Source organism: Mycobacterium sp. BK086, assembly GCA_004362315.1.
Classification (GTDB): Bacteria; Actinomycetota; Actinomycetes; order Mycobacteriales; family Mycobacteriaceae; genus Mycobacterium.
In genome coordinates this window covers 456328-511352 of record SNWL01000009.1, presented here as the reverse complement: position 1 = coordinate 511352, position 55025 = coordinate 456328, and the positions used below count along the sequence as shown (strand labels likewise).

General features: G+C 67.2%; 59 protein-coding genes (1 of these 59 running past the window's edge). 21 read left to right on the top strand and 38 right to left on the bottom strand.

Annotated features, from left to right (window positions below):
• The first annotated feature begins 4 nt into the window (after window positions 1–4).
• Together EV580_RS31700 and EV580_RS31695 are read left to right on the top strand one after the other, a co-directional pair.
• Entirely contained in the window at window positions 5–1459 is a 1455-nt protein-coding gene (locus tag EV580_RS31700; RefSeq protein ID WP_133696746.1) for an amidase, read from the top strand.
• A 52-nt stretch (window positions 1460–1511) separates the two neighbouring features.
• Window positions 1512–1904, top strand: a complete 393-nt coding sequence (locus tag EV580_RS31695) for a limonene-1,2-epoxide hydrolase family protein (protein ID WP_133696744.1) — start codon at window positions 1512–1514, stop codon at window positions 1902–1904.
• Here the strand turns inward: EV580_RS31695 and era are convergent.
• Genes era through EV580_RS31670 form a run of 5 tightly spaced genes read right to left on the bottom strand, consistent with a single transcriptional unit; the run spans window position 1901 to window position 6374 of the window.
• Window positions 1901–2803 carry a GTPase Era gene (gene era / locus EV580_RS31690; protein ID WP_133696742.1) on the bottom strand — a complete coding sequence of 301 codons (903 nt, stop codon included), beginning with the start codon at window positions 2801–2803 and terminating at the stop codon, window positions 1901–1903. The genes EV580_RS31695 and era overlap by 4 nt on opposite strands.
• A complete protein-coding gene (locus EV580_RS31685; RefSeq protein WP_133696741.1) occupies window positions 2796–4085 on the bottom strand; it encodes a hemolysin family protein in 1290 nt (429 codons plus the stop codon). The genes era and EV580_RS31685 overlap by 8 nt, the downstream gene beginning before the upstream one ends.
• Window positions 4082–4618: an rRNA maturation RNase YbeY gene (gene ybeY, locus EV580_RS31680; RefSeq protein WP_133696739.1), complete on the bottom strand. Its 537-nt coding sequence runs from the start codon at window positions 4616–4618 to the stop codon at window positions 4082–4084. Before ybeY ends, EV580_RS31685 begins: the two co-directional genes overlap by 4 nt.
• Before the next feature lie 14 nt (window positions 4619–4632).
• Entirely contained in the window at window positions 4633–5649 is a 1017-nt protein-coding gene (locus tag EV580_RS31675) for a PhoH family protein (RefSeq protein WP_370581635.1), read from the bottom strand.
• Window positions 5650–5699: 50 nt separating this feature from the next.
• Window positions 5700–6374 (bottom strand): TetR/AcrR family transcriptional regulator, encoded by a 675-nt coding sequence (locus EV580_RS31670; protein ID WP_133696736.1) that lies wholly within the window; start codon window positions 6372–6374, stop codon window positions 5700–5702.
• 78 nt (window positions 6375–6452) lie between these two features.
• Between EV580_RS31670 and EV580_RS31665 the strand changes: the two genes are divergently transcribed.
• Window positions 6453–7355 carry an alpha/beta hydrolase gene (locus tag EV580_RS31665; protein WP_133696734.1) on the top strand — a complete coding sequence of 301 codons (903 nt, stop codon included), beginning with the start codon at window positions 6453–6455 and terminating at the stop codon, window positions 7353–7355.
• On the top strand, window positions 7339–8001 hold the full coding sequence (locus EV580_RS31660; protein WP_133696732.1) for a maleylpyruvate isomerase family mycothiol-dependent enzyme: 663 nt from the start codon (window positions 7339–7341) through the stop codon (window positions 7999–8001). Before EV580_RS31665 ends, EV580_RS31660 begins: the two co-directional genes overlap by 17 nt.
• Here the strand turns inward: EV580_RS31660 and EV580_RS31655 are convergent.
• Together EV580_RS31655 and EV580_RS31650 are read right to left on the bottom strand one after the other, a co-directional pair.
• Window positions 7966–8370: a nuclear transport factor 2 family protein gene (locus EV580_RS31655; RefSeq protein WP_133696731.1), complete on the bottom strand. Its 405-nt coding sequence runs from the start codon at window positions 8368–8370 to the stop codon at window positions 7966–7968. The genes EV580_RS31660 and EV580_RS31655 overlap by 36 nt on opposite strands.
• A complete protein-coding gene (locus tag EV580_RS31650) occupies window positions 8367–9605 on the bottom strand; it encodes a cytochrome P450 (RefSeq protein WP_133696729.1) in 1239 nt (412 codons plus the stop codon). Before EV580_RS31650 ends, EV580_RS31655 begins: the two co-directional genes overlap by 4 nt.
• A 118-nt stretch (window positions 9606–9723) precedes the next feature.
• On the opposite strand from EV580_RS31650, the gene EV580_RS31645 reads away from it, so the two are divergent.
• On the top strand, window positions 9724–10911 hold the full coding sequence (locus EV580_RS31645; protein ID WP_133696727.1) for a LuxR C-terminal-related transcriptional regulator: 1188 nt from the start codon (window positions 9724–9726) through the stop codon (window positions 10909–10911).
• 1 nt (window position 10912) lies between these two features.
• Here the strand turns inward: EV580_RS31645 and EV580_RS31640 are convergent, their stop codons facing one another.
• Genes EV580_RS31640 through hrcA form a run of 3 tightly spaced genes read right to left on the bottom strand, consistent with a single transcriptional unit; the run spans window position 10913 to window position 13883 of the window.
• On the bottom strand, window positions 10913–11665 hold the full coding sequence (locus tag EV580_RS31640; protein WP_133696725.1) for a 16S rRNA (uracil(1498)-N(3))-methyltransferase: 753 nt from the start codon (window positions 11663–11665) through the stop codon (window positions 10913–10915).
• A 12-nt stretch (window positions 11666–11677) separates the two neighbouring features.
• Window positions 11678–12820: a molecular chaperone DnaJ gene (gene dnaJ, locus EV580_RS31635; protein WP_133696723.1), complete on the bottom strand. Its 1143-nt coding sequence runs from the start codon at window positions 12818–12820 to the stop codon at window positions 11678–11680.
• A gap of 25 nt (window positions 12821–12845) precedes the next feature.
• Window positions 12846–13883 (bottom strand): heat-inducible transcriptional repressor HrcA, encoded by a 1038-nt coding sequence (gene hrcA / locus EV580_RS31630; protein ID WP_133696722.1) that lies wholly within the window; start codon window positions 13881–13883, stop codon window positions 12846–12848.
• Window positions 13884–14034: 151 nt separating this feature from the next.
• Here hrcA and EV580_RS31625 point away from each other — a divergent pair, with 151 nt between their 5' ends.
• Entirely contained in the window at window positions 14035–14355 is a 321-nt protein-coding gene (locus EV580_RS31625; RefSeq protein WP_133696720.1) for a type II toxin-antitoxin system VapB family antitoxin, read from the top strand.
• Here the strand turns inward: EV580_RS31625 and hemW are convergent.
• Window positions 14352–15524, bottom strand: a complete 1173-nt coding sequence (gene hemW / locus EV580_RS31620) for a radical SAM family heme chaperone HemW (protein WP_133696718.1) — start codon at window positions 15522–15524, stop codon at window positions 14352–14354. The two genes, EV580_RS31625 and hemW, sit on opposite strands and share 4 nt — an antisense overlap.
• Before the next feature lie 306 nt (window positions 15525–15830).
• Between hemW and EV580_RS31615 the strand changes: the two genes are divergently transcribed.
• Genes EV580_RS31615 through EV580_RS31605 form a run of 3 tightly spaced genes read left to right on the top strand, consistent with a single transcriptional unit; the run spans window position 15831 to window position 18912 of the window.
• The gene (locus EV580_RS31615; protein WP_133696716.1) at window positions 15831–17498 is read left to right on the top strand and encodes a nitrite/sulfite reductase; all 1668 of its coding nucleotides are present in this window, start codon (window positions 15831–15833) and stop codon (window positions 17496–17498) included.
• On the top strand, window positions 17495–18208 hold the full coding sequence (locus EV580_RS31610; RefSeq protein ID WP_133696714.1) for a phosphoadenylyl-sulfate reductase: 714 nt from the start codon (window positions 17495–17497) through the stop codon (window positions 18206–18208). The genes EV580_RS31615 and EV580_RS31610 overlap by 4 nt, the downstream gene beginning before the upstream one ends.
• Window positions 18205–18912, top strand: coding sequence for a sirohydrochlorin chelatase (locus EV580_RS31605; RefSeq protein ID WP_133696871.1), 708 nt, complete (start codon window positions 18205–18207; stop codon window positions 18910–18912). The genes EV580_RS31610 and EV580_RS31605 overlap by 4 nt, the downstream gene beginning before the upstream one ends.
• On the opposite strand, the gene EV580_RS31600 is transcribed toward EV580_RS31605, so the two are convergent.
• From EV580_RS31600 to EV580_RS31580, 6 genes are all read right to left on the bottom strand, one after another.
• On the bottom strand, window positions 18909–19931 hold the full coding sequence (locus tag EV580_RS31600; protein WP_133696712.1) for a sulfate/molybdate ABC transporter ATP-binding protein: 1023 nt from the start codon (window positions 19929–19931) through the stop codon (window positions 18909–18911). The genes EV580_RS31605 and EV580_RS31600 overlap by 4 nt on opposite strands.
• 22 nt (window positions 19932–19953) lie before the next feature.
• The gene (gene cysW / locus EV580_RS31595) at window positions 19954–20766 is read right to left on the bottom strand and encodes a sulfate ABC transporter permease subunit CysW (RefSeq protein ID WP_133696710.1); all 813 of its coding nucleotides are present in this window, start codon (window positions 20764–20766) and stop codon (window positions 19954–19956) included.
• Complete coding sequence (gene cysT / locus EV580_RS31590) at window positions 20763–21644, bottom strand: sulfate ABC transporter permease subunit CysT (RefSeq protein ID WP_133696708.1); 882 nt, start codon at window positions 21642–21644, stop codon at window positions 20763–20765. The genes cysW and cysT overlap by 4 nt, the downstream gene beginning before the upstream one ends.
• Complete coding sequence (locus EV580_RS31585) at window positions 21641–22678, bottom strand: sulfate ABC transporter substrate-binding protein (protein ID WP_133696706.1); 1038 nt, start codon at window positions 22676–22678, stop codon at window positions 21641–21643. Before EV580_RS31585 ends, cysT begins: the two co-directional genes overlap by 4 nt.
• Before the next feature lie 121 nt (window positions 22679–22799).
• Window positions 22800–22892, bottom strand: coding sequence for an Ms4533A family Cys-rich leader peptide (locus tag EV580_RS34550; protein ID WP_353619869.1), 93 nt, complete (start codon window positions 22890–22892; stop codon window positions 22800–22802).
• 127 nt (window positions 22893–23019) lie between these two features.
• Window positions 23020–23214 carry a hypothetical protein gene (locus EV580_RS31580; RefSeq protein WP_133696704.1) on the bottom strand — a complete coding sequence of 65 codons (195 nt, stop codon included), beginning with the start codon at window positions 23212–23214 and terminating at the stop codon, window positions 23020–23022.
• Window positions 23215–23324: 110 nt separating this feature from the next.
• Here EV580_RS31580 and EV580_RS31575 point away from each other — a divergent pair, with 110 nt between their 5' ends.
• Complete coding sequence (locus tag EV580_RS31575; protein WP_255525390.1) at window positions 23325–25340, top strand: glycoside hydrolase family 15 protein; 2016 nt, start codon at window positions 23325–23327, stop codon at window positions 25338–25340.
• A gap of 29 nt (window positions 25341–25369) precedes the next feature.
• Here the strand turns inward: EV580_RS31575 and EV580_RS31570 are convergent, their stop codons facing one another.
• Entirely contained in the window at window positions 25370–25798 is a 429-nt protein-coding gene (locus EV580_RS31570; RefSeq protein WP_133696703.1) for a MarR family winged helix-turn-helix transcriptional regulator, read from the bottom strand.
• Between the two features lie 70 nt (window positions 25799–25868).
• Between EV580_RS31570 and EV580_RS31565 the strand changes: the two genes are divergently transcribed.
• A complete protein-coding gene (locus EV580_RS31565) occupies window positions 25869–27086 on the top strand; it encodes a multidrug effflux MFS transporter (protein ID WP_133696701.1) in 1218 nt (405 codons plus the stop codon).
• An 82-nt stretch (window positions 27087–27168) separates the two neighbouring features.
• On the top strand, window positions 27169–27345 hold the full coding sequence (locus EV580_RS33975; RefSeq protein ID WP_166654967.1) for a hypothetical protein: 177 nt from the start codon (window positions 27169–27171) through the stop codon (window positions 27343–27345).
• A gap of 6 nt (window positions 27346–27351) precedes the next feature.
• On the opposite strand, the gene EV580_RS31560 is transcribed toward EV580_RS33975, so the two are convergent.
• Genes EV580_RS31560 through lepA form a run of 3 tightly spaced genes read right to left on the bottom strand, consistent with a single transcriptional unit; the run spans window position 27352 to window position 30854 of the window.
• Complete coding sequence (locus tag EV580_RS31560) at window positions 27352–28056, bottom strand: sensor domain-containing protein (protein WP_133696699.1); 705 nt, start codon at window positions 28054–28056, stop codon at window positions 27352–27354.
• A gap of 48 nt (window positions 28057–28104) precedes the next feature.
• The gene (locus EV580_RS31555; RefSeq protein WP_133696697.1) at window positions 28105–28812 is read right to left on the bottom strand and encodes a sensor domain-containing protein; all 708 of its coding nucleotides are present in this window, start codon (window positions 28810–28812) and stop codon (window positions 28105–28107) included.
• Window positions 28813–28868: 56 nt separating this feature from the next.
• The gene (gene lepA / locus EV580_RS31550; RefSeq protein WP_370581634.1) at window positions 28869–30854 is read right to left on the bottom strand and encodes a translation elongation factor 4; all 1986 of its coding nucleotides are present in this window, start codon (window positions 30852–30854) and stop codon (window positions 28869–28871) included.
• On the opposite strand from lepA, the gene EV580_RS31545 reads away from it, so the two are divergent.
• Window positions 30843–31439: a type II toxin-antitoxin system PemK/MazF family toxin gene (locus EV580_RS31545; protein WP_133696696.1), complete on the top strand. Its 597-nt coding sequence runs from the start codon at window positions 30843–30845 to the stop codon at window positions 31437–31439. The genes lepA and EV580_RS31545 overlap by 12 nt on opposite strands.
• Here the strand turns inward: EV580_RS31545 and EV580_RS31540 are convergent, their stop codons facing one another.
• Complete coding sequence (locus tag EV580_RS31540) at window positions 31440–31871, bottom strand: CBS domain-containing protein (RefSeq protein ID WP_133696694.1); 432 nt, start codon at window positions 31869–31871, stop codon at window positions 31440–31442.
• 122 nt (window positions 31872–31993) lie between these two features.
• Here EV580_RS31540 and EV580_RS31535 point away from each other — a divergent pair, with 122 nt between their 5' ends.
• Window positions 31994–32998 (top strand): aldo/keto reductase, encoded by a 1005-nt coding sequence (locus tag EV580_RS31535; protein WP_133696692.1) that lies wholly within the window; start codon window positions 31994–31996, stop codon window positions 32996–32998.
• A gap of 7 nt (window positions 32999–33005) precedes the next feature.
• Here the strand turns inward: EV580_RS31535 and EV580_RS31530 are convergent, their stop codons facing one another.
• From EV580_RS31530 to EV580_RS31515, 4 genes are all read right to left on the bottom strand, one after another.
• Complete coding sequence (locus EV580_RS31530; protein WP_286171946.1) at window positions 33006–33722, bottom strand: TetR/AcrR family transcriptional regulator; 717 nt, start codon at window positions 33720–33722, stop codon at window positions 33006–33008.
• Between the two features lie 62 nt (window positions 33723–33784).
• Complete coding sequence (locus EV580_RS31525) at window positions 33785–34528, bottom strand: creatininase family protein (RefSeq protein WP_133696690.1); 744 nt, start codon at window positions 34526–34528, stop codon at window positions 33785–33787.
• Window positions 34528–35898, bottom strand: a complete 1371-nt coding sequence (gene glnT, locus EV580_RS31520; RefSeq protein ID WP_133696689.1) for a type III glutamate--ammonia ligase — start codon at window positions 35896–35898, stop codon at window positions 34528–34530. Before glnT ends, EV580_RS31525 begins: the two co-directional genes overlap by 1 nt.
• A gap of 10 nt (window positions 35899–35908) precedes the next feature.
• Window positions 35909–37072: an aromatic ring-hydroxylating oxygenase subunit alpha gene (locus EV580_RS31515; protein ID WP_133696687.1), complete on the bottom strand. Its 1164-nt coding sequence runs from the start codon at window positions 37070–37072 to the stop codon at window positions 35909–35911.
• A 266-nt stretch (window positions 37073–37338) separates the two neighbouring features.
• Between EV580_RS31515 and EV580_RS31510 the strand changes: the two genes are divergently transcribed.
• Together EV580_RS31510 and EV580_RS31505 are read left to right on the top strand one after the other, a co-directional pair.
• Window positions 37339–38169 (top strand): ribonuclease Z, encoded by an 831-nt coding sequence (locus tag EV580_RS31510; RefSeq protein ID WP_133696685.1) that lies wholly within the window; start codon window positions 37339–37341, stop codon window positions 38167–38169.
• A gap of 27 nt (window positions 38170–38196) precedes the next feature.
• Window positions 38197–39744, top strand: a complete 1548-nt coding sequence (locus EV580_RS31505) for a PepSY-associated TM helix domain-containing protein (RefSeq protein WP_133696683.1) — start codon at window positions 38197–38199, stop codon at window positions 39742–39744.
• Here the strand turns inward: EV580_RS31505 and EV580_RS31500 are convergent.
• The 3 genes from EV580_RS31500 to EV580_RS31490 are packed head-to-tail and all read right to left on the bottom strand — an operon-like array spanning window position 39684 to window position 43072.
• Entirely contained in the window at window positions 39684–40523 is an 840-nt protein-coding gene (locus tag EV580_RS31500) for a transglutaminase family protein (protein ID WP_133696682.1), read from the bottom strand. The two genes, EV580_RS31505 and EV580_RS31500, sit on opposite strands and share 61 nt — an antisense overlap.
• Window positions 40524–41501, bottom strand: a complete 978-nt coding sequence (locus tag EV580_RS31495) for an alpha-E domain-containing protein (protein ID WP_133696680.1) — start codon at window positions 41499–41501, stop codon at window positions 40524–40526. It lies immediately after the preceding gene.
• The gene (locus EV580_RS31490) at window positions 41501–43072 is read right to left on the bottom strand and encodes a circularly permuted type 2 ATP-grasp protein (protein ID WP_286171953.1); all 1572 of its coding nucleotides are present in this window, start codon (window positions 43070–43072) and stop codon (window positions 41501–41503) included. The genes EV580_RS31495 and EV580_RS31490 overlap by 1 nt, the downstream gene beginning before the upstream one ends.
• Before the next feature lie 256 nt (window positions 43073–43328).
• Between EV580_RS31490 and rpsT the strand changes: the two genes are divergently transcribed.
• A complete protein-coding gene (gene rpsT, locus EV580_RS31485; protein WP_133696678.1) occupies window positions 43329–43589 on the top strand; it encodes a 30S ribosomal protein S20 in 261 nt (86 codons plus the stop codon).
• Window position 43590: 1 nt separating this feature from the next.
• On the opposite strand, the gene holA is transcribed toward rpsT, so the two are convergent.
• The 3 genes from holA to EV580_RS31470 are packed head-to-tail and all read right to left on the bottom strand — an operon-like array spanning window position 43591 to window position 46845.
• Window positions 43591–44544 (bottom strand): DNA polymerase III subunit delta, encoded by a 954-nt coding sequence (holA, locus tag EV580_RS31480; protein WP_166654981.1) that lies wholly within the window; start codon window positions 44542–44544, stop codon window positions 43591–43593.
• Window positions 44525–46054, bottom strand: coding sequence for a ComEC/Rec2 family competence protein (locus EV580_RS31475; RefSeq protein ID WP_133696675.1), 1530 nt, complete (start codon window positions 46052–46054; stop codon window positions 44525–44527). The genes holA and EV580_RS31475 overlap by 20 nt, the downstream gene beginning before the upstream one ends.
• Entirely contained in the window at window positions 46051–46845 is a 795-nt protein-coding gene (locus EV580_RS31470) for a ComEA family DNA-binding protein (protein WP_133696673.1), read from the bottom strand. Before EV580_RS31470 ends, EV580_RS31475 begins: the two co-directional genes overlap by 4 nt.
• Before the next feature lie 116 nt (window positions 46846–46961).
• On the opposite strand from EV580_RS31470, the gene EV580_RS31465 reads away from it, so the two are divergent.
• On the top strand, window positions 46962–48020 hold the full coding sequence (locus EV580_RS31465) for an NAD(P)H-dependent amine dehydrogenase family protein (RefSeq protein WP_133696672.1): 1059 nt from the start codon (window positions 46962–46964) through the stop codon (window positions 48018–48020).
• Window positions 48021–48112: 92 nt separating this feature from the next.
• On the top strand, window positions 48113–48664 hold the full coding sequence (locus EV580_RS31460; RefSeq protein ID WP_133696670.1) for a YceI family protein: 552 nt from the start codon (window positions 48113–48115) through the stop codon (window positions 48662–48664).
• A gap of 4 nt (window positions 48665–48668) precedes the next feature.
• Here EV580_RS31460 and EV580_RS31455 read toward each other — a convergent pair whose 3' ends face one another.
• From EV580_RS31455 to nadD, 5 genes are read right to left on the bottom strand one after another with little or no spacing between them, the layout of a single operon-like run.
• Entirely contained in the window at window positions 48669–49514 is an 846-nt protein-coding gene (locus EV580_RS31455) for a DegV family protein (protein WP_133696668.1), read from the bottom strand.
• A 1-nt stretch (window position 49515) separates the two neighbouring features.
• Window positions 49516–50250 carry a diglucosylglycerate octanoyltransferase gene (gene octT / locus EV580_RS31450; RefSeq protein WP_133696667.1) on the bottom strand — a complete coding sequence of 245 codons (735 nt, stop codon included), beginning with the start codon at window positions 50248–50250 and terminating at the stop codon, window positions 49516–49518.
• On the bottom strand, window positions 50240–50908 hold the full coding sequence (gene gpgP, locus EV580_RS31445; protein WP_133696665.1) for a glucosyl-3-phosphoglycerate phosphatase: 669 nt from the start codon (window positions 50906–50908) through the stop codon (window positions 50240–50242). The genes octT and gpgP overlap by 11 nt, the downstream gene beginning before the upstream one ends.
• Window positions 50905–51288 carry a ribosome silencing factor gene (gene rsfS / locus EV580_RS31440; protein WP_133696664.1) on the bottom strand — a complete coding sequence of 128 codons (384 nt, stop codon included), beginning with the start codon at window positions 51286–51288 and terminating at the stop codon, window positions 50905–50907. The genes gpgP and rsfS overlap by 4 nt, the downstream gene beginning before the upstream one ends.
• Window positions 51285–51950 (bottom strand): nicotinate-nucleotide adenylyltransferase, encoded by a 666-nt coding sequence (gene nadD, locus EV580_RS31435; protein WP_286171942.1) that lies wholly within the window; start codon window positions 51948–51950, stop codon window positions 51285–51287. Before nadD ends, rsfS begins: the two co-directional genes overlap by 4 nt.
• Before the next feature lie 175 nt (window positions 51951–52125).
• Here nadD and EV580_RS31430 point away from each other — a divergent pair, with 175 nt between their 5' ends.
• Window positions 52126–53289, top strand: coding sequence for a PE-PPE domain-containing protein (locus tag EV580_RS31430; protein ID WP_166654965.1), 1164 nt, complete (start codon window positions 52126–52128; stop codon window positions 53287–53289).
• A 35-nt stretch (window positions 53290–53324) separates the two neighbouring features.
• The gene (locus tag EV580_RS31425; protein WP_133696660.1) at window positions 53325–53870 is read left to right on the top strand and encodes a DUF6790 family protein; all 546 of its coding nucleotides are present in this window, start codon (window positions 53325–53327) and stop codon (window positions 53868–53870) included.
• On the opposite strand, the gene EV580_RS31420 is transcribed toward EV580_RS31425, so the two are convergent.
• Window positions 53803–55025, bottom strand: partial view of a vWA domain-containing protein gene (locus EV580_RS31420; RefSeq protein WP_133696658.1) — the 3' portion only. 223 nt of this gene lie beyond the right edge of the window; 1223 of the gene's 1446 nt are visible here — the last part of the coding sequence; the start codon falls outside the window, past its right edge — the gene reads right to left on this strand; its stop codon occupies window positions 53803–53805. The two genes, EV580_RS31425 and EV580_RS31420, sit on opposite strands and share 68 nt — an antisense overlap.

Below are 55025 nucleotides of genomic sequence, written 5' to 3'. Positions count from 1 at the left end.
CGCGATGACAGCTCACGCGAGTTTGGGCAGGCCGCCGCGGTTTCCCACCATCGGCGAGCAGCTCTATCAACTGGCCAGCGGGACGGTGACCTCCACCGAACTGGTCCGCCGGTCCCTGCGTGCGATCACGGCCAGCCAGTCCACCCTCAACGCCTTCCGGGTGGTGCTCACCGAATCGGCGCTGGCCGAGGCCGCCGACGCCGACCGCCGTCGCGCCGCCGGCGAGCAGGCCCCGCTGCTGGGCATCCCGATCGCGGTCAAGGATGACGTGGACATCGCCGGGGTGCCGACCGCCTTCGGCACCGCCGGGCCGGTCCGCCCGGCCATCCAGGACGCCGAGGTGGTACGCCGGCTGCGGGCGGCCGGCGCGGTGATCGTCGGCAAGACGAACTGCTGCGAGCTCGGCCAATGGTCGTTCACCAGCGGACCGGCCTTCGGTCACACGCGAAATCCGTGGTCGCGCAAGCACACTCCGGGCGGATCCTCGGGCGGCAGCGCGGCGGCGGTCGCCGCCGGCCTGGTCGCCGCCGCCATCGGCTCCGACGGCGCGGGTAGCGTCCGGGTACCCGCCGCCTGGACCCATCTGGTCGGGATCAAGCCGCAGCGCGGGCGCATCTCGACCTGGCCGATCCGCGATCCGTTCAACGGCATCACCGTCAACGGCGTACTGGCGCGCACCGTCGCCGACGCCGCACTGGTGCTCGATGCCGCCTCGGGCAATGTCGACGACGACCCGCACAAGCCGCCGGCGGCACGGATGTCCGATCATGTCGGCGCCGCGCCCGGTCCGTTGAAGATCGCGCTCTCGACGCGGTTTCCGTTCACGTTCTTCCCTGCCAAGCTGCACCCCGAGATCCGGGCGGCTCTGACGGAGGTCGCCGACCAGCTCGGCATGCTGGGCCACACCGTGATGGCGGGCAACCCGAATTACGGCCTGCGCCTGCCGTTGTCGTTTCTCCCCCGCTCGCTTGCCGGGCTGTTGGAGTGGGCCGACCGGCTCGGCGACGACGTCATGTTCGACGCCAGGACCGAGGCCAACATGCGAATGGGCCGGTTGCTGTCGGGGACCATGCTGCGCCGCGCCAAGGCCAGCGAACCGATCCTGCACCGCCGCGTGGGGGCGATCTTCGGATCGGTCGACGTCGTTCTGGCACCGACCACCGCCCAGCCGCCGCCGCACGCACGCAAATTCGACGATCTCGGCCCCACGGCCACCGATCGCGCGATCATCGCGGACTGCCCGGTCACGTTCCCGTGGAACGTGCTGGGCTGGCCCTCGATCAACGTTCCCGCCGGCTTCACCTCCGACGGCCTGCCCATCGGCGTCCAACTGATGGGCCCCGCCAACAGCGAGCCGTTGCTGATCTCGCTGGCCGCCGAACTGGAGGCGCTCAACGGCTGGGCCGACAAGCAGCCGGAGATCTGGTGGAACACCCCGATATCCGCCGATCACGAATAAATAGCCATTACGGGTAATGGTGCAAGCGAAAACGCGTTGGTAGTACTTCTTCATGACCGATACCAAGCACGACAGTGAGAAGCTGGTCCGCGACTTTCTCGGGTCCTGGGAGGACCAAGACCTCGAGGTCATCTGCAGCTGTTTCGCCGACGACGCGGTCTATCACAACGTGCCCGTCGCCCCGATCACCGGAATCGCAGGCATCCGCGCGATCTTCCAGGCGTTCCTGGATGCGTTCGCCGAATCCAAGCTCGACATCGTCACACTGGCCGCCGAGCCCGGCCTGGTGCTCGTCGAACGCATCGACTATTTCACGATGAACGACGGCCGCAAGGTCGTGTTGCCGGTCAACGGCGTGTTCGAGGTGCGCGACGGCAAGATCGTCCGGTTCAGCGACTACTTCGATCTCGCCGATTTCGAACGACAGAGCGGATTCAAGCTCTAAAAGCCCAGCCGGCCAAGCTGTTTGGGGTCACGCTGCCAGTTCTTGGCGATCTTGACCCGCAGGTCCAGGTACACCTTGGTGCCCAGCAGCTTCTCGATCTGCGTACGGGCCACTGTCCCAACCTCTTTGAGCCGCGCCCCACCTTTGCCGATCACGATGCCCTTCTGGCTGTCCCGCTCGACGTAGAGCACGGCGTGCACATCGATCAGGTCATCCCGATCGGGACGTTCCTCGATCTCCTCGATCACCACCGCCAACGAGTGCGGCAGCTCGTCGCGCACCCCTTCCAGGGCGGCCTCCCGAATGAGCTCGGCCATCAGCGTCTCTTCGGGCTCGTCGGTGAGTTCACCATCGGGATAGAACGCCGGCCCGGGCGGCAACTGCGCGGCGAGCACGTCGGTAAGAACGTCCACCTGATCGCCACGCGTAGCCGACACCGGGACGATCTCAGCCGCGGTGTCGCCCACCAGTTCATGCACGGCGATCAGCTGAGCGGCCACCCGGTCCTTGGCCACCTTGTCGATCTTGGTGACGATCACGACGAGGGTGGTCCTGGGCGCCACCTCGCGGATCTGTTCGTAGATCCAGCGGTCCCCAGGGCCGATGTTCTCGTCGGCGGGAATGCAGAGCCCGATGACGTCGACTTCGGAGTAGGTGTCGCGCACCAGGTCGTTGAGCCGCTTGCCCAATAGGGTGCGCGGCCGGTGCAGGCCCGGGGTGTCGACGAGCACGATCTGGAAATCCGGGCGGTGCACGATGCCGCGGATCGTGTGCCGGGTGGTCTGCGGCTGGTTGGCGGTGATGGCCACCTTGGTGCCGACCAGTGCATTGGTCAGTGTCGACTTGCCGGTATTGGGCCTGCCCACCAAACAGACGAAACCGGAACGGAATTCACTCATCCTCGTCGTTTCCCTCCAGCTCACGGCTCACCAGCACCGTGCCGATGCGCAATCGGCCCCGGTGATCGCGACCGCCCTCGGCCTGCAGCCGAAGACCGTGTGACACCACCTCGGCGCCGGGTAGCGGAATCCTGCCGAGCTCGAGGGCCAGCAGGCCACCGACGGTGTCGACATCGAGGTCATCCTCGAACTCGACGTCGTAGAGCTCGCCGACATCCTCGATCGGCAGCCGGGCCGATACCCGGAACTTGTTGTCGCCCAACTCCTCGACCGGTGCCACCTCACGGGTGTCGTACTCGTCGGCGATCTCTCCGACGATCTCCTCCAGCACGTCCTCGATGGTCACCAACCCGGCGATGCCGCCGTATTCGTCGACAAGCAGGGCCATGTGATTGCGGTCGCGCTGCATTTCCCGCAACAGCTCGTCGAGCGGTTTGGAGTCCGGGACGAACACCGCCGGGCGCATGATGTCGGCCACCTTGGTGCCGCGGCCGCTGTCGGCCGAGTAATAGGTGCGCTGCACAAGGTCTTTGAGATAGACGACGCCGACGACGTCGTCGACGTTCTCCCCGATCACCGGGATCCGCGAATAGCCGCTGCGCACCGCCAGTGACGTCGCCTGGCTGGCGGACTTGTCATTCTCGATCCACACCATCTCGGTGCGCGGAACCATCACCTCGCGCGCCGCGGTATCGCCGAGCTCGAACACCGACTGGATCATCCGGCGTTCGTCATCGGCCACCACACCGCGCTGCTGAGCCAGGTCCACGACCTCGCGCAGTTCGATCTCGGAGGCGAACGGGCCGTTGCGGAACCCGCGGCCCGGGGTCAGCGCGTTACCGATCAAAACCAGGAGCCGGCTGATCGGGGTGAGCAGGACCGAGATCGCCTGCAGCGGAACCGCTGACGCGAGCGCGATGGTGTAGGCGTTCTGCCTGCCGACGGTGCGGGGCCCCACACCCATCGCGACGAAGCTGGCGACCGTCATGATCGCGGCCGCCACCACCAGGCCCCATTTCAGGCCCAGGTCATCCCACAGGAACGCGACAAGCAGCACCGTCGCGGCCGCCTCGCACGCGATACGCAGCAGCACAACAAGATTGATGTAGCGAGGACGCTCGGCCATGATCCTGGCCAAGCGCAACGCGCCCGGCCGCTCGTCGCGCACCAGCTCCTCGACCCGCGCGATCGACACGGTGCTGATGGCGGCGTCGATCGCAGCGAACAGACCACCCAGGGCAATCAGCGCGATCGCACCGAGTAACGCACTCCAGCCCGTCACGGTTCGTCGAAATACTGTGACTTGTCGAGCAGCCGACGATCCTTCTCGTTCTGCCGATCCTGGTGGTAGGCCTCGACCTGCTCGCCGACCCACTCCTCGAGCAGCGTGCGCTGCAGGTCGAACATCTCTTTTTCCTCGTCAGGTTCGGCGTGGTCGTAGCCGAGCAGGTGCAGGACACCGTGCACCGTCAACAGGGCCAGTTCCTGACCGAGGCTGTGCCCCGCGGACTTGGCCTGATCGGCGGCGAACTGCGGACACAGCACGATGTCGCCCAGCATCGACGGGCCGGGCTCGGGCGCGTCCGGACGACCGCCGGGCTCGAGCTCGTCCATCGGGAAGCTCATCACATCGGTCGGACCGGGCAGGTCCATCCAGCGCATGTGCAGATCGGCCATGGCGTTGACGTCCAGCAGCACCATCGACAGTTCGGCGGCGGGGTTGACGTCCATACGGCGAATCACGAAGCGCGCGACGCTGATCAGTTCCTCTTCGGAAACGTCGAGGCCGGATTCGTTGGATACCTCGATAGTCATGTTCTCCCGGGCCCCTAACGTCGCGTCGAACGACGTTGGCTGCGGTTCGTCAGGGCGGGCTGCTCGGCCTTGGCATAGGCGTCGACGATCTCCGAGACCAGCCGGTGACGCACGACGTCGGCACTGGTGAGTTCGGAGAAGTGGATATCGTCGATCCCGTCGAGGACGTCCATCGCCGCGCGCAGACCGGATTTGGCGCCGCCGGGAAGATCGACCTGCGTGACGTCACCGGTGACCACCATCTTGGATCCGAAGCCCAGGCGGGTGAGGAACATCTTCATCTGCTCGGCGGTGGTGTTCTGCGCCTCGTCGAGGATGATGAACGCGTCGTTGAGGCTGCGGCCGCGCATGAAGGCCAGTGGCGCGACCTCGATCACGCCGGATGCCAGCAGATTCGGGATCGCGGCGGGATCCATCATGTCGTGCAGCGCGTCGTACAGCGGACGCAGGTACGGGTCGATCTTCTCGGTCAGCGTGCCGGGCAGAAAGCCAAGGCGCTCACCGGCTTCCACCGCGGGCCGGGTGAGGATGATCCGGGTGACCTGCTTGGTCTGCAGCGCGTTGACCGCCTTGGCCATCGCCAGGTAGGTCTTGCCGGTGCCCGCCGGGCCGATGCCGAACACGATGGTGTGGGCGTCGATGGCGTCGACGTAGCGCTTCTGATTCAGCGTCTTGGGCCGAATTGTCTTGCCGCGCCGGGACAGAATGTCCAGGGTCAGTACCTCGGCGGGTGACTCGTTGTCGGCGCCCACCACCATGTTGATGCTGTGCCGCACCGCGTCGGGCGACAACGTCTGGCCGCCGGCCACGATGGCGATGAGTTCGGAGATCACCCGCTCGGCCATTGCCACGTCGGCGGCCTCACCGGACAGGGTGACGGTGTTTCCTCGGACATGCAGATCGGCCGACAGGCTGCGTTCGAGTGCGCGCAGGTTTTCGTCGGCGGAACCCAGCAGGCCCACGACGAGGTCGGGCGGAACAGTCATGCTGCTGCGCACTTGCGAGGCAGCGGTCGTCTCGCGGGGCGTCACGTGGTTTTCGAAGCCTGCTTCCTGGTGGTCGGGCGAGTTTGCCGGTTGGTTCATCCTACCGCCGGGTCTGGACCCGGTGAAGTCGATAACGTCTGGGCGCTGGCCTGTATGCCCGTCAGCAGCAGGTCGAGCGCGCACTCGAAGTCCGCCGTCGCCGACGACTGCCGGCTCACCTCGGCCAGGGCAGCCAGGCGGTGGTGCCGGTCGGCGGCCAGCACCCCGATCTGGGCGGCCACCTGGCGCTGCTGTTCCTCGCGCCCGGCCCCGGCCAGCGGCCCGGCCAGCTCGACCTGCGCACTGCCCATGACCAGGCTGAGCACGGCGCGAAAGGCGCCCAGCAGCGCGGCGCCGTCCAGGCCCCCGCGACTCAGTGCGCCGACGAGGCCCTCGGCCGCGGCATAGCTCGTCGGTGACACGGTGCGCCGGGTCAGCACCAGCGGAATGGCATTGGGATGGGCCCGCACGCTCTGCCACATCGCGGTCGCGATGGCCCGCACATCCGCGAGCCAGTCGGCGCTCGCCTCGGGCAGCTCGACGCCGGCGATCACCGCCTCAGCGACCAACTCCTCCAACTGATCTCGGTCGCGGACGTAGTTGTAGAGAGTCATCGCACCGGTGCCCAGGGCGGCGGCCAATGTCCGCATGCTCAGCCCGGCCAGTCCGTCGCGGTCCACGATCTGCAGCGCGGCGGTCTGGATCTCGTCGATCGTGAAACGTGGCCGCATCAGCGAGATCTCCCTCCTCTTGACACGTACATCGTACGCGTTATAGAAAACGTACACCGTACGTATTCAGGAGGGCACATGCCACCAGACACCCACACCGCGCTGACCTTCGACTCGAAAGGCGACACCTGCGCCGCCTGGCTCACCCGACCGGCCGGCCCGGGTCCGCATCCCGGGCTGGTGCTGGTCCACGGCTTCGGCGCCAACCACACGATGTCGCTGCAGCAGTACGAACACCACTTCAGCCAGGCCGGAATCGCTACCCTGGCCTTCGACTACCGGGGACTGGGCGCCTCCGGCGGCTTTCCACGCCAACGGCTGAGCCTGCGCCGCCATCGCCAAGACGTGGTCGCCGCACTGCAGTTCCTCGCCGGACTACCCGATATCGACGCCGGTCGGATCGGCCTGTGGGGCACCAGCCTGGGCGCGATGCACGCCTTGCAGGTCGCCGCCGCCCGTGACGAGGTGGCCGCGGTCGTCGTGCAATGCCCGATCGTCGACGGGCCCGCCGTCGTGCGTCGGATGGGGCTGAGCGCGATGGTCCGCCAGACCCCGGCGATCCTCAACGACGCCGCCCGGCGCGTGCTGGGCCGGACACCGCATTACGTCCCGATCGTCGGCCCGGCGGGCAGCGCAGCGGCGGTGACGGCGCCGGGCGCGCTGGAGGGGTGGAACGGGACCGTCTCCCCCGGCGGCTCGTTCGACAACCGGGTGGGCGCCTCCGACGTCGCCGAGATCGCGATCACCAGCGCCACCCGCACGGCGTCGCGGATCACCGCTCCCACGTTGGTGTGCGTCAGCGATCGCGAGACATTGATGGATCCGCACCGCGCGGAGGACATCGCGCGGCGCGCGCCGCGCGGCGAGGCCCGTCATTACGACGCCGACCATTTCGACGTCTATCACCCACCGCTACTGGCGCAGCTCCTCGCTGACCAGACCGCCTTCCTGCGAAAGCACCTCAATGTCGGACACGCGTAACCGGTTGCGGCGCAACGACCTCAGATTCGTCGCGTTCGCGCGGTCGCTGTCCGCCGCGCAGTGGCAGCACGCCAGCCTGTGCACAGGATGGACCAACCACGACGTGCTCGCCCACGTCGTGTACGGCTACCAAGCGCCGCCGGTGGCCATGGCAGCCGAAATCGGCAGGCATCGTGGCTCATTCGATCGGGCGAACTGCGCACTGGCCCGTCAGTTCGCCACCCGCCACACGCCGGACGAGCTGATCGACGATCTCACCGCGGTGATGAACATGCCCCGCGGCGTCGGCCGGGTGTTCCCGCCGAGGCTACTGCTCGGTGACCACGTGATCCACGAACTCGACATCGCCCTGGCGATCGGGCGAGAGTCGGAGGTCGACACCGAAGTCCTGATCGCGGTCCTGGAAACCCAAGTGCGCGTGCCTAATCCGTTCATCCCGGCCCGATCTCGTGCCCGCGGATTGTCCTTGCACGCCTGCGACGCGGGCTGGCGGCACGGCACCGGACCCCGCGTCACCGGGTCGGCCGCGCATCTGGCGTCGGTACTGGCCGGCCGGCCCGCGGCGCTGGCTCACCTCGAGGGTGACGGGGTGGCGACGCTAGGTGCCCGGCTACCCGCGAGTGAACGCGTCGTGGGTGAGAGCTGAGTTCATGAAGTCCCGGAAGTGCAACCACTTTCCGTCGCGCAGCGCGATGATGTGCGCGAACTCCGACTCCCAGGTGTGACCGGTGGCCGTCCGCAGAAACGTCTGGTGACCCCAGACCGCCAGATTGTCACCGTCTTCGATGAACAGCCAGGGCTCCATCGCGGTGATCTGGATGTGGCCACCGACGATGCTGAAGAACTCGATTGCCGCCTCGATACCGCGGTAATCCCCCGCATACGGGATGGCGTCGCTGCCGTAGTAGGTGATCCGAACCTCCGGATCCATATGGCTCAGTGCGGTTTCCAGGTCGCCGGCGGGCACCGCGGCGTAGATCGCTTTGGTGGCGGCGATGTTTGCGCTCTCGCTCATCGGATCAGCTGCAGCGGGAGACGGACGAAGCCGTGGGTGAGCAGGCTGGCGGTCTGGCGCACACCCGGCTCTTCGGACAGCCCGATCACCGAGTAGCGGTCCAGCACCGCATTGACGACGGCGAACACCTCGAGGCGGGCCAACGGCGCGCCTAGACAGAAGTGCAAGCCGTGGCCGAACGCCAGATGCTGACGGATATTGGGCCGGTCCAAGTCCAGGCGTTCGGGATCTTCGAAGACCGCCGGATCGTGGTTGGCGGATCCGAAGAACAATGCCACCCAATCCCCCTTCTTGATCTGGGCTCCGTCGATTTCGACATCGCGAGTCGCGATGCGGAACAACCGTTGTGGCCCGGTGAGCCGCGCGACCTCCTCGATGAACGTGTTCAACAGCGACCGGTCGGCCCGCAGCCGGGCAGTCACCGCGGGCTCGCGTGCCATGGCGTGCAGGACGCTGCCGATCAGATATGTCGTCGTCTCGCTGCCGGCGACCACCAGCGTCACGCAGAACCTCACCACCTGCTCCGGGGTAAGCCGCACACCGTCGAGCTCGGCACGCAGCAGCGCCGAGATCAGATCCTCGGCATCCTCGACGTCTTGCGAATCATCAACGTGCGCGGCCTTTTCGATGACGCGTTCGGTGAACGCCTGCACCATCTCCATGTTGCTGGCCATCCGCTCCTCGGGTGTCATCGTCGAGGAGAGCATGAACGCGTTGGCCCAGTTCTTGAATCGGACGTGGTCACCCTCGGGCAGGCCCAGCAGCCGGACCATCGCCCGGGTGGGTACCTCGTCGGCGAACTCCATGACATCGGGATCGCCGTCGCGGGCGCGGGCATCGAAATCGGCGAGCAGCACCGGCACCAGATCGGCGAGCCAGTTCTCGAGTCTCCGGATGCGCCGCGGCGAGAACGCCTGGCTGACCAGCTTGCGTTCGCCGGTGTGCGCGGGCGGGTCGGTGTTGACCAGCATCAGGCTCGGGGCCGACGACGCCTCCTGGATCGGGTCGCGCGAGGAGAACGTCTCCCCGTCACGGGCGGCGGCCAGCACCTGGTCGTAGCGGAACAGCGCCCAGGCGGACACCGGCTCGTCGGCGCCGGGCACGGTCCCCGGCGGCCAGTCCTGGTAGCCCGCCACCGGTGAGGAGTCCCGCAGTTGCTCGAAGAGCGGATAGGGGTTTGCGATCCCCTCCGGGGTGGTCAGCAGTTGGAGTGCAGAAGCGGTGGTCGAGGTCATGCCAACAGCCTCAGTGCGGACAGGGGCACTGGTCGATATCCCGTTGGAGGTCACTTGCGCTCCCGACCGGGCGGTTTTGCCACTACAGCCCGGGTTGTGGTGAGACGATCGGCTCACTGTGACCGCCACCACCGACTCTCTCGAGGCCCTGCCCGTGACCGCCCTGATCGACGGCAACCACCCCGGCTGGGCGTCCAAGACACCGCCGACCAGTGCGGTGACCCGCCGCTATGACGAGGCGTGCCGGCTGGGCATCGTCGAACGTGCCGACGACCCGATCCGGGCCGTCGCCGACACCGTCGACGCGCACGCCACGGCGGTCCGCGAGGCACTCGAGGCCCTCGGCGACGAGAAGGCACTGGCCGCATTGGAAGCGGTCCTCGACCTCTCGCTGTTGGAACGCCAGCTCATCGAGGACGCCGCCCGGCGCCGGACGCTGGCGCTGCTGCGGGTGCAGGAAGGCCTGTCCAAGCTGCGTGGTATCGACGAGGTCGCCAAGATCGTCGACCGGGCACCGCGCGAACTCGTCGAATCGTGCGGGTTCGACCGGGCGGTACTGTTCCGGGTGCACGAGGGCCGAATGATGATGGAGGCGGCCTACTTCGGCGACGACGTCGAGGGCGCCGAGAAGATGGTGGCCTTCGCCCAGTCCGTGGCTCCCCCGTTGGACCACATGCTGCTCGAGACGCAGATGATCCGCAGGCACGCACCGGAAATCGTGCGTGACGCCCAGAACGATCCGCGGGTCAACCGCCCGATCATCGACTTCTCACTGACCCACTCCTATGTCGCAGCCCCGGTCATGCCGACCGGCAAGGTGATCGGTTTCCTGCACGCCGACCGGCTGTACTCCGGACGCACCGTCGACGAGATCGACCGAGATACGGTGTGGGCGTTCGCCGAAGGGTTCGGCTACGCCTTCGAGCGCACCGTGCTGATGGAACGGATGCGCCGCCAGCACGCCGAGGTGCGCAGCGCGCTGGCCACCGCCGAGCAGGCCGCCCAGGCGCTGCAGGACGCGGACTTGGAGCTGAGGAAAGTAGAGCCCGCCGAACGCAGCCCGGCCAGCCGCCGGCTGGCCGAGGTCGAGTCGCGGGTGCACGACATGCTGACCCGCCGCGAGGCCGAGGTGCTGCGGCTGATGGCTGACGGACGAACCAACCAGCAGATCGCCGACGAACTGGTGATCACCCCCGGCACGGTGAAATCCCATGTGAAGAGGGTACTTCGGAAGCTGCATGCCAGTAACCGCGCCGAGGCAGCGTCGATCTACGCGCGGTTGGCCGCCCGGCCCGATCCGTCCTGACTCAGCTGATCGACCAGCGTTCGGTCAGCACGCCCAGCGCCCCCAGCGCCACCGCCGCGGCGGTGGTGGTGCGCAGCACCGTCGGGCCCAGCCGCACCGCTTTCGCACCGGCTGCGATCAACGCGTCGAGCTCGCCGTCGCTGATCCCGCCTTCCGGCCCCACCACCAATAGGATCGAATTCGATTGTGCCACCGGCAGTTCAGCCAGCGGCCGATCGGCGGATTCGTGCAGCGCCAGCACCAGCCCACCGGCGCCCACGCGGTCGGCGACCTGCGCGACAAGCGCCTTGGTCACCACCGGCCCGCCGATCTCCGGGATGTAGGCGCGGCGCGACTGCCGGGCGGCCGAGCGCGCCACCGCACGCCAGCGGCGCAAGCCTTTCTCGGCGCGCTCGCCGTCCCAGCGCGCGACGCAGCGGTCGGCCTGCCAGGCGATGAAGTCGTCGGCGCCGGCCTCGGTGGCCAGTTCGATGGCCAGTTCCGAGCGTTCTGATTTGGGGATGCCTTGTGCGACAGTCACTGTCGGGCTGGGTCGTGGCGCTGTCCAGGATTCGAGCACCCGGGCAGAGAACCCGCGCTTGCTGGTCTCCTCGACCTCGCAGCGGGCCAGTGACCCGTCGCCGTCGGAGAGCACGAGCACTTCACCGGGCCGGATGCGCCGCACGGTGGCGGCGTGAAAACCCTCGTCACCCTCGACGACGACACGCTCCCCGACCGCCGCAATGGCGTCGGCGTAGAACAGGGTGTCGGCCACGGAAGCCGGGGCCTAGCGGCCGCTGAAGGTTTCGCGCAGCCGGCTGAAGATCCCGCCGGTGTTGCCCGCCGCGGCGTGCGTGGACTTGACCTCGGGTTCGGCGTGGCTTCGCGTCTTGAATTCGGAGAGCAGTTCCTTGGCCCGCGCGTCGAGCTTGCCGGGCACCGTCACCTCGATGTGCGCGTGCAGGTTGCCGCGCACGCCGGAACGCAAGTGCGGCATGCCATGTCCGCGCAACGTGGTCACCGAGCCTGGCTGCGTGCCGGGCGCGATCGTGATCTCGGTCAGCCCGTCGAGGATGGCGTCGACGGTGACCGTCGTGCCGAGCGCGGCATCGACCATCGGCACCGAGACGGTGCAGTGCAGGTCGTCACCGTCGCGGATGAAGATGTCGTGCTGCTGCTCGTGGACCTCGACGTACAGATCGCCGGCCGGGCCACCGCCGGGGCCGACCTCGCCCTGGGCGGCCAGCCGGACCCGCATGCCGTCGCCGACACCCGCGGGGATCTTCACGCTGATGTCACGGCGGGCGCGCACCCGGCCGTCGCCACCGCACCGGTGACACGGGTCGGGGATGACCTCGCCGACGCCGCGGCAGGTCGGGCAGGGGCGGGAGGTCATCACCTGGCCGAGCAGCGAGCGCTGCACGGTCTGCACCTCGCCGCGGCCGCCGCAGGTATCGCAGGCGGTCGGCGCGGAATCGCCGTGGGTGCCCTTGCCCTGGCAGAGGTCGCACAACACCGCGGTGTCGACGGTCACCTGCTTGGTCACGCCGGTCGCGCACTCCGACAGGTCCAGCCGCATCCGCAGCAGCGAATCCGAACCCGGGCGCACCCGGCCGATGGGGCCGCGGGATCCGCCGCCACCGCCGAAGAAAGCCTCGAACACGTCGCCGAGACCGCCGAATCCGCTGAATCCGTTGCCGGCCGCGCCCGCGCTCTCCAGCGGGTCGCCACCGAGGTCGACGATGCGGCGCTTCTCCGGATCGGACAGCACTTCGTAGGCGGCGCTGATCTCCTTGAACCGGTGCTGGGCTTCCTCGTCGGGGTTGACGTCGGGATGCAGCTCGCGGGCCAGCTTGCGGTAGGCACGCTTGATCTCCTGATCGCTGGCGCCGTGGCTCACCCCGAGTAAGCCGTAGTAATCCCGTGCCACACTTGACCTTTCGAAATCCTGCCGGTTATCCGGCCCGGTGTCCTAGGACATCGCCGATGTACATCGCAACAGCCGCGACATTGGCAATCGTTCCCGGATAGTCCATTCTGGTCGGCCCCAAGACACCCATGCCGCCGTAGACGGTGCCCGAGCTGCCGTAGGTCGTGGTCACCACCGAAGTGCCGACCATCTGTTCGGCCTCGGTCTCGTGGCCGATCCGCACCGTGACCTTACCCGCTTCCTGCTGGGCGGCCAGCAGCCGAAGGACCACCACCTGCTCCTCCAGTGCTTCCAGGATCGAGCGCAGCGACCCGCCGAAGTCGGCGGTGTTGCGGGTCAGGTTGGCGGTGCCGCCCATCAGGAGGCGTTCCTCGTTGTGTTCGACGAGTGACTCCAGCAGCACGGTCGCCGAGCGGCCGACCGCGTCACCCAATCCGCCCGAGCCGTCGAGCCGCGCGGCCAGGTCGGCCACCGCGGCCGAGGCCGCCGCGAGCCGCTTGCCCTCGAGCGCCTGCCCGAGCAGTTCGCGCAGCTGCGAGAGCTGGTGATCGTCGATGGTGTCGCCCAGTTCGACCATCCGCTGGTCTACCCGACCGGAGTCGGTGATGACGACCATCAACAGCCGGGCCGGCGTGATCGCCACGATCTCCAGGTGGCGCACGGTCGAGGTGGAAAGCGTCGGGTACTGGACGATCGCGACCTGGCGGGTCAGCTGGGCCAGCAGCTTCACCGCGCGGCGAAGCACGTCGTCGAGGTCGACCCCGGACTCCAGGAACTGCATGATCGCGCGACGTTCCGAGGACGACAGCGGCTTGACGTCGTCGATGCGGTTGACGAACTCCCGGTAGCCCTTCTCGGTGGGCACTCGTCCGGAGCTGGTGTGGGGCTGGGCGATGTAGCCCTCCGCCTCCAGCACGGCCATGTCGTTGCGCACGGTGGCACTCGATACGCCCAGGTTGTGACGGTCGACGAGGGCCTTGGAGCCGATGGGCTCCTTGGTCTCGACGAAGTCGGCGACGATCGCACGAAGCACCTCGAAGCGACGGTCGTCGGCACTTCCCATGTGATCCACCTCCAAGTCGGCTCCATTTTACGGTCAGTATCAGCTCACTTAGCACCCACGCGCGCCGAGTGCTGACGTTCGGGCCGCCAGGGACTAGCCTTGCTCGAATGGTGATGCGGAGTCGGGGGGCTGCGCGCGGGGTTACGACCCGATGATCTTCAAGGGCGTTCGGGAGGGCAAGCCGTATCCCGAGCATGGCCTGACCTACCGCGACTGGTCGCAAATCCCCCCGCGACAGATCCGCCTCGACGAATTGGTCACCACGACAACGGTGCTCGCGTTGGACCGTCTGCTCTCGGAGGATTCGACCTTCTACGGCGATCTGTTTCCGCATGCGGTCAAGTGGCGTGGCGTCGTCTACCTCGAAGACGGTCTGCACCGGGCGGTCCGCGCCGCCCTGCGTAATCGCACTGTGCTGCACGCCCGGGTCTTCGACATGGACGGCGAGACCAACGGCCAGTACCCGAGTTAATCGAGCACGTCGCGCACCACGGCGTCGGCCAGCAACCGCCCGCGGTCGGTGAGCACCAGCCGGTCACCGGAGCGGATCAGCAGACCACCGGCCACCGCATCGTCGGCCCGCCGTTGCTCGGATTCCGTCAGCGCCGCGAGCGGCAGGCCCGTGCGCAACCGGATCTGCAGCAGCACGTTCTCGATGTGGCGGGCGTGGGCGTCGAGGCGCTCGAACTCCGCGACCGGCACCTGACCACCGGCCAATGTCTCGGCGTAGGCGCTGGGGTGCTTGACGTTCCACCAGCGGGTGTCGCCGACGAACGCGTGCGCGCCGGGCCCCGCACCCCACCACTGCCCGCCGTTCCAGTAGCCGATGTTGTGCCGGCATTCGGCGCCGGGACGGCTCCAGTTCGACACCTCGTACCAGCTCAGTCCGGCGGCAGACAGCCGCTGGTCGAGCAGTTCGTAGCGGTGCGCGAGCACGTCGTCGTCGGGTGCGTCGATCTCGCCGCGGCGCACCCGGCGGGCCAGCGCGGTGCCGTCTTCCACCACCAGCGCATAGGCCGACACATGGTCGACGCCCGCGGACAGCGCCGCGTCGACCGAGCGCAGCAGATCGTCGTCGGACTCCCCCGGCGTGCCATAGATGAGGTCGATGTTGAGGTGCTCGAATCCGGCCTCGGTCGCCTCGGCGGCGGCGTGCAGCGCCCGGCCCGGGGAATGTGTCCGGTCCAGCACCGCCAGTACCCGCGGGGCAGTGGACTGCATGCCCAGCGACACCCGGGTGTAGCCCGCGCCGCGGATCTGGTCGAAGAACTCCGGCGACGTCGACTCCGGGTTGGCCTCGGTGGTCACTTCCGCCCCCGGGGCCAGCGTGAAACTGCTACGCACCGCGTCGAGCACCTCGCCCAGCCCAGCCCCACCGAGCAGCGACGGGGTGCCGCCACCGACGAACACCGTGTCGACCGGTACCGGACCCACCCGCTCAGCGGCCAGTTCGAGCTCGGTGCGCAGTGCGGTCAGCCAGCCCTGCGGGGACGCGCCACCCAGCTCGGCGGCGGTATAGGTGTTGAAGTCGCAGTAGCCGCAGCGGGTCGCGCAGAACGGCACATGGACATAGAGGCCGAACGCCGTGCCGGGCGTCAGGGCGAGCACCGGCAGGGCGGCCTGCGCGGGACGGACCGACATCGCTCCAGTGTCCCAGAGCCGACTTTCGCTCATCGCGAGCCGAAATTTGGCCCGGTTAGAGCTATTGACGCGGTTCGTGGCACAATGGCCGACATGTCTGCCCCCCAGAACCTGCGCCGTGTGGCACTGGTGGCTCGGCGGCATGTGGATTTCAAGCGCGTCTGTACCTGTTGTTGTCTGGCTTGACGCCGTAGACCCGCCCACCTGTACTTCAGCTGGCCGACCGGATCTGCGCCGCCGGAAACAGCCCACCGGTGGATTCGCGCGATTCGAACGCCAGCTCCTTGACATCGAGGAGCACATTTCATGAGTCAGCCGACCAAGGCGGCCAAGTCACGCAATGAGGGCCAGTGGGCCCTCGGCGACCGCGAACCGCTCAATCCCAATGAGCAGTTCAAGAAGGAAGACGACGCGCTCAACGTCCGCGACCGCATCGAGAACATCTACGCCAAGCAGGGCTTCGAGAGCATCGACAAGACCGACCTGCGCGGCCGGATGCGCTGGTGGGGTCTGTACACCCAGCGCAAGCCCGGCTACGACGGCACCTGGACCGGTGACGAGAACACCGACATGCTCGAAGACGAGTTCTTCATGCTCCGGGTGCGCAGTGACGGCGGCGCGCTGACCACGGCCGCCCTGCGCACGCTCGGCGGCATCTCCACCGAGTTCGCCCGCGACACCGCCGACATCAGCGATCGCGAGAACGTGCAGTACCACTGGATCCAGGTCGAGGACATGCCGGAGATCTGGCGCCGGCTCGACGAGGTCGGCCTGCAGACCACTGAGGCGTGCGGCGACTGCCCGCGTGTGGTGCTGGGTTCCCCGTTGGCAGGCGAATCGCTCGACGAGGTCATCGACGGCACCCCGGCGATCGACGAGATCGTCAAGCGCTACATCGGCAAGCCGGAGTACTCGAACCTCCCGCGCAAGTTCAAGACCGCCATCTCCGGTCTGCAGGACGTCGTGCATGAGGTCAATGACGTCGCCTTCATCGGCGTCGAGCACCCCGAGCACGGTCCCGGTTTCGACCTGTGGGTCGGCGGCGGACTGTCCACCAACCCGATGCTGGGTCAGCGCGTCGGCGCCTGGGTGCCGCTCGACGAGGTGCCCGACGTCTGGGAGGCAGTCGTCAGCGTGTTCCGCGACTACGGCTACCGCAGGCTGCGGGCCAAGGCGCGGCTGAAGTTCTTGGTCAAGGACTGGGGTGTTGAGAAGTTTCGTGAAGTTCTCGAGACCGAGTACCTGAAGCGACCCCTGATCGACGGACCCGCGCCCACACCGGTGACCCGTCCGATCGACCACGTCGGGGTGCAGAAGCTCAAGAACGGCCTCAACGCCGTTGGCGTGGCACCGATCGCCGGACGGGTGTCGGGCACGATCTTGACCAAGGTCGCCGACCTGGCCGAGTCCGTCGGCTCCAATCGCGTTCGGTTCACGCCGTACCAGAAGCTGATCGTCCTCGACGTCCCCGACGACAAGGTCGAGGAGCTGCGCAGCGGGCTGGATGCCCTCGGCTTGCCGTCGACGCCTTCGCACTGGCGGCGAAACCTGATGGCCTGCACCGGCATTGAGTTCTGCAAGCTGAGCTTCGCCGAGACTCGGGTGCGGGCTCAGAGCCTGGTGCCCGACCTCGAGAAGCGTCTCGAGGACCTCAACGCCACGCTGGACGTACCGATCACCGTCAACATCAACGGCTGCCCGAATTCATGCGCCCGCATCCAGGTCGCCGACATCGGGTTCAAGGGCCAGATGGTCGACGACGGTAACGGCCCCGAGGAGGGGTTCCAGGTTCACCTCGGCGGAAGCCTGGGTCTGGACAGCGCCTTCGGCCGCAAGCTGCGCCAGCACAAGGTGCTCTCGACCGAACTCGGCGACTACATCGAGCGAGTCGTCCGAAACTTCGTGAAACAAAGAAGCGAGGGTGAGCGTTTCGCCCAGTGGGCTGTACGGGCAGAGGAAGAGGACTTGCGATGAGCATTGGGGTGGATCGAGTGACCGAGGCCGAGCTGCGGGAGCTGGCGGCGAAAGGCGCTGCCGAGCTGGACGGCGCAAGCGCGGTCGAGCTGCTGGCATGGACCGAAAAGCATTTCGGCGGCGAATATGTCGTGGCCTCCAACATGCAGGACGCGGTGCTGGTCGATTTGGCCGCGAAGGTGCGCCCCGGCGTGGACGTGCTGTTCCTCGATACCGGTTACCACTTCGCCGAGACGATCGGCACCCGCGACGCGGTCGAGGCGGTCTACGACATTCATGTCGTGAACGTCACACCCGAGCACAGCGTGGCCGAGCAGGACCAGTTGCTGGGTAAGGATCTGTTCGCCAGCAACCCGGGTGAATGCTGCAGGCTGCGCAAGGTGACTCCGCTGAGCAAGGCGCTGCAGGGCTACACGGCCTGGGTCACCGGGATCCGCCGGGTGGAGGCGCCGACCCGCGCCAACGCGCCGCTGATCAGCTTCGACGAAGGCTTCAAGCTGGTGAAGATCAATCCGCTGGCCGCGTGGAGCGACGAGGACATGGACGCCTACATCCAGGCCAACGGCGTGCTGGTGAATCCGCTTGTCGAGGAAGGCTATCCGTCGATCGGCTGCGCGCCGTGCACGGCCAAGCCGCTCGAGGGCGCCGACCCGCGCAGCGGACGCTGGCAGGGTCAGGCGAAGACAGAATGCGGGCTCCACGTTTCGTGAGGCTGATCCTCACCGCACACGGCAGCGCCGATCCGCGTTCCGCGGCCACCACCCACGCGGTGGCCGATCAGGTGCGCGCCCTGCGCCCGGGGCTGGATGTGGGAGTGGCGTTCTGCGAGCAGAACTCGCCGAATCTGGCTGACGCTCTGCGCACGCTGGACGGTCCCGCCGTCGTCACCCCGCTGCTGCTCGCGAGTGCCTATCACGCCCGCACCGACATCCCGGCGATGATCGCCGACGCCGGCGCCGACGTGATCCAGGCCGACACCCTGGGCGAGGATCCACGCTTGCTCGCGGTTATGCGGGAACGATTGGCGCAGAACCAGATCCACAATTTCGAGCGCGGGCTTGGGGTGCTGATCGTCGCGGTCGGCTCCTCGCACCCCGCGGCCAACGCTCGCACCTCGGCGCTGGCGGACACGCTGGCTCGCGGCACCCGGTGGTCCGGCGTGCAGGTGGCCTACGCCACCGGACCGGCGCCGTCGGTGCGTGACGGCGCCGAGATCCTGCGCGGCCAGGGCGCCCGGCGAATCGTCGTGGCGCCGTGGTTCATTGCGCCCGGACGGATCACCGACCGAGTCGCGGCCATTGCCGATGCCGAGGGTATGTCGATGGTCGACCCGCTGGGCGCGCACCCGCTGGTGGCCCAGACGGTGCTCGACCGGTTCGATGCGGCGGTGGCCGCGCGGGCCGCGGCAGCCTAACCCGCGGCGACCTGAAGTTCGCCGGCGATCGGCGGTACCCGGGTGGCCCGAACGTACACGGAGTCACCCTCTTTCAGCCCCAACGCCTCGGCGTCGCCGCGGGTGATCTGGGCGGTGAACGGCGCACCGTTGGTGGCACTGGTCAATTCCACCCGCACCTCGAAGCCGAGATATACGACCCGGTCGATGGTGGCCCGGGTGACACCGGTGGACTCAGCCGTGCCGTCGCCGGCCGCGATCGCCATCTCCGGATTGCGTCCGACCCGAATGTCGTGCGGGCGCACCAGGATTCCGTTGAGCGCCGACACCGTGCCGAGGAAGGACATCACGAAGGCGTTGGCCGGGCTGTCGTAGACGTCGGTCGGTGAGCCGACCTGTTCGACGCGCCCCTTGTTGAGAACGGCGATCCTATCGGCGACGTCCAGCGCCTCGGCCTGGTCGTGGGTGACGAGCACAGTCGTGACATGGACTTCGTCATGCAACCGGCGCAGCCACGCCCGCAGATCCTCGCGGACCTTGGCGTCCAGCGCACCGAACGGCTCGTCGAGCAGGAGCACCTCCGGGTCCACGGCCAGCGCGCGGGCCAGCGCCATCCGCTGGCGCTGACCACCGGAAAGCTGGTTGGGATAACGGGTTTGGAAGCCGGCGAGGCCGACGACCTCGAGCAGACTGTCCACCTTGTCCTTGATCTCGGCCTTCGGCTTCTTGCGGATCTTGAGGCCGAACGCCACATTGTCCCGGACGGTCAGGTGCTTGAAGGCTGCGTAATGCTGGAAGACGAAGCCGATCCCGCGCCGCTGGGGCGGCACATTGGTGACATCGCGACCGTTGATCGTGATGGTGCCGGTGTCAGGCTGGTCCAGCCCGGCGATGGCGCGCAACAGGGTGGACTTGCCCGAACCACTGGGCCCCAACAGGGCGGTCAACGACCCGGCGGGCACCACGAAATCGACGTTGTCGAGGGCCGCGAACTCGCCGTAGCGCTTGTTGGCGCCGGTGACGGTGATGGCATTGGTCATGAGAGTCGTTCTCCTCGTTGGATTACTCGCTGGCCTTGGCGCGGCGGGCGTCCAGGATCACCTGGACAACCAGCACCAGCACCGCAACCACCATCAACAGCGTCGAGACGGCGTAGGCGCCATATTCGGCGCCGCGGCTGTAGCGGTCGGACACCAGCAACGTCAGGGTCTGAGACGTGCCGGGCAGATTGGACGACACCATGATCACCGCGCCGTACTCGCCGAGAGTACGAGCGATGGTGAGCACGACGCCGTAGGTCAGGCCCCAGCGGATCGACGGCAGGGTGATCCGCCAGAACGTCTGCCACCAACTGGATCCCAGCGTGGCGGCCGCCTGTTCCTGGTCGGTGCCGAGCTCATGCAGAACCGGCTCGACCTCGCGGATCACGAACGGGACGGTGACGAAGATGCTCGCCAGTACGATGCCCGGCAACCCGAAGATGATTTTGAATCCGAGGCTGTTCTCGACGAACCCGAACAGTCCGGCGCTGCCCCACAAGAGGATCAGTGCCACACCGACGACCACCGGCGACACCGCAAACGGCAGGTCGATGACAGCCTGCAGCGCGGACTTGCCTCGGAACCTGTTGCGGGCCAGCACCAATGCGGTCGGAACCCCGAAGATCACGTTGAGCGGCACCACGATCGCGACGACGAGCAGCGACAGTTGCAACGCCGAGATCGCGGCCGGTGTGGTGATCGAATCGACGAACGCACCGAACCCCGGCGCGAACGTACGCCACAGGATCAGGCCGACGGGCACGAGTACCAGCACCCCGATGTACGCCAGTGCGAGGTAGCGGGTGAGGTAGCGGACGACAGGCGACAGGATCATTTCTCCAGCTCCTCCCGTTTGGCCGCGCGTGAACCAACCGCCCGCAACACCAGCAGCACGAGGAACGAGAGCACCAGCAACACAATGGAAATCGCCGCGGCACCGGTCCGGTCGTCATTCTCGATCAACGTCCGGATCCACTGAGAAGACACCTCGGTCTCGCCTGGCACCGCACCGCCGATCAGCACCACCGAACCGAACTCGCCGATCGCGCGTGAAAACGCCAGCCCCGCACCGGACAACAGAGACGGCAGCAATGCGGGCAGCACCACTTTGGTGAAGATGACGAAATTGGTCGCCCCCAGCGAGGCCGCGGCCTCCTCGACCTCACGGTCGAGTTCGAGCAGCACCGGCTGCACGGAGCGAACCACGAACGGCAGGGTGACGAACAGAAGCGCCACGCCCACACCCCATTTGGTGTGTTGCAGATGCAGGTCGATCGGGCTGTTGGGTCCGTAGAGCGCCAGCATGACCAGGCTCGCCACGATGGTCGGCAACGCGAACGGCAGGTCGATGACGGCATCGACCAACCGCTTGCCCACGAAGTCGTCGCGGGTCAGCACCCATGCCACGAGCAGCCCGAACACCGCGTTCACCAGGGTGACGCCGATCGAGATCGTCAGGGTCACCCGGAACGACTCGAGTGCGGCGTTGGAGGTGACCGTCAACCAGAACGCGTGCCACCCGCCCTTGGCCGACTGCCACACGATCGCGGCCAGCGGGAGCAGGACGATGACGCTCAACCAGATCGACGCGGCACCAACCCGAAGCGAGGTGGTGCCGTGGCGGCGAGCCGCAAAACCGGGCGGCCCGCCCGAGTCACCACCGGTGAGCTCGGGCCGGACCGCCTGCGGATTTGGCGTGGTAGCTGCTGTCATCCAGTTGCCTGCTTGTAGATCTTCGTGATCGAACCATTGTCCTTGTCGAACAACGCCGGATCCACTGTGCTCCATCCGCCGAGGTCGGCGATAGTCCAGAGCTTCTGCGGGGTCGGGAAGTCGGTGGCGAAATCGGCGGCCACCGCGGGATCGACCGGACGGAACCCGGCCTGCGCCCAGATCTTCTGGCCCTCCGGGGTGAACAGGTAGTTGTTCAGCGCGGTCGCCTTGTCCACGTGGGCGCCGGTGGTCACCACCGCCACCGGATTCTCGATCTTGAACGTCTGCGGCGGGTTGATGTGCTCGACCGGCTTGCCCTGCCGCTCGGTGTTGATGGCCTCGTTCTCGTAGCTGATCAGAACGTCACCGGTGCCCTGCAGGAACACGTCGGTAGCCTCCCGGCCGGAGCCCGGACGGGTCTTGACGTGCTCGGTCACCAGCTTGGTGACATAGTCCAGGCCGGCCTGGGCGTCCTGACCGCCGTTGCTCTTCGCGGCGTACGGCGCGAGCAGATTCCATTTGGCCGATCCCGAGCTCAGCGGGCTCGGAGTGACGACCTCGATACCGGGCTGCAGCAGGTCGTCCCAGTCCTTGATGTTCTTCGGGTTGCCCTTGCGGACGACCAGCGAGACGACCGAGCCGAACGGGATGCCCTTGGTGGTGGACTTGTTCCAGTCGGCGGCGACCTTGTTCGCCTTGACCAAGCGGGTGACGTCGGGCTCGACCGAGAAGTTGACGATATCGGCGGGCTTGCCGTCGACCACACCGCGCGACTGATCACCGGACGCGCCGTAGGAGGTCGTCACCGCGACGCCCTTGCCTTCCGGGGTGGCGGCGAAGGCCGGGATGATCTTGCTCCAGCCGGGCTCGGGCACGGCATAGGCAACCAGGGTCAGAGTGGTGTCAGCCTTCGGCTGGTCGCCTCCGCCTGCGACGTCGCTCGAGCCACCACCGCAGGCAGCGAGCACCGTTGCGGTCGTCGCGAGCGCGACTGCAGCGCTCCACCGGCGAGCGGAGATGTGGATCTTGGGCATTGCTGGCCTTTCTCATTGCGGGGGTTACGGGCGAATCGAGCCCCGTCGCAACGGAATGGCGATGTTCGACAAACGAATGCAGGAACCATCACCGACACCAAACCGCGGACGGGCAGGGGTGTCAGCGACAACAAGCAACATCAGCAACGGCCAATGTACCGACGGCAATAAGGGCCAAGATATGGCCCTCGCCGTAACCGGTCGCCGAATGCATGGCGGGAAGCTTAACAGAGATTTTTTCGACAACCAGCCGGGGTATCAGCGGTTGATCAGCCACACCACGACGACGAGGAGCAGCAGCGCCACCAGCGCCAGCGTCACGCGTGAACGCGGCATCCCACTCACCGCATCCGCCGGTCAGCGTGGCGCAGGCGCCGCAACACCCGGATGCCGTTGCCGAGGATCACGTCGATGACCATCGCGATGGCATAGGCGAGCAATAAAACCACGGGCATCACGATGATCGTCTGAAGGACGAAACCGAGCCCGGAGAGCCACAGTTCGACACCGTCCCACCAACTCAACAGCCCCTGCACGCAACCAGCGTATGCCGCCCGTGTCACCACGTTGTCACCGGCGGTAACAGCAAAGCCACGGATCGGTGCATAAGTAGACGCCACGCAGCCGGGCGGTCGATGATGTCCCCATGGTTCTGCAAGCCCAGCCGGCCGGCGAGGACACTGAAAAAGTGTCGTTCAACGCAGCCCCGCCGCCGCTGTCCGCAACCGCCCCGGTGCCGTACGCCTCGCCCGCTTCGCTGCGGAACCCTTTTCCGCCGATCGCCGACTACGGGTTTCTCTCCGACTGCGAGAACACCTGCCTGATCTCCTCGGCGGGTGCGGTGGAGTGGCTGTGCGTCCCGCGGCCGGACTCCCCCAGCGTGTTCGGGGCGATCCTGGACCGCGGTGCCGGGCATTTCCGGTTGGGGCCCTACGGGGTCTCGGTGCCTGCCGCTCGTCGCTACCTGCCCGGCAGCCTGATCCTCGAGACCACCTGGCAGACCCACACCGGCTGGCTGATCGTGCGCGAAGCCCTGGTCATGGGGCCGTGGCACGACATCGACACCCGGTCCCGGACGCACCGACGCACGCCGATGGACTGGGATGCCGAGCACATCCTGCTGCGCACCGTGCGCTGTGTGAGCGGCACCGTCGAGGTGGTGATGAACTGCGAGCCGTCCTTCGACTACGGCCGGGTCAACGCCACCTGGGAGTACTCGGCGAACGCCTACGGTGAGGCGATCGCGCGGGCCAGGAAGGATCCTGACGCCAACCCCACGCTGCGGCTGACCACCAACCTGCGTATCGGTCTCGAGGGCCGCGAAGCCCGCGCCCGCACCCGCCTCAAGGAGGGCGACAACGTCTTCGTCGCCCTGTCCTGGTCCAAGCACCCGTCGCCGCAGACCTATGAAGAGGCCGCCGACAAGATGTGGCAGACCAGCGAGGCGTGGCGGCAGTGGATCAACATCGGGGACTTCCCCGACCACCCGTGGCGGTCTTACCTGCAGCGCAGCGCGCTCACGCTCAAGGGTCTGACGTATTCGCCGACCGGCGCACTGCTGGCCGCCTCGACCACATCACTGCCCGAGACGCCGCAGGGCGAACGCAACTGGGACTACCGCTACGCCTGGGTGCGTGACTCGACGTTCGCGTTGTGGGGCCTCTACACCCTCGGCCTGGACCGCGAGGCCGACGACTTCTTCGCGTTCATCGCCGACGTGTCCGGCGCCAATAACGGTGAACGGCACCCGCTGCAGGTGATGTACGCCGTCGGCGGGGAGCGCGAGCTGGTCGAAGAAGAGCTCCACCACCTGTCCGGCTACGACAACGCCCGTCCCGTGCGCATCGGCAACGGTGCCTACAACCAGATGCAGCACGACATCTGGGGCACGATGCTCGATTCGGTGTATCTGCACGCCAAATCCCGCGAGCAGATCTCCGATCAGCTGTGGCCGGTGCTCAAGGAGCAAGTCGAAGAGGCCATCAAGCACTGGCGCGAACCCGACCGCGGTATCTGGGAGGTGCGCGGCGAGCCGCAACATTTCACCTCGTCAAAGGTGATGTGCTGGGTGGCGCTGGATCGCGGCTCCAAGCTGGCCGAACTGGTCGGCGAGAAGAGCTACGCCCAGCAGTGGCGCGCGATCGCCGAAGAGATCAAGGCCGACATCCTGACGCACGGGGTCGACGAGCGCGGGGTGCTCACCCAGCGCTACGGCGACAACGCGCTGGACGCGTCGCTGCTGCTGGTCCCCCTGGTGCGGTTCCTGCCGTCGGACGACCCGCGGGTGCGGGCCACCGTCATCGCGATCGCCGACGAACTCACCGAAGACGGCCTGGTGCTGCGCTATCGGGTCGACGAGACCGACGACGGCCTGTCCGGCGAGGAGGGCAGCTTCACGATCTGCTCGTTCTGGCTGGTGTCGGCGCTGGTCGAGATCGGCGAGGTCAGCCGCGCCCGGCACCTGTGTGAACGGCTGCTGTCCTTCGCCAGCCCGCTGCACCTCTACGCCGAGGAGATCGAGCCGCGCACCGGCCGCCACCTGGGCAACTTCCCGCAGGCGTTCACCCACCTGGCGTTGATCAACGCCGTCGTGCACGTCATCCGCGCCGAAGAGGAGGCCGACAGCACCGGCGTGTTCCAGCCGGCCAACGCACCGATGTAGGCGGATGGCCTACCGATAGGCAGATGTAATCAGCCGAGCCGCTCGGCCATCAGCTTCGCTTCGGCCCGCTCGAGCAGGGCCGTGGCCGCCACCGCGTTCGTCGCGTCGTCCCCCAGAGCGCTGGACAAGGCCTGTGCCCATTGCCGCCGGAGCCGCGTGAGATTCTCCGCGGCTCGATCGGTCGGAAACAGATTGATGCCCCTGGCGTCGTGCGGGTCGGCGCGCCGTTCGACGAAACCGCGGCCTTCCAGCGCCCGCAGCGCGGTGGACATGTTGCTGCGCTGCAGACCGGTTGCCCGCGCCAGGTCACTGGGCGTGACACCCGGGTGGCGGTCGATGTGCCGCATCACGTGGGCTTCTGACGCCGTCAGCTCGACGACGTCGGCGTAGAGGTGAAGCCGAAGCTCTCGACTCACCCCGATGATCGCCTCGGCCAGATCGGCCAGCGCACTGTCCATGGACAAATCGTATCGCACTAGTTATGATTCGATAGTTATTTTTTCATAACTATCTGATCGAGGATCATTCATGACGACCGTCGTCCAGCCCACCGAGGCGCAACACCGCGAGGCCGCGATTTCGCCGTGGCTGCTGGTCGTGCTCGCCCTGCTGAGTGCGGTCGCGCCGGTGGCCACCGATCTCTACTTGCCGGCATTTCCGGAGATGACTGCCGAACTGCAGGGCAGCGCGACCGCCGTTCAGCTCACGCTCACGGCGTTCCTGCTCGGACTGACCTTCGGACAGCTGACGTTCGGCCCGCTCTCCGACCGGCTCGGCCGGCGCCGCCCCCTGCTCGTCGGCGCGCTGCTGTGCGTCGTCGCCAGCGTGGTCGCGGCCACCGCACCGAATATCGGCATCCTCATCGCGGCCCGGTTCGCCCAGGGCTTCACCGGCGCGGCGGGCATGGTGATCGGCCGCGCCGTTATCGCCGACCTCACCGGCGGAAAGACGGCCGGGCGGGCGTTCAGCCTGATGATGATCGTCGGCGGTGTCGCGCCGGTGATCGCACCATTCGCCGGCGGGCTGCTGGTCGAGCCGCTCGGCTGGCGCGGCATTCTCTGGGTGGTCTGCGCCATCGCGGTGGCCATGCTGGTCTCGATCGTGGTGGTGGTTCGTGAGTCGCACCCCGTCGAGCGACGAGATCAACTCAAAGCCGATGCTGCACAGGGTATCTCGCCGTGGTCGGCGCTGCGGTCGCGCACCTACCTCGCCAATACGCTTGCCTTCGGTTTCGGCTTCTCGGTGATGATGGCCTACATTTCGGCCTCACCATTCGTCTACCAGGTGATGGTGGGGCTCACGCCGATGCAGTACGGCATCGCCTTCGGCGTCAACGCACTCGGCATGATCACCGTCAGCGCGGTGTCCTCACGGCTGACCCAAACCGTCTCCAGCGCCAGGCTTCTCGGTGTCGGGTTGGTGGTGACCGTCGCGGCGACGCTGACTCTGCTCACGCTGGTGCTCACTGGCGCTCCGGTGTGGTTGATCACGATTCCGATCTTTGTGGCGGTCGCGTGCCAGGGCCTGATCCTCGGCAATGCCACCGCGCTCGCGTTGTCGGCTGTCCCCCGTGCGGCCGGATCCGGCTCGGCAGGCCTGGGCGCTTTGCAGTTCGGGCTCGGCGCCGCGGTCTCACCGCTGGTGGGCCTCGGCGGCGAGCACACCGCGCTGCCGCTGGCCGTGGTGATGGTGGCGGTCTCGGTCCTGGCGCTGACGGCGTATCTGGTGGGCCGGCGGGTCAGCTGACCAGCGGCCGCCCGAGCGGCAGAAGCAATCACCGTGCTTCGATATCTTGTCCCAGGGTGTAGCGATACGAACCATGACGCCTATGAGCTATCGAACCGGCATCGGCCTTGGCGGCATCGCACGGGCACTGGCGGCCATCGCGGGTCCCCCTGACGACGCAGTGCCCCATCAGGCTGAGCGAGTCGCCGCCTGGGCGGATCTGCTCGCGACACGGGCCAATCTTTACGATCCGAATGTCGGTGCCCTGCAGAGATTTTGACGGATGCTACTTCTTGCCCGCGTTCTCGAGCATCGCCGACGCGATGCTCTGGGCTTCGTCGTCGATCGAGTTGCTGCACGCCCACGCTTCGATGACGACATTGGCCGCCGACGTCAGCGCGTGCTGACAGCCCCAGCCGCCGGCGTTGCGCTGATTGGACTGCTGGGTCAGGATGTCGCCAGATACGTTGGCCTCGTCGATCTTCCAGGTGGAGTGCACGTCGGAGTTGTCGATATCGATCGACGTGCCACCACACTTCTCCCAGGACGTCCTGGACGCCTCGACGAACTTCTGCGCCTTCTCCGCTGACGGGTAGAGCACCGCGATCTGTTCGACCCAATGTTCATTGTCGGTCGAGGGCTCCTGCAGCACCTCGTCGCGGACGGCCGTCCAGTCACTGCCGTGGTAGACCAATTCCTCGGCGCCGTAGATCGCGCCAAGACAGTCGACGTCCGATACCCCGTCGGAGTTGTCGCTCATGCTCTGCGAGGACGCGGTCACCCGAATCCCGGTCGCTCCCATGACCCCGTTGACTTGGCCGGCATTGAGCAGCACCCCGTCCAGATCAGACTCGGTGAGCGTGGGCACGGTGGAGGATGTGGGTCCGCCGGCCTGACCACGCAGCGCGGTGCCACCGACGGTCGACACACATCCGGACAGCAACGCGCCGGCCAGGACGGCGGTACAGAGCATCGGCGCGCAGCGGTTCACGGACGATATTGTCCCCCAGCTGGCAGTTTCCTGTGCATCAACGGCCGATTAGCGGCCCCGAGTGACCTTGTCTCGCATCGTCATGACCAGGCTGATTGCCCGACCCGAGGCCCGCTGGGTCGCGGCGGTGCCACCGGTGACCGCGGCGTCGACGTCGATGACACAGTCGGCCGCCAGCCCGACGGCACGTTCGGTCGGAAACGCCGCGTCACCCTGGTTGTCGGAGTTGACCACCGTCGCCGACAGGACCGGCCCGTCCACCTTCACATCGGTGATCCTCTGGAACAGCTCGATGCCGGCCTGGTTGTGCAGCGGGGTGCGCACAGTCTTGCCTTCGCACGCCTTCCATCGGGTGACGAAGCCGTCGAACATCCGTTGCGCTTCGGTTTCGGACCCGAACTCAACGACACCGGCATCCACACTGGACACCGTCTGGCCGCCGCCGAAGTTGGAGAATTCCTGCCACGCGGCGCGGCGGACGTCGCCAGCCTCGTAGACCACGCGCATGAACGGGGTGATCGGGCCGAGGCACTCGATGGGATCGGCACCGGTACTGTCACGAATCCCGTTGGGCAGCACATCGATTCCGCCTACTACCGGAAAGTCGGTGTCGGGCAGCGGGTTTCCGGCGGCTTGGCCTGCTTCGATGCTCGTGGGCAGAACCGCGGCCAGATCACGCACCGGACTGACTGGTTCGTGCCGCGCCGCGCCGTCGACCACGCTGGTACAACCGGTCAGCATGGCGATGCCCAGCACGGCACCGACTATCGATCGCCCCCGAACGACAGGAATGTCGCGTTTGATACAGACCCCTACTTCTTCGCCTTGTCGGCCTTGTCCCCCGCAGCGTCGGTGGACAGTGCGGCGACGAACGCTTCCTGGGGCACGTCGACCCGTCCGATCGTCTTCATCCGCTTCTTGCCCTCCTTCTGCTTTTCCAGCAGCTTGCGCTTCCGGGTGATGTCACCGCCGTAGCACTTCGCGAGCACGTCCTTGCGGATCGCCCGGATGTTCTCGCGGGCAATGATTCTCGACCCGATGGCAGCCTGCACCGGCACCTCGAACTGCTGGCGCGGGATCAGCTCCTTGAGCTTGGTGGTCATCTTGTTGCCGTAGGCCTGCGCCGAATCCTTGTGCACGATCGCACTGAACGCGTCGACAGCCTCACCCTGCAACAGGATGTCCACCTTCACCAGAGCGGCTTCCTGCTCGCCGGCTTCCTCGTAGTCCAGGCTGGCATACCCACGAGTGCGCGATTTCAACGAATCGAAGAAATCGAAGATGATCTCGCCCAGCGGCATGGTGTAGCGCAATTCGACCCGTTCGGGCGACAGGTAGTCCATGCCGCCGAGTTCGCCGCGCCGGGACTGGCACAGTTCCATGATCGTGCCGATGAATTCACTGGGCGCGATGATCGTGGTCTTGACCACCGGCTCGTAGACCTCACTGACCTTGCCCTCGGGCCAGTCCGACGGGTTGGTGACGATGAGCTCCGTTCCGTCGTCCTTGATCACGCGGTAGACGACGTTGGGCGAGGTGGAGATGAGGTCGAGGTCGAACTCGCGTTCCAGGCGCTCGCGGGTGATCTCCATGTGCAGCAGGCCGAGGAAGCCACACCGGAACCCGAAGCCAAGCGCCACTGACGTTTCCGGCTCGTAGGTCAGCGCGGCGTCGTTGAGTTGCAGCTTGTCCAATGCCTCACGCAGATTCGGATAGTCCGAGCCGTCAACCGGATACAGCCCCGAATAGACCATCGGCTTGGGTTCGCGATAGCCCGTCAACGCCTCGGTGGCACCGTGCCGAGCCGTCGTCACCGTGTCGCCGACCTTGGACTGGCGAACATCTTTCACGCCGGTGATCAGGTAGCCGACCTCGCCGACGCCCAGCCCGTCACTGGCTTTGGGGTCCGGCGAGACGATGCCGACCTCGAGCAGTTCGTGGGTGGCGCCGGTGGACATCATCTTGATGCGCTCACGCGGATTGAGCTTGCCGTCGACCACGCGGACGTAGGTCACCACGCCGCGGTAGATGTCGTACACCGAGTCGAAGATCATTGCCCGCGCGGGAGCGTCGGCATCACCGACCGGCGCCGGGATCAGCCGGACCACTTCGTCGAGCAGCTCGGCCACCCCCTCGCCGGTCTTGCCGGACACCCGCAACACGTCGTCGGGTTCGCAGCCGATGATGTGGGCGATCTCGGCGGCGTAGCGCTCCGGATCCGCGGCGGGCAGGTCGATCTTGTTGAGCACCGGGATGATCGTCAGGTCCCGGTCCAGCGCCAGGTACAGGTTGGCCAGCGTCTGCGCCTCGATGCCCTGGGCCGCGTCCACCAGCAGCACCGCGCCCTCGCAGGCCTCCAGCGCGCGTGACACCTCGTAGGTGAAGTCGACGTGGCCGGGGGTGTCGATCAGGTGCAGGACGTAATCGGTGTCCCCCACCTTCCAGGGAAGGCGCACGTTCTGCGCCTTGATCGTGATGCCGCGCTCCCGCTCGATGTCCATCCGGTCGAGGTACTGAGCACGCATGTCGCGGTCGGCGACCACGCCCGTGATGCCCAGCATCCGGTCGGCCAGTGTGGACTTCCCATGATCGATGTGGGCGATGATGCAGAAGTTCCGAATCTGCGCCGGCGCAGTGAACGTCTTGTCGGCGAAGCTGCTGATGGGAATCTCCTGGTCGGGTGGCGATTCGAGGGGGCCCTCGGGTCTGTCCAGGGTATCGACTGGGGCCCTGTCGGACACAATCGTGCGCCGCGAGCCGACCGCCTTCCGCCTATGCTGTCGAGAATGGCGTCGCAGTGGAGGACGTTCCAGAAGATCGCAGAGCACCTCGTGTTCAACGAGGCGCCCAAGTTCATCCGGCAATTGCCGATACCCCAGGCCGTACCGCGGACCATCCAGCAGGGCCTCAAGCTGGGCATCGAGGTGCTGGTGGCCAGCACCACCCCGATCGACCAGCCCGCCGCGATCACCGCGGGCCGGCCGGTGACCGACGGCAGCGTCCCGACCGCGCACCGGGCCCGCCGCCTGGTCTACGCGCCGGATCTCGACGGCCGGGCCGACCCGGGCGAGGTGGTCTGGACCTGGGTGGTCTACGAGGACGACCCGACCAAGGGCAAGGACCGGCCGGTGCTGGTGGTGGGCCGCGACCGGCAGACGCTATTGGGCCTGATGCTGTCCAGCCAGGCACATCACGCCGAGGACGGGAACTGGATCGGCATCGGCACCGGCGGCTGGGATTACGACGGCAGGCCCAGCTGGGTGCGGCTGGACCGGGTCCTCGACGTGCCCGAGGAGGGCATTCGCCGCGAGGGCGCGATCCTGGAGAAGTCGACGTTCGAGCTGGTCGCCGCGCGGCTGCGCGCCGAATACTCCTGGAGCTAGCTAGCCGCCCTGGGTGATGTAGGCCTGCAGATGTTCCTGCTCGGCCTGCAGCTGCTCCATCCGGTTCTTCACGACGTCGCCGATGCTGACGATCCCGACCAACCGGTCGCCCTGCATCACCGGGACGTGGCGCACCCGGTTGTTCGTCATCAACGCGCTCAGATCGTCGATCTGATCATCGGGCGTGCAGGTCACCAGGATCTTGCTCATGATGTCGGAGACCGAGCTGCGTAGCAGGTCAGGACCATGATCGTGCAGCTTGCGCACCACATCTCGCTCCGAGACGATGCCCACCACCCCGTCGGGTCCGACCACGACCATCGCGCCGATGTTGTGAATGACCAGCTCGGCCAGCAGGCCGGTGACTGTCGTCGTCTCGGTGACCGTCGCCACCGAGGCGCCCTTCGTGCGCAAAATGTCTGCGATGCGCATCGCGACTCCTTGTGATGGATGTCACATCAGGCTAAGGCTTATCTCAGCCCCGGGGAAGCAAACCGCAGTGGTTGCGTTAAGACAGAACGGACAGCCCGAAGAGACAAACCGAGGAGGTCGGCATGGGCACACTGCCTACGACGGTGTTGGGTGACGGACTGACGGTGAGCGCGATCGGTTTCGGCGGGATGGCACTGACGCCGGTCTACGGGGCAGTCGACGACACCGAATCGCTGGCGACGCTGCACCACTGCCTCGACGTCGGCATGACGTTCATCGACACCGCCAACGTGTACGGCCTCGGCGCCAACGAGACGCTGATCGCCCAGCTGCTGGCCGACCGCCGCGACGAGGTCCAGCTGGCGACGAAGTTCGGGATCGACGGCAACCCGGCCTCAGGCGACCGCCGGGCCCGCGGCGACGCCGCATATGTGCGGCAATGCATCGACGAGAGCCTGGGCCGCCTGCAGACCGACGTGGTGGATCTCTACTACATGCACCGCCGCGACGTGTCGGTGCCCATCGAGGAAACCGTCGGGGCGATGGCCGAACTGGTCGCCGCGGGCAAGGTGCGCCACCTCGGGCTCTCCGAGGTGACGGCCGACGAGCTGCGCGCCGCGGTGGCCGTACATCCGATCGCGGCGGTGCAGAGCGAATGGTCGATCTGGAGCCGCGATGTCGAGCGCAATGTCGTGCCCGCCGCCGCCGAGCTCGGCGTCGGCTTCGTCCCGTATTCGCCGCTGGGCCGCGGCTTTCTGGCCGGTGCGGTCCGCTCGGCCGACGACCTGACGTCGAGTGGGGACCTGCGCAGCTACATGCCGCGCTTCGCCGCCGACGTGTTGGACGCGAATCTGGCTGTGGTGCAGGTGGTTACCACGGTCGCCGACGAGGTCGGCGCGACGCCGGCGCAGGTGGCGCTGGCCTGGCTGCGGCAACGCGCCGAGGCGCTGGGCGTGGCGTCGTCGCCGATCCCTGGCACCCGGCGGGCCGCGCGGGTCGACGAGAACGCCGCATCACTATCGGTGACGCTGACTCCCGAGCAGATGGCGACGCTGGAGACCGCAGGCGCGCAGGTGAACGGTCACCGGTCAATCGACCCGGGCTGGGTGTCGTCGGCACGGGAGTGAGCCTCGCTCACGCCTCCGGTGCCGACTGACTTGCCGTCACGGCTACCGCCGCGTCGTCGAACTGCGCTGCCTGCGCACTGATCCGGCCGATCTCGCTGGGCCGTTTGAGCAGACCCCGGACCGAGATGACCGCCACCTGTTCGGCAACCCTGATCGCCTCGGCGACCCGGTCGCCCTCGTCGGTGTGCAGCCGGGTCCGCTTCTGAGCGCCTTCATCGAAATTCAGCAGCAGCCCGGCCGTTTCTTCCCGATCGCAGTCGATGAACTTCCCCTCTGCGATCGCGGCGCCGATCAGATCGGACACCCAGTCCCTGAGCCGCTCGTAATCGGTCCAGAACTGATGGAATTCGGTGCGTTGGGCGTGGGCGATGCGCTGGATCTCGTTGAAGTCGATGGGCGACAACGCCAGCTGCATGGTGTCGAAGCGCAACAGCCGGTAGAGCTTGACGGCCGGCTGCCCGGAACCGGCCCCCACCTCGGCGATGAACTTCAAAGGTGCCCGGTTCACCAGCAGCGTCTCCCCCAGCAGCTGCTCCTTGTTGCGGAACCAGTAATACAGCGACGACTGCTGGAGCCCAACAGCCCGAGCGATATCGCTCATTGTGGTTTGCGCATAACCTTTTTCGGAGAACAGCCGAGTCGCGGCGTTGATGATCTCCGCACGCGGCGACGTCGTCGCCACCGACTCGGCGTCGTTGCGGGGTCGCCCGATAGATCTCGGCACGTCGCGAATTGTACGGCGATCCGTCCCGATCACCGCGAGCTCCGCACCGCCGGGGTGGCTCCTCATCCCAGTGGTGGGACCTCGGAATGCGCGCGTTCAACCACGTCACGTGCGGCGGCGACGACGTCGCCCCACAGTTCGAGGCCGAACGACTTCGATGCGCGCGAGGGATACCCGGTCACCCCGTTGGTCGAGACCTGCTGCACGGGATAGCGAAACACCGTGCCCGCTGTCCGGTCGGGATCGTCGGCGTGGCGCATGGCGTCGGTGTCGACGAGTTCGGGGCGGACTGCCAGCATCAAGGAGGTCTCCGCCGCGTTGGCGTGCCAGTCGACCGCATCCTCGGTGGCCCGGCGGGCGATGTCGGGCGTGAGATCCCACCATTGCATGACACCGATGCGCCGATCCGTGTAGATCCGGCGAAACCGGTCACACGCCAACCACAGTGGCGCGCTGTTGCCGACGTGGCCGTTGACGAACATGACGCGTCGCACCCCGGACTCCACGCAGGCCTGCGCGACGCGGACGGCCACCGCGGCGGTCTCCTCGCCCGAGAACGCGACGGTGCCCGCGAGCTCGGTTCCGTGAAAGTGGCTGGCGCCAAATGCCAGTGCCGGCAGCACCAGTGCGAGATCACCCGCGGCAGCCTCGGCCACCGCAGTGGCCATGATGGTGTCAGTGCCCACCGGCAAGTGCGGCCCGTGTTGCTCGGTGGCGCCGACCGGGATCAGCGCCACGGTGTCGGGATCGGCAACGAGCCGTTGCGCGATTTGGACCGAGTTGAGATCCTCCCAACGGTTGCTCATCAGAAGAGCCGCAGATAGCGGTCGGACTCCCACGAGGACACGTGGGCATTGAAGGAATCCCACTCGAGCTTCTTCTCGGAGATGAACGAGTCGAACATCGTCGACCCGAACACATTGCGCACCAACGGATCCGCCTCCATCGACTCGATCGCCTCGCCGAGCGAGCGGGGAAGCCAGCTGATCCCCCGGTCGATCAATTCGGCCTCCGAAAGCCGGTAGAGGTTGTCCCGATTGGGCTCGCCGGGATCCAGGCCCTCGCGAATTCCCTCCAGCCCGGCCGCCAGCATCAGCGCCGCGCCGAGATAGGGATTGTTGGCGCTGTCGGCGGCACGGCATTCGACCCGGCCGCCCCCCTTGGGGATGCGCAACATGTTCGTTCGGTTGTTGTCGCCATAGCACGCGAAGACCGGTGCCCAGGTCAGTCCGGACATGCTGCCCTGCTTGACGAGTCGTTTGTAGCTGTTCACCGTCGGTGCGATCACCGCGCAGATCGCCGGGGCGTGGCGCAGCACGCCCGCGATGAACTGGTACCCGAGTTCGGAGAGCCCGCACCCGCGCGGATCGTCGACGTCTGCGAAGGCGTTCGCCCCGTCTTCCCCGGCAAGTGACATGTTGTAATGGGCACCGCTGCCGGTCCGGTCGGCGAACGGTTTGGGCATCCACGACGCGAACAAGCCGTGCTTGCGCGCGATTTCACCGACCATCATCCGGAAGAAGACGAACCGGTCGGCCATCGACACCACATCGGTGTAGGTGAAATCGGTCTCGAACTGCCCGTTGCCATCTTCGTGGTCGAAGGAGTAGACGTCCCAACCCAGTTCGTTCATCGCGGTGACGATTTCGTCTACCACGCCAAAGTTGTGCAGCATCCCCCGCAGGTCGTAGCAGGGCTTGTCGAGATTATCGTCCGGGCTGGCGGGCTCCGGCACACCGGAACTGTCGGACAGCAGGAAGAACTCGGTTTCGATACCGAGGTTGAACGTGTAACCCAACGCTGCGGCGTCGGCGGTCACGCGTTTGAGGATCTGCCTGCTGCAGGCTTCGAACGGCGCATTGCCGATCCACAGATCTCCTGGGAACCAGGCGATCTCGCGGTTGAACGGCATGACGATCCCGGCACCGAGATCAGGATGCGGTGCGACCTCGTCGTCGTTGACGTCCTGCGGCACGCCGTCCAAGGCGGCACCGGTGAACATCTCCGAGCCGAATGCGGCCTGCTCCAGGTGGCCCAACGGAACCATCTTCGCTTTCGGTTTTCCGTGCATGTCGACGAAGCTGATCGCCGCGTAGCGCACCCCGGCCGCCGCGAGTTTCTCGGCGACCTCGCCGACGTGCGCGTGCTGCGTCTTGCCGTTGAGAGTGGTGGTCATCGGTTCCCTTTCAGCCAGCGGAGGCGAGATCGGCAGTGCTGCCGATGATTCCGAGCTCACGCCCGAGATAGCGGTAGAACTCCCAGAGTGGGCGTTCGAGATGGGACAGTCTGCCGGTGGCACTCACACCGGAGCGGATCGCGCGTTGGACGGCCGCGCAGACGTCGAGATCCTCGCGGTGAATATCGCAGATCATCTTGATCAACTCGCTGCGACGCTCGTCGAGACCCGGTGCGGCCAGCGCTGCCGGTGACATACAGATGTCGAGGTACAGGTCGATCTTGCCCGCACCGACCGGAAGGACCTTGAGCCAGTAGAAATACCCGGGCCCCATGGCAATCTGGAGCAGCGGGTAGGCGATGAAGATCAGCGACTTGTGGGAGGCCTCCGGACTCAGCGACGGCGCACCCGGTGACAGGAACGGCGGGTCCGCGGGGTAGCCGGGTGCCTGCTGTGACCACATCGTGGTGAAATGGTCGCCGACCTCACCGGTATAGCTCAGCGCGGCGGGAAACTGCTCCTCGAGCGATCCGCGATGCGGGCCCATGTGGTGGTAGCACTCCATGAAGTTGTCCACCATGATCTTCCAGTCCCACTCGCAGATACCCCATTCGGTCTGCTCGACGGTCTGGTAGTTCTCGAAGTCGTAGGGGTCGACGACCGGTTCGAGCGCCGAATACTGCTCGGCGACCGGCGTGGCTTGTCCGTCGATGTTGACGAACACGAACCCCTTCCACACCTCGTGACGGAACTGCTTGAGCGCAAAGTCTTTCCGGTCGAACCCGGCGCTTTGTTTCATCTCCGGTGCGCCCGCAAGATGACCGTCGAGGCCGAAGGACCACAGGTGGTAGGGGCACTGCAGCACCCCGGCAGATCCGGCACCGCTGCACACCTCCATCCAGCGATGGGTGCAGTTGCGGGAGAGCACGCGGATGTCGTCGTTGCGGTCCCTGGTGACCACGAGCGGCATTCCGAGGATGTCGATGCTGTAGTAACTGCCCGGGGTGGCGAGCTGCTCCAGCCGGCAGAGCGGGATCCAGTTGCACTTGAAGATGCGATCCACCTCGTCGGCATAGAGGTCGTCGCTGCCGTATGCCTCCGGCGGCAGGGTGATGGCGTTCTCGGGCGAATCCACCGCACAGGTGGTGGCGAGTCGGGAGTAGTCGAATGGCATGGGTGGTCCTCGTGTAGCCATGGGATGGGCGGCCACAGGCGTCGTGACGGCCTCGACGCTATCCGCGATCTGTAACCGCGTTGTTTCCGGTCAGTAAATGACCCATTGAAACTCTTTACGCCGGTTGCATGGTGAACAGGCTAGACGGGATGCGATCTCACCGGGATTTGTCAATAACCTATTGAAACAACGGGCGGGAACGACACCTCGTGGCTCAAGGCGCCAATTGCCGCCCGGCCGGGCCCGGGCAAGGTAGTAATGACGCCATGATCGACATCACCCTGCTGGGCACTGGAAGCCCGATGATCGACCCGAACCGCGCCGGACCGTCGACCTTGGTCAAAGCGGGCGAGCAACTGTTCCTGGTGGACTGCGGACGCGGCGTGCTTATGCGGCTCGCTGCGGCCGGTGTCGGCGCGGCCAACATCACCGCGCTGCTGCTGACCCATCTGCACAGTGACCACATCACCGATCTGTCCGACGTCATCACCACTCGCTGGGTGACGGCGTTCGTGCCGACCCCGCTGCCGATCATCGGTCCGCCCGGCACCAAGGCGGTGGTCGACGCGACGCTGGCCGCGCTGGCCCCCGACATCTCCTACCGCATCCACCACCACCCCGATATCACCGAGCCCCCGTCGATTCAGGTGTACGAGTACGCCGAGGGCCAGGTGTGGGATGCCGGCGATGTGCGGATCACCGCCGCGCCCACCGACCACCGGCCGGTCGAACCGACGCTGGGCTTCCGGGTCGAATACGACGGCGCCACGGTGGTGCTCGCCGGTGACACCGTGCCGTGCGCCAGCCTCGACGCCCTCGCCCAGGGCGCAAACGCGTTGGTGCACACGGTGATCCGCGCGGATCTGGTGGCGCAGATACCGGTCCAGCGGCTCCGGGACATTCTCGACTACCATTCCTCCGTCGAGCAGGCCGCGGCCACCGCCGCCCGTGCCGGGGTCGGCACACTGGTGCTCACCCACTATGTGCCGCCGCTGGTGCCCGGGCAGGAGGATCAGTGGCGTGCCCTGGCGGCAGCAGAGTTCAGCGGCCCGGTGGAAATCGGGAACGATCTGCTTCAGGTTTCCGTCGGGAACTAAACCGCCGCGGCGCACGACTCATGTGCGATGACTACGACGGTGGAACCCTCGACGCGCCGCGCCGACTCCGCGGTGCTGCGCCGGATCTGGCGGCTGCACTTCTGGGTGGGCTTGTTCGCCGCCCCGGTCCTGGTGGTGCTGGCGCTGTCCGGGTTGGTGATCCTGTACAGCCAGCCGCTGGACGCGATCCTGAACAAGCACCTGCTCGTGGTCGAGCCGGGACCGCAGACCGTGCCGCTGGATGCCCAGGTCGCGACAGCGAAACAACACGTCGGCGCTACCGACACGCTTGAAGCGGTCACCCCGCCCGACAGCGCCACCTCCTCGACGCGGATGGACTTCTCGGCCGCCGACGCGCTGGGCTACCCACAGGCCGAGGCCAACGTCGTCCAGGTGTTCGTCGATCCCTACACCGGCGCGTATCTGGGTCAGCGCGATCAGCTGTCCGGCGTGGTGGGCTGGGCCAACCAACTGCACCGGATGTTCGGCAACGACGGACCGCACGTGCAGCTGCCGTCGCTGGGGCACCTGATCAACCCGTCGGCCTATCCCGAGTCCACGATCCCGGTCGGGATCGGAAACCTCTGGATGGAGCTGACCGCCACCTGGATTCTGGTGCTGCTGGGCAGCGGCATCTATCTGTGGTGGCCCCGGGCGATCGAAGCCGCCAAGCCACTCCTGAGAGTCCGGTGGCGCCAAGGCGGGCGGATCCGCTGGCGTGATGTCCACGCTCTGGTCGGTGTGGTCGTCGCCGTGATCCTGGTCGGCTACGTCCTGTCCGGAATGACGTGGACCCGATATTGGGGCGAGAACTGGCGAACGGTGACCGCGACGGTCACCCCGTCGACCGAAATCGATGCTCCCTCAACGCCGGCAAAGCTCGGCGACTACGACCGGCTCGGTCGCCGCATCGCGTGGGCCGCCACCGACGATCCGATCCCGGCCTCCCAACCCGATGGCACCGCGGCCCGGCTGTCGTACGCCGATATCGACCGGATCGCCAAGGACGAGCACATGGTGCCCGGCTACTCGATCTTCCCGCCGTCGGACTCGACGCAGGACGGTACGACTGTGTACGGCAGCTACACCGTCGTGAATCGTTGGCCGCAAAAGGTTTCCGAACAGCGCACGCTCTATCTCAACCAGTTCACCGGCGCCACGATCACCAACGCGACCGCCGCACAGGACGGCGCGCTGTCCCGGCTGACCAGTTTCGGGATCGCCATGCACATGGGCAACCAATTCGGTTGGCTTACCCGCATTTCGGCCACCGTCGCATGCCTCGGCGTGCTGCTCAGCGCGCTGACCGGTCTGCTGATGTGGTGGAAGCGGCGCCCCTCCGGGCAGAGCGGCCTGCCCGGTGCCGCCAGCCCGGCCACCCGTGCCAACACCCCGAAGCGCGCGATGGTCACTGTCGCGGTGATCGCGATCGCACTCGGAATCCTGTTCCCCGCCTTCGGGATCTCCCTGATCGTGGTGCTCGTCGCCGAGGCGGTGATCGCCGCCCGGCGCGATCACGCCAGCCGGGTGACCTCCACCACCACGTCCAAGTCGGTGGACCCCTCGCCGGAGTAGATGCCCTTCAGCGGGGTCACGTCGGCATAGTCGCGGCCGACGCCGACGCTGATGTACTGCTCGTTGATCGGCGAATCGTTGGTCGGGTCGTAGTTCCACCAACTGCCCGTCCACGCCTGGATCCAGGCGTGGCTCTGGCCGTCGACGGTGTCACCGACTTTCGCATTGCGCTTGGGATGCAGATATCCCGACACGTAGCGCGACGGAATTCCCATGCCGCGCAACAGAATCAGCGTCAGGTGCGCGAAGTCCTGGCAGACCCCTTTGCCCTCGCGCAGCGCGTCGATACCCGAGGAATGCACACCGGTGGTGCCGGGAACGTATTCCAACTCGCTGTGCGCCCACTGGGCTGCGGCGATCACCGCGGCCTGCGGATCGTTCTCCTTGATGATCCGTCGACCGACCCGCTCCAGTCGCCGGCTCGCCGGGGTGTAGTGGGTAGCGGTGAGCACCTCGTCGAATCGGTCCCGCACCGCCTCGGAGCCCAGTTCCTCCCACGTCACTTCGTCCGTCGGAGCCTCCGGCTCCTCGGTCTCGACCACCGAGGACGCCGTCACCTCCAGCTCGGTGTGCGGCGCATGCAGATCGAAAGCCGTTACCGCAGTACCCCAATAGTCGACGTAGCGGTAGGACCGGGTCGCCGGAATGGTTTCGACTCGGTTCAGGATGACGTTCTGACGGGAGTCCGACCGCGGAGTGAGCCGGGCCTCGTTGTAGGAGGCGGTGACCGGTGACTTGTAGGCGTATCCCGTCGCGTGAACAACCCGCATCCGCCACATCTAGATCTCCCCTTCCTCGATGACGAGCTCACTCTGCTGCCCGGCATCCGACCACGCCACCCACGGTGCGGAGTGGAAGTACTGCAGCGCCACCGCTTCGCCGACCTCGCTGCAGGTTTCCTGCAACCCGGCGAGCCGTTCTTCCAACGACTCGAGCAGCACGCCCGGCTGAATGAATTCCAGTTCGCTGCGGGCCTTCCCGAGGAGACGCTGAGCCTCGGCGGTGGCCCCGAGCCGGTTATGGGGACGGTGCATGAGTTCGTCGAGGCTGTGCTCGGCCAGTCTGAGCGAGTAGTAGATCGACCGCGGGAAAAGCCGGTCCAGCAACATGAATTCGACGACCCGGTTGGCGTCCAGCGCGCCGCGATAGGTCCGCAGATAGGTGTCGTGCGCGCCCGCCGAGCGCAGCACCGTCACCCAGGCCGGCGAGGAGGCACTGTCCCCGACGCGGGACAGCAGCAGCCGCACCGTCATATCAACCCGCTCGATGGCGCGGCCCAGCACCAGGAAGCGGTAGCCGTCATCACGCGACAGCGTCGAGTCGGCCAGTCCGGCGAACATCGCCGCCCGGCCTTCGACGAAGCTGAAGAACTCGTGCGGGCCCAGCCTGCGGGCCGCACGCTCTCGTTCGGGGAGCGCGTTGTAGGTGGTGTTCAGACACTCCCACATGTCCGACGACGTGACTTCCCGTGCCGAGCGGGCATTTTCGCGCGCGGCCGAGATCGCGTCGACGATCGAGCAGCCGCCCTCCAGATCCCGGCTGAACGCCACCAGATCAGTCAGCGACCAGAGGTCGAGCTCGTGTTTGGGCGGCTCGATGCCCAGCACCTGCAGCAGCACCCGGGAGGTGTGGTCGGGATCGACGGTCGCATCCTCGAGCAGCTGGTGGACCGTGATGTCGAGGATCCGGGCGGTGTCATCGGCACGCTCGACATAGCGCCCGATCCAATAGAGCGCTTCGGCGTTGCGCGCCAACATCAGTGCATCACCTGCTGTTGCTGCTGCTGGTTCTGCTGCTGACCCTGCTGCTGCTGTCCGGAGGACTCGGAGCCCTTTTCGGCGACCGGAGCCTTGGCCGCTTTGGGGATCTTGCGGACGATCTCGGCGGCGCCGAGCTCACGGGCCGCCACCGAGGTCTTCGAGGCGAGCACCCAGGTGTCCTTCGAGCCGCCGCCCTGGCTGGAGTTGACCACCAGCGACCCTTCGATCAGCGCGGTGCGCGTGAGCCCGCCCGGCAACACCCACACTTCCTCGCCGTCGTTGACCGCGAACGGCCTCAGGTCGACGTGCCGCGGCGCCAGCGCATCGCCGACCTTCGTCGGCACTGTCGAGAGCTGCACCACCGGCTGGGCGATCCAGCCGCGCGGATCGCCGATGACCTTCTTGCGAATCGTCGCCAGCTCCTTTTCGGAGGCGTCCGGCCCGAACACGATCCCGTAGCCGCCCGAGCCCTCGACCGGTTTGATCACCAGCTCGTCGAGACGGTCGAGGACCTCCTCGCGTTCGTTGTCGAGCCAGCACCGCAGGGTGTCGACGTTGGCCAGCGACGGCTTCTCGCCGAGGTAGTACTCGATGATCGTCGGCACGTAGGTGTAGACCAGCTTGTCGTCGCCGACGCCGTTGCCGACCGCGCTGGAGATCACCACATTGCCGGCGCGCGCGGCGTTGAGCAGGCCCGCCACCCCGAGCACCGAGTCGGGGCGGAACTGCATCGGGTCGAGGAAGTCGTCGTCGATACGGCGGTAGATGACGTCGACCTGGCGCTCGCCCTCGGTGGTGCGCATGTAGACGACGTTGTCGCGACAGAACAGGTCGCGGCCCTCGACCAGTTCGACACCCATCTGGCGGGCCAGCAGGGAGTGCTCAAAGTAGGCGGAGTTGAACGGACCAGGGGTGAGGACGACGACGGTGGGGTCGGCCTCGTTGGTGGCGGCCGCGTTGCGCAGCGCCCGCAGCAGGTGTGAGGAGTAGTCGCCGACCGCGCGCACCCGGTGGGTGGAGAACAGGTTCGGGAAGACCCGCGCCATGGTGCGCCGGTTCTCCATGACATAAGAGACGCCCGACGGCGACCGCAGGTTGTCCTCCAGCACCCGGAAGGTGCCCTGGGCGTCGCGCACGAGGTCGATACCGGCGACGTGGATACGCACGCCGTTGGGCGGGTTGATCCCGGCCGCCTGCCGGTGGAAGTGCTCGCAGGAGGTGATCAACCGGCGCGGGATGACCCCGTCGCGCAGGATCTCCTGATCGCCGTAGATGTCGTCGAGGTACATCTCCAGGGCCTTGACCCGCTGGGTGATGCCGCGTTCGAGCCGGGACCACTCGGCGGCGGAGATGACCCGGGGCACCAGGTCGAGCGGGAACGGCCGCTCCTGACCGGACAGCGAGAACGTGATGCCCTGGTCGATGAACGCGCGGCCCAGCGCCTCGGCCCTGGCCTCCAGCTCATCGGCGTCCGATGGGGCGAGTTCGGCGAAGATGCCTTTGTACGGTCCGCGGACGTTGCCCTCTTTGTCGAACATCTCGTCGAAGGCCTTGGCGTACGAGCCCATGTTGTTGTAGCCGCCGAAGATATGGTCGTGTTTGCGCGGCTGTCGCGAACCATTACGCGACGACCGGCTGGCTTCCGAAGGCAGGGTACGTAGGCTCACCCGTCACATGCTGCCCCACGATCGCCGTTTCGGCAGGCCAGTGAGCTCTACTTTGGGAGATTGAGACCCTGACTGGTACCCTGAACAGTCGCTGCCCGAGGGCCCGACGGCCCCGGCAAGACAGAGACCCCCAAGCTTGAAAACGAGGAACTAACGCGTGGCCAACATCAAGTCGCAGGAAAAGCGCATCCGCACCAATGAGATTCGTCGCGTGCGCAACAAGTCGGTGAAGAGCTCGCTGCACACCGCGATCCGCGGGTTCCGTGCTGCTGCCGCCGAGGGCGACAAGGACAAGGCCGGCGAGCTGCTGGCCTCGACCAGCCGCAAGCTCGACAAGGCTGCCAGCAAGGGCGTCATTCACAAGAACCAGGCGGCCAACAAGAAGTCCGCGCTGGCTCAGGCGTTCAACAAGATCTGAGCTAGTCCCGGCCGTCTCCGGCGGCCAGGTGCGCGACCGTGCGCACCGCATCCTCGAGGGCGTAGTCGGCGTCGGCCGCTACGCCCTTGACGTCTCCATTGAGCTTTGCCACCACCCGGATGGCTGTCGCCACCTTGTCGCGTGACCACCGTCGCGACTGTTTCTGGGCCTTCTGAATGCGCCAGGGCGGCATACCGAGCTCGCCGGCCAGCCGGTACGGGTCACCTGAGAGCGGGCCCACCCGGGCGATCGTGTGCACGGCCTCGGCCAGCGCGTCGGCCAGCACGACGTGCGGGACGCCGGCCATCATCGCCCACCGCAACGCCTCGGCCGACCCGGCGACATCGCCCACCACGGCCTTGTCGGCGATCTCGAAGCCGGACACTTCCGCCTTGCCGCTGTGATAGCGACGGACCGCGACCGCGTTGATCTGGCCGTCGGTGTCGGCGACCAGCTGCGAGCAGGCCGCGGCGAGCTCTCGGATATCGGAGCCGACGGCGTCGAGCAGCGCGGTCACCGTGTCCTCGTCGACCTTGACCTTGTGCGCGCGGAATTCAGCCCGGACGAAATCGGCCCGCTCGGCGGGTTTGGTGATCTTGGCGCAGGGATGGACCTGAGCGCCGAGCTTCTTGAGTTGATCGGCCAGTGCCTTCGCGCGCCCGCCGCCGGAGTGCACGACCGCCAGCACCGTTCCTGGCGGCAGGTCGGCGGCCGCGGTCGCGATGAGCTCGACAGCCTCCTTGCCTGCCTCGCCGGCCGCCTCGAGCACCACCACCCGCTCATCGGCGAACAGCGACGGGCTGAGCAGTTCGGCGAGCTCGTTGACCGAGACATCACCGGCGCGCAGCCGGTCCACCGGAACATCAGCGCTGCCGGCTGACGCGCGCGCGATCCGCAGCACGTCGGAGATGGCGCGGTCGACGAGCAGCTCCTCGTCACCCAGGATCAGATGCAGGCCCGCCGTCTCGCTCACCACCCGATCGTTTCACGTCCGGCCGACATCGAGTGACACCGACCTTGGCCCCGCGCCACAGCAGCACGGCCGCCAACGTCGCACCGGCCACCGTGACCACGCCGGCAAGGCCCGACGGCACCGGCACCGACGCGCCGGGCAGCTCCCCGGCCGTCGACGCGACACGCAGCAGCCACCACAGCTCGGGGCCGGTGAAGCGAATCAGCAGCCCGGCGCCCGCCGGCCATAGCCAGCACACCGCGGCCGCGGCCGTGCCCAGCACGGTGATCGGTGGAATCACCACAGCAACAGCCAGATTGGCGAGGACACCGACCACACTGAGCCGCCCGGAGATCGCCGCGACCAGCGGCGCGGTGACCAGTTGTGCGGCCAGCGCGATGCACACCGCCTCGGCCAAGGGCTTGGGCCAGCCGCGGGCGATCAGCCGGGCCGCCCAGCCCGGCGCCAGGACGATCAGGGCAGCGGTCGCCGAGACCGACAGTGCGAATCCGGCATCGACCGCCAATTGCGGTGCCAGGATCAACAATCCGAGCACGGTGGCCGCCAATACCGGGATGGCCTGGCGCCTGCGGGCGCTCAGGATGGCGACCAGCGCGATGGCCCCCATCACCGCCGCGCGCAGCACGCTGGCGGTCGGCTGCACCACGACGACGAACGCCAGCAGCGCCACAGCGGCCAGGCCGACGGCCGCCCGCGGGCCGACCAGAGCAGCCGACAACAAGACCGTGCCGCACACGATCGTGACGTTGGCGCCCGATACGGCCATCAGGTGGGTGAGCCCCGCGGTTCGGAATTGTGCTGTGGTGCCTGCACTTACGGTCGACGTGTCACCCAGCACGAGCCCGGGCAGGATGGCGGCCTGATCGGCGGGCAGCACGGCGCGAGAAGCATCCGCGAAGTGCGCGCGGACCGCCCTGGCCGCGCGTTGCAGTGGCGAGGCCCGGCCCAGTGTCGGCTCGCCGGTGGCGTTGAGCACGGCGACGGTCAGGTCGCGACGGGTCGGTGCGCCGACGCGGGCCTTGAACCGGACGGGCTGGCCTGCCATCAGCTCACCGAAACCGAGCAGCGGCGCGAAAACGACCACGCTGCCGGTCATTTCGGTGCCGTTCAGGTCGGCCAGCGCGCCGCGGAACATCAGCCGCCCGCCGCCCAGCACCCGCGGGTCCTCCCCCGGGGTCACCGTCACCACAGCCACCGAGCCGACCCGGTGGGCGATGGGATGGTCGCGGACCGCGATGCTGCGCAGCGTCGCCGCCAGCGCGAAACCCGCACCCACGACCGCGGCACCGACCACCGCGACGGCGCCCGCGCGCAGCACGGGCCGGGCCTTCCCACACCATCGGGTCACGCCCGCCCAGCCGAGCCCGACGACCGCACACGCGGCGATCAGCACCGGCCCGATCGCCCACGTGATACCCGCCGCCGTGACCACCCAGGCGGTCACCGCCGCCGGCACCAGGCGCAGATCGAACGGCGCCGCCGCGTCCGTCACACCCGGACCAGCGCCCGCAGTTTGTCCAGCCGCGCCGGGCCGATGCCGTCGACATCACCGAGTTGATCGACGCTGCTGAACTTTCCGTTTGCGTCGCGCCACGCGACGATCGCGGCGGCAGTCACCGGTCCGACGCCGGGCAGTGCGTCGAGTTGGTCGACGGTGGCGGTGTTCAGGTCGACGGGTTCGGTGGGTGCGCCCCTTCCCGGTGCGGGCGGCGACGTCGGTGCCGCGGGCGGTCCCCCGCTGACCGAACTGCCCAGCGCGGTCGGCTGACCCGCCGGGGTGCCGATGCCGACCACGATCTGCTCGCCGTCGGTGAGATGGCGGGCCAGATTCAGCCCGAGCGTGTCGGCCCCGTTGATCGCACCGCCGGCGGCGCTCACGGCGTCGGCGATCCGGGAGTCCGGCGCCAACGTCACCAGTCCCGGCTTGGCGACCAGTCCGACAACGCTGACCACGACCGGTTGGTTGGCAGCGGGGCTGGGCCGCGCGGACGCCGAGGACACCATTTCCACCGGGGGGAGCTTGGCCGACACGACCGGCGGCGGGTCGTCGCGCATCAACGCGAACACCGTGATGAGAACGGCGACGGCGGCGACGACCGCCAGGGCGATGCCGCCGGCGCGGCCGGGGTCGGCCCGGATCGCGGACAGCCACCCGCGTGGCGCGTGCCCGTCGGGAATCCAGCTGGGTACCTCGATCTCGGCGTCATCGTCGTCCTGGGCGTCGTCGGGTTCGCCGGCGCCGAGCCGGCGGTGCAGGCTTGCCAGCGGTTGCTCGGTTCGCATGCCGCGACGGTAGGGCGGTCAGCCAACGCGAATCCGCTGTGCGGGACGCGCGGTGGCGAATCTGTGGATGAATCCGGAACTGTGTACACGCAATGCCTAGCCAGGGAGGACCACCCATGACCGCCATCACCGACCGCCCCATCCGCGTGATCCAGTGGACCACCGGAAACATCGGCAAGCGGTCGCTGCACGCGATCATCAGCAGGCCGGACATGGAGCTCGTCGGGGTGTACGCCCACGGCGCCGACAAGCTCGGTGTCGATGCCGCCGAGCTGTCGGGCTGGCCCGAGCCCACCGGGATCACCGCGACCAACGACATCGACGCGCTGCTGGCCGCCAAGCCGGACGCCTGCTGCTACAACCCGTTGTGGCCCAGCATCGACGAGTTGGTGCGACTGCTGGAGGCCGGTGTCAACGTGTGCTCGTCGGCGGCCTGGATCACCGGCGGCAAGCAGTCTCCCGAGGATCTGGCGCGAATCCGAAAGGCTTGCGAGAAAGGCAATTCCACGATCTTCGGCAGCGGCGCGCATCCGGGCATGACGAACATGGTCGGCATGGTGTTGTCGGGTTCCTGTGAACGCGTCGACGAGATCCGCATCACCGAGTCGGTGGACTGTTCGACCTACGAGTCGGCTGGCACCCAGTCCGCGATGGGCTTCGGCTGCGCCCCCGACACCCCGGGCCTTGAGGAGAGTGTGCGCCGCGAGAGCGAGGTGTTCGCCGAATCAGCGGCGATGATGGCCGACGCGATCGGCGCGAAGCTGGACCGGATGACGTTCGACGTCACGTTCACCACCGCGACCGGCGACAGCGACCTGGGATTCATGACGATCCCGGAAGGCACCATCGGCGGGGTGTACGGCTACCACCGGGGCTGGGTCGGCGACCGCAACGTGGTCAGCGTCGGCTTCAACTGGATCATGGGCAACCACGTGGTCCCGCCCAAGCCGTTGGAGCACGGACACGTCATCCAGGTGTTCGGGGTGCCGAATATGCGCACGGTGCTGCACTGTCTGCCGCCGAAGAACTGGCCCGAGGAGGGCTTCATGGGCCTGGGCATGATCTACACCGCGCTGCCGGTGACCAACGCGGTGCCCGCCGTGGTGGCGGCCAAGCCGGGCATCGTGACGCTGGCCGACCTGCCCCCGGTGACCGGGCGGTTCTCCGCCAGCTGACGACAAGGGAATGAATGCGGACTGCGGTCCGTTTACTTCGTGGTGTAGCGCCGGACACCGGGTCCGGTAGCACCGAACCAAGGAGACCCCCGATGACCGCAGCGGCTCAGACCACCGACCTCAGCGCAGGAACCTGGGCGATCGACCCCGCCCACTCGTCGATCGCCTTCTCGGTACGCCACCTCGTCGTCAGCAAGGTCCGCGGGACGTTCGGCACGTTCAGCGGCGCCGTGACCGTGGCCGAGGACGGCACCCCGTCGGTGTCCGCCGAGATCGACGTCGCCTCGGTGCACTCCGGCAACGAGCAGCGCGACGCTCATCTGCGCGCGCCCGACTTCTTCGACGTCGAGACCTACCCCACCGCCTCGTTCGTCTCCACGTCGGTGACCCCCGACGGCGAGAACTACCGGCTGGACGGCGATTTCACTCTCAAGGGCGTGACGCGGCCCGTCAGCCTGGCGCTGCAGTTCAACGGCGTGAACCCGGGTATGGGACACGGCGCGGTCGCCGGCTTCGAAGCATCGGTTGTGTTGAACCGCAAGGACTTCGGCATCGACATCGACATGCCGCTGGAGACCGGTGGCGCCGTCGTGGGCGACAAGGTCACCATCACCCTCGAGATCGAGGCGCTCAGGGAGGCCTGACCGGTCAGGGCGGGGTGGGGTAGACGGCGACGACGATCCCCACCGCGCCGGCACCGACGTGGACGCCGAGCACCGGACCCAGGTCGGTGACGACGGCGTCGCCGCACCCAGGTAGCGCCGAAGCCAACGTGGCGGCCAATTCGGCTGCGACGGTGGGATTGTCGATGTGATGCACGGCCAGTGACGCCCGCTGCTCACCCACCACGTCGAGCACCTGCTCGATCATTGCCGCCTGCGCCTTGGACGCGGTGCGCACTCGCTGGGCCAGGACCAGTCGGCCCTGCTCGTCGATGCGCAGCAGCGGTTTGAGCGCGAGCGCGGTGCCCAGCCACGAAGCCGCTGTTCCGATCCGGCCACTACGGCGAAGGTTGTCCAACCGCTGAACGACGATATAGGCCCGAACCCGAGGCACTGTTGATTCTGCTTCGGCGACAACGGTTTCCAGGTCGGCTCCCGCGAACGCGGCCCGGGCGGCAGCCAGTGCGACGAACCCGGTGCCCATCGCCGTCGACTTCGAGTCCACCACCCGAACGGCCCCGTCGAACTCGCGTGCCGCGTATTCGGCCGCACCTAGAGTGCTGGAGAGCTCGCCGGAGATGTGGACGGCCACCACGCCGTCACCGCCGCTGTCGCGCAAGGCGTTCCGGTAGGTCTCGGCGAGTTCACTGGGGGTGGCGCCGGCCGTCGTCACGTGCCCGCGCTGGTACAGATCGGCCGGCACGGGGTCGACACCGTCGCGCAGATCGCGGCCCTCGACCAGAATGTGCAGCGGGACAACACGGATATCGCAGGCGCGCACGTCGTCGGCCCGCAACCGCGCCGACGAGTCGGTGACCACGATGACAGCCATTTCAGTCGCGGGCGTTGTCCAGCGGAACACCGGCTTCGGCAAGCGCTTTCAGCATCAGGTCGGCGACGCCGGAGTGCGCTTCGAAATTCCAGTGGATACCGTCGGGATTGCCCCGGCCCGCCATGACCTCGTCGGCCACGGCGGCTTTCAGGTCGACGACCGGGATGTCGTGCCCGGCGGCCCACTCGTTGATCGCGGCCACCGTGCCGGGCCGGCCGCGATGCGACATGCCGTAGGTGGGAGCGATGTGCACCGAGGGCACCGACGCGACCATCGGAATACCGGGCCGGTTGAAATCGATCGCACCACGGGTCATTTCAAGATATTCGACCGTCACGTGCGGAGGGAGCGCCGGACGCGCGATCGGCGACAGCTTCGGCTGGGCCCAGCCGTACCCGTCCCGAACCCACCGGCGCAGCCAGGCCGGGCGAACGTAGCGGATGAGCTCACGCAGCGCGGTCGGCAACGGCGAGGGCAGCGAGTCCATCCCGCTGGTCGCGAAGATCACCGCACCGGCGCGCGGCAACGCGGCCCACGCGCGCGGATCCTGGGTGGCCGCCCACCACACGTCGCGACTGGTCCAGCCGATCCGGCCGATGAGTTCGACGTCCCAACCCAGCTGGCGGGCAACGATATTGGGCCAGATCCGCGGATCATCGGAGGGCAAGCCGCCCTGCGGGCCGTAGTAGGACAGGGAGTCGCAGAAGATCAGCAGCGTGCGGGCGTCAGAGGACATCGTTGGCCACCTGAGCCGACGCGTTCCAGACATCCAGACGCCAGCGGATGGCGTCGAACGGGGCATCGTCCTCACCGTGCCCGGACAGCTGCGCCCAGCTGGCGTTGCCCATCCCGCCCAGCACAGGCCAATTCTCGACCGGCAGTCCGAGCAGCGCCGCGCACAGCGCCGCGATCAGCCCACCGTGCGCCACCAGTACGAGCGGGCGGTCGGGATCATCGAGGCCCCACTCCCGTTCCGCGGCAACCAGTTCGGCGACCAGCGGCACGCTGCGGTCGGCGACGTCGATACGGCTTTCACCGCCGTGTGGCGCCCAGGTGGCGTCGTCGCGCCACGCCACCCGTGCACCGGGCGAGGCGGCGTCCACCTGGTGGTGGGTCAGCCCCTGCCAATCACCCAGGTGGGTCTCCCGGAGCCGGGTGTCGACATGCACTTGAAGCCCGGTGCGCTCCCCCAGCGCGACCGCGGTGTCATAGGCGCGATGCAGATCCGAGGAGACGATCAGCAGCGGCTGACGCTTGGCCAGCACCTCGGCGGCGGCGACGGCCTGTGCCCGGCCCAGATCGGTCAGCTCGCTGTCGAGCTGCCCCTGCATGCGGCTGCCCGCGTTGTACTCGGTCTGTCCATGCCGCAGCAGGACCAGCCTGCGCACCCTCATGGCGCCTCGTCCGTTTCGACGTCATCCAGGTTCACGCTGACGAACGGGCAGTCCCGCCACAGCCGATCCAGGGCGTAGAAGTTGCGCTCCTCCTGATGCTGGATGTGCACCACGATGTCGACGTAGTCGAGCAACACCCACCGGCCTTCCCGGGTGCCCTCGCGGCGGGCGGGCTTGTACCCCGCCAGCCGCATCTTCTCCTCGACCTCGTCGACGATCGCGTTGACCTGCCGCTCGTTGGACGCCGAGGCGATCACGAAGCAATCGGTGATCACCAGCTGACCGGATACGTCGATGACGACGATGTCCTGCGCGAGCTTGGCTGCCGCCGCCCGGGCCGCCACTCCTGCCATCTGGACGGCTTCGTCGGTCGCGGTCACGTGTAGGTCTCCTCGATTGTCGGGGCGGCCAGCCGGCTCACCTGGCCGCCTCCGCTGTAGAGGCCGCGTTTGGATACGTATTGCACGACGCCGTCGGGCACCAGGTACCAGATCGGCCGGCCCCCGGCGGCGCGCACGCGGCAGTCGGTGGACGAGATCGCCAGGGCGGGAACCTCGACCAGGCTCAGCGCTTCCTCGGGCAGCTGATCGAAGGCGGCGACGATGTGCTTGGCGTTGAGTTCGTAGCCGGGCCTGCTGACGCCGACGAACTTGGCGAGCGCGAACAGCTCCTCCCAGTTCTGCCAGGACAGGATCGAGGCCAGCGCGTCGGCTCCGGTGATGAAGAACAGGTCGGCGTCGGGGTTCAGCGCCCGCAGATCGCGCAGGGTGTCGTTGGTGTAGGTGGGTCCGCCGCGGTCGATGTCGACGCGGCTGACCGAGAACCGGGGGTTGGAGGCGGTCGCGATGACCGTCATCAGGTAGCGGTCCTCGGGCGCGGTCACCTCCCGGGATTTCTGCCACGGCTGCCCGGTGGGCACGAACACCACCTCGTCGAGATCGAAGAGGGCGGCCACTTCACTGGCCGCGACCAGGTGGCCGTTGTGGATGGGATCGAACGTCCCACCCATCACGCCGAGCCTGCGTCGAGCCGAGGAAACCACGATTGACCAGCTTACGGGAGGCGCCGGGGCGTTTCGCGACGCCGGAGAACCGCCCTGCCGACTGTGCGCTGGCAAAGATCTTCACAGAAGATCGCCCCGGTTCAGGTAGCATTTTTCCCTGAGTCGAGTTATGCCGATCAAGGGGCGTTCAATGATGAAGTTCGGTAGCCGACGGATGACTGTGCCTGTGACAGGTGTGGCTGCTGCGGTCGCGGCCGTGGCGGTGGGATTGACTCCGACGGTGTCGACCGCGCCAGTTCTCACCGCGGCGACGGTGGATTACCTCCGCGGGACCAACATCGGTTGGACGCCCACCGACCAGGAATACCGCGATTTCATCTCGCGCGTGCTGGACGGCACGGACACCGCCGCGGACACGCCGGCGTCGAGCGGCAACATCCCCTACAACGCCGGTTTCTGGCCGTTCTCACACAACTCCATCTTCGATCTGACGTGGAACCAGTCCGTCGCTCAGGGCGTCAAGAACGTGGAGACCAAGGACCCGCAGGACGATGTCCTGTTCGGGCTGTCGCAGGGCGCGGTGGTGCTCTCGCGCTACAAGGCCGCGCATCCCGAGGGCACGGGTAACACCTTCGTCCTGGTCGAGAACCCGAGCCGGCCCAATGGCGGGATCCTGGAAAGGTTTGCCGGGCTGTACATTCCGGTTCTCGATATCAGCGTGAGCGGGGCGACTCCTGACAACGGCGATACGACGGTCGACGTCGCCCGGCAATACGACGGCTGGGCGGACTTCCCGAAGTACCCCTTGAATGTGCTGGCGACGATCAACGCGATCATGGGCATGGTCTACGTCCACGGGCAGACACAGACCGAGCTCACCGCCGGCGATATCGACGCCGCCAAAGCCGGCGGCAGCGCGTACTACCAACAGCACGGGGACACCACGTACTACTTGATACGCACCCCATTGGTGCCAATTCTGATGCCGCTCAAGGGCATCGTGCCCGACCCGATCCTCGGCGCCATCGATCCGGTGTTGCGGACGTTCATCGAGATGGGTTACGACCGCAGCGACTACAGCGCGCCGCAGAAGGCGGAGTTGCTCCCCGGGATCCCCCTACTCCCCTCGTTCAAGCTGCCTTCTCCGGCGGCCGCGCAGAAGGCTGTCACCCCGGCGGTGGAGGCGACCGACAGCACCGCCGCGACGACCGAGGCACCCGAGGTGAAAGCGCCCAAGGCGGCGAGCACACCGAAGGCCGGCTCTCCGAAAGCGACTGCCGCCAAGGCGAGCGCGCCGAAGAAGGCAGCGGGCGCGAGCAGTGACGGCCACAAGAAGGGCACCGGCGGCAGCGCCCGGCCCGCGAAGGCCGCCGACTAGATCCCTTCCGCGCGCGGCGCGTGCGAAGATCGGCCATGCCCACAGCCGTTCTCGCCGTGATCGCGATCATCGGTGCCCTGGTCCAGATTCGTCGCCACAAGGACCGCAATCCCGCTGACGTCCACCTGGTCTGGTGGATGGTGGCCGTGGTCGGAGTCGCCTCGCTGGTGGGCGCGGCGTCCCACATCTTCGACGGACCGCATACCGCCGAGATGATCGGCTACACCCGCGGCAACGGTGGCTTCCAGTGGGAGAATGCCATGGGAGACACCGCAATCGGAGTCGTCGGCATCTTGGCGTATTGGTTCCGCGGACACTTCTGGCTGTGCGCCATCATCGTGCTGACCATCCAGTACGTCGGCGACGGCGCCGGCCACATCTATTACTGGCTGGCTGAGAACAACACCAGGCCCTACAACATCGGGTTTCCGCTGTGGACCGACTTCCTGCTACCGATCGTCATGTGGGCGCTCTACATCTGGTCGCGGCGCACCGGGGGCGATGCGGTGCCGACTAGACCGGCAGCAGCTGGTCGATCACCGCGGCAAGCTGTTTGGCCGAACGGCATTCGTGCATGGTGATGACGTCTTCGTAACGCTGTGTCGCCGAGTCGCCGCTGCCCCACAGGTGTCGCGGCTCCGGATTCAGCCAGTGCGCATGCCTGCTCGCGCTGACCATGTGCGCCAGGATGTCCACGGAGGGGTTGCGATAGTTGGTGCGCGCATCACCGAGCACCAGCAGCGAGCTGCGCGGTGAGAGCACATTGTGGAAGTTCTCGGTGAACGAGACGAACGCGTTGCCGTAGTCGGAGTGCCCGTCGCGGGTGTAGACGCCGGCCTCCCGGGTGATCCGCTGAATGGCGACCGCCAGGTCGGCGTCCGGCCCGAACAGGTGGGTGACCTCGTCGGTGGTGTCGATGAAGGCGAAGACCCGCACCCGCGAGAACTGCTGACGCAGGGCGTGCACGAGCTGCAGGGTGAAGTGGCTGAAGCCCGCCACCGAGCCCGAGACATCGCACAGCACAACGAGTTCCGGTCGGGCTGGCCGCGGTTTGCGCAGCACGACATCGATCGGCACTCCACCGGTCGACATCGACTTGCGCAGCGTCTTGCGCAGGTCGATGGCACCGGCGCGGTGGCGGCGGCGCTTGGCGGCCAATCGGGTGGCCAGCATCCGGGCCAGAGGTTGGACCGTCTTGCGCATCTGACGCAGCTGATCGCCGGAGGCCCGCAGGAATTCGACATTCTCGGCCAGCTGCGGGATGCCGTACATCTGCACATGGTCGCGGCCCAGCTGTTCGGCGGTGCGCCGCTTGGTCTCGCTCTCCACCATCCGTCGCAGCTGCGCGATCTTCTGCGCCGCAAGCGCTTTGGCGATCTGCTCCTGCGTCGGGCTCGGGTCGTCGTCGTGCGGCGCGAGCAGACCGGCCAGCAGCCGGCCTTCGAGTTCGTCGAGCCCCATCGCCTTGAGCGCCTGATACGACGAGTACGACGGGCCGCGGCTGGAGGTGTACCGGCCGTAGGCCTCCACGATCTGGGCGATCATCGCCACCAGGCGCTCGTCCATATCGCCGATGTCGGGGTTGTCGGCCAGCAGGTCAAGCAGCATGCCGCGCATGGCTTCGATGTCCTCGGGCGGCAACCCTTCCTGGCTGTCCTCGTCGGCATCCTCGTCCACCAGGACCGTTCGGCCGCCCAGCGCGGCAGGCCACCACAGATCGAACAGCGCGTCATAGG

What these genes read in the sequence shown, in the direction of transcription:
- EV580_RS31700 (WP_133696746.1), top strand. Translation starts at nt 5, where the DNA reads ATGACAGCTCACGCGAGTTTGGGCAGGCCGCCGCGGTTTCCCACCATC.
- EV580_RS31695 (WP_133696744.1), top strand. Translation starts at nt 1,512, where the DNA reads ATGACCGATACCAAGCACGACAGTGAGAAGCTGGTCCGCGACTTTCTC.
- era (WP_133696742.1), bottom strand. Translation starts at nt 2,803, where the DNA reads ATGAGTGAATTCCGTTCCGGTTTCGTCTGTTTGGTGGGCAGGCCCAAT.
- ybeY (WP_133696739.1), bottom strand. Translation starts at nt 4,618, where the DNA reads ATGACTATCGAGGTATCCAACGAATCCGGCCTCGACGTTTCCGAAGAG.
- EV580_RS31670 (WP_133696736.1), bottom strand. Translation starts at nt 6,374, where the DNA reads ATGCGGCCACGTTTCACGATCGACGAGATCCAGACCGCCGCGCTGCAG.
- EV580_RS31665 (WP_133696734.1), top strand. Translation starts at nt 6,453, where the DNA reads ATGCCACCAGACACCCACACCGCGCTGACCTTCGACTCGAAAGGCGAC.
- EV580_RS31660 (WP_133696732.1), top strand. Translation starts at nt 7,339, where the DNA reads ATGTCGGACACGCGTAACCGGTTGCGGCGCAACGACCTCAGATTCGTC.
- EV580_RS31655 (WP_133696731.1), bottom strand. Translation starts at nt 8,370, where the DNA reads ATGAGCGAGAGCGCAAACATCGCCGCCACCAAAGCGATCTACGCCGCG.
- EV580_RS31650 (WP_133696729.1), bottom strand. Translation starts at nt 9,605, where the DNA reads ATGACCTCGACCACCGCTTCTGCACTCCAACTGCTGACCACCCCGGAG.
- hrcA (WP_133696722.1), bottom strand. Translation starts at nt 13,883, where the DNA reads ATGGGAAGTGCCGACGACCGTCGCTTCGAGGTGCTTCGTGCGATCGTC.
- EV580_RS31625 (WP_133696720.1), top strand. Translation starts at nt 14,035, where the DNA reads ATGATCTTCAAGGGCGTTCGGGAGGGCAAGCCGTATCCCGAGCATGGC.
- hemW (WP_133696718.1), bottom strand. Translation starts at nt 15,524, where the DNA reads ATGTCGGTCCGTCCCGCGCAGGCCGCCCTGCCGGTGCTCGCCCTGACG.
- EV580_RS31615 (WP_133696716.1), top strand. Translation starts at nt 15,831, where the DNA reads ATGAGTCAGCCGACCAAGGCGGCCAAGTCACGCAATGAGGGCCAGTGG.
- EV580_RS31610 (WP_133696714.1), top strand. Translation starts at nt 17,495, where the DNA reads ATGAGCATTGGGGTGGATCGAGTGACCGAGGCCGAGCTGCGGGAGCTG.
- EV580_RS31600 (WP_133696712.1), bottom strand. Translation starts at nt 19,931, where the DNA reads ATGACCAATGCCATCACCGTCACCGGCGCCAACAAGCGCTACGGCGAG.
- cysW (WP_133696710.1), bottom strand. Translation starts at nt 20,766, where the DNA reads ATGATCCTGTCGCCTGTCGTCCGCTACCTCACCCGCTACCTCGCACTG.
- cysT (WP_133696708.1), bottom strand. Translation starts at nt 21,644, where the DNA reads ATGACAGCAGCTACCACGCCAAATCCGCAGGCGGTCCGGCCCGAGCTC.
- EV580_RS31585 (WP_133696706.1), bottom strand. Translation starts at nt 22,678, where the DNA reads ATGCCCAAGATCCACATCTCCGCTCGCCGGTGGAGCGCTGCAGTCGCG.
- EV580_RS34550 (WP_353619869.1), bottom strand. Translation starts at nt 22,892, where the DNA reads ATGCATTCGGCGACCGGTTACGGCGAGGGCCATATCTTGGCCCTTATT.
- EV580_RS31575 (WP_255525390.1), top strand. Translation starts at nt 23,325, where the DNA reads ATGGTTCTGCAAGCCCAGCCGGCCGGCGAGGACACTGAAAAAGTGTCG.
- EV580_RS31570 (WP_133696703.1), bottom strand. Translation starts at nt 25,798, where the DNA reads ATGGACAGTGCGCTGGCCGATCTGGCCGAGGCGATCATCGGGGTGAGT.
- EV580_RS31565 (WP_133696701.1), top strand. Translation starts at nt 25,869, where the DNA reads ATGACGACCGTCGTCCAGCCCACCGAGGCGCAACACCGCGAGGCCGCG.
- EV580_RS33975 (WP_166654967.1), top strand. Translation starts at nt 27,169, where the DNA reads ATGAGCTATCGAACCGGCATCGGCCTTGGCGGCATCGCACGGGCACTG.
- EV580_RS31545 (WP_133696696.1), top strand. Translation starts at nt 30,843, where the DNA reads ATGGCGTCGCAGTGGAGGACGTTCCAGAAGATCGCAGAGCACCTCGTG.
- EV580_RS31540 (WP_133696694.1), bottom strand. Translation starts at nt 31,871, where the DNA reads ATGCGCATCGCAGACATTTTGCGCACGAAGGGCGCCTCGGTGGCGACG.
- EV580_RS31535 (WP_133696692.1), top strand. Translation starts at nt 31,994, where the DNA reads ATGGGCACACTGCCTACGACGGTGTTGGGTGACGGACTGACGGTGAGC.
- EV580_RS31525 (WP_133696690.1), bottom strand. Translation starts at nt 34,528, where the DNA reads ATGAGCAACCGTTGGGAGGATCTCAACTCGGTCCAAATCGCGCAACGG.
- glnT (WP_133696689.1), bottom strand. Translation starts at nt 35,898, where the DNA reads ATGACCACCACTCTCAACGGCAAGACGCAGCACGCGCACGTCGGCGAG.
- EV580_RS31515 (WP_133696687.1), bottom strand. Translation starts at nt 37,072, where the DNA reads ATGCCATTCGACTACTCCCGACTCGCCACCACCTGTGCGGTGGATTCG.
- EV580_RS31510 (WP_133696685.1), top strand. Translation starts at nt 37,339, where the DNA reads ATGATCGACATCACCCTGCTGGGCACTGGAAGCCCGATGATCGACCCG.
- EV580_RS31505 (WP_133696683.1), top strand. Translation starts at nt 38,197, where the DNA reads ATGACTACGACGGTGGAACCCTCGACGCGCCGCGCCGACTCCGCGGTG.
- EV580_RS31500 (WP_133696682.1), bottom strand. Translation starts at nt 40,523, where the DNA reads ATGTGGCGGATGCGGGTTGTTCACGCGACGGGATACGCCTACAAGTCA.
- EV580_RS31495 (WP_133696680.1), bottom strand. Translation starts at nt 41,501, where the DNA reads ATGTTGGCGCGCAACGCCGAAGCGCTCTATTGGATCGGGCGCTATGTC.
- EV580_RS31490 (WP_286171953.1), bottom strand. Translation starts at nt 43,072, where the DNA reads ATGGGCTCGTACGCCAAGGCCTTCGACGAGATGTTCGACAAAGAGGGC.
- EV580_RS31470 (WP_133696673.1), bottom strand. Translation starts at nt 46,845, where the DNA reads ATGCGAACCGAGCAACCGCTGGCAAGCCTGCACCGCCGGCTCGGCGCC.
- EV580_RS31465 (WP_133696672.1), top strand. Translation starts at nt 46,962, where the DNA reads ATGACCGCCATCACCGACCGCCCCATCCGCGTGATCCAGTGGACCACC.
- EV580_RS31460 (WP_133696670.1), top strand. Translation starts at nt 48,113, where the DNA reads ATGACCGCAGCGGCTCAGACCACCGACCTCAGCGCAGGAACCTGGGCG.
- EV580_RS31455 (WP_133696668.1), bottom strand. Translation starts at nt 49,514, where the DNA reads ATGGCTGTCATCGTGGTCACCGACTCGTCGGCGCGGTTGCGGGCCGAC.
- octT (WP_133696667.1), bottom strand. Translation starts at nt 50,250, where the DNA reads ATGTCCTCTGACGCCCGCACGCTGCTGATCTTCTGCGACTCCCTGTCC.
- gpgP (WP_133696665.1), bottom strand. Translation starts at nt 50,908, where the DNA reads ATGAGGGTGCGCAGGCTGGTCCTGCTGCGGCATGGACAGACCGAGTAC.
- EV580_RS31430 (WP_166654965.1), top strand. Translation starts at nt 52,126, where the DNA reads ATGACTGTGCCTGTGACAGGTGTGGCTGCTGCGGTCGCGGCCGTGGCG.
- EV580_RS31425 (WP_133696660.1), top strand. Translation starts at nt 53,325, where the DNA reads ATGCCCACAGCCGTTCTCGCCGTGATCGCGATCATCGGTGCCCTGGTC.